Raw genomic sequence first — 57,671 nt, 5'->3', positions numbered from 1 at the left:
CAGGATGGTTTTCGTTGAGATAGTTAATTGTTTTCTCTAAGGCTTGCCAACCTTTTATTCCGTACGCTTCATAAAACGCTGTATTGGGCTTGTAGGCAACACAAAGATGATGCGTTGCATCTATTATAGCTTTATTAAACGCAAAAATAGGGTCGTCTTCTTGCAATAAATGTTTCGGAATCTTATTTAAATCAACGTCTAATCCTATACAAAGAAAGGATTTCTTTTTATTAATTTGGTTGGTGAGTTGTTGTGTTGTCATTTAAAAATTAATTAAAACTGTACCTAATATATGCGCTTCATTTACAAATCCTCTATACCTAGAATCATAAGAATTATCTCTATTATCGCCTGAAAAAAAGTACTTTCCTTCTGGGATTATAATGGGTCCAAAATTATTAAAATTCCAATCAGGATGGTTAACAAAAATGGCTTTTGATAGATTTTTACTACCTGAGTAATTATATCTTTCTAATTTCACCGGAAGTGTTTTCACAAACGAATCATCTAAAAAAACTCTAACTGTATCTGCACTATAGTGCGAAATTAACTCTGGATTTACAACATTATTTTTTACATACCTATCATAATCTTGAGGTAACATCTTATACAGAAATCTTAAATCAAGCGCTTCATCAATATGTTTTCCATTGACAAAATAATACCCATTCTTACATTCTAATGTATCTGCCGGAATCGCAATTAATCGTTTCACTATTGTCCAACCATCCAAACTATCTGAATATTTAAAATAGGCAAAGTCTAATCGTTTTGGTGCTATTAAACTAGAACCTAAAATTGTAGTTCCAACTTTTAAATTTGGTTCGCTCGAAGTTGAACTTATACTATACGTCCTAATGACTCCAGACCATCTAAACAACATCACGAAGATTATAAATGCTGCTATGAGAAATATGATTTTTTTCTTGTCCATAAAAAAAGCCTCAAAAAGAGGCTTAGGTTTATATTACATCATCACTAGCTTTTAACAACTCTGTGTTTTCTGCCAACATTAATTCGTCTATTATTTTTTGAATATCACCATTAATGATATTAGATAAATCGTAAAGCGTTAAACCAATTCTGTGATCTGTTACACGACCTTGTGGATAATTATACGTTCTAATCTTAGCAGATCTATCTCCAGAACTCACCATACTTTTACGTTTTTCAGAATCTGCGGCTTGTTGCTTCGCTAATTCTAAATCGTATAAACGCGATCGTAATACCTTTAAGGCTTTTTCTAAGTTTTTGTGAGACGATTTTTGATCTTGACAGCTCACAATCATGCCAGTTGGCTCGTGATGTAACTTAATAGCAGAATAGGTTGTATTTACCGACTGCCCACCAGGTCCTGTTGATGTGGTACGCTCTATACGTACTTCTGTCATATCCAATTCATAATCAAACTCCTCTGCTTCTGGTAAGACCATAACCGTTGCTGCACTTGTATGCACGCGACCTTGAGTTTCGGTTTGTGGCACACGTTGTACACGGTGAACACCAGCTTCAAATTTTAAAGTTCCATAAACATCTTCACCAGAAACTTCAAAAATAATTTCTTTAAAACCTCCAGATGTTCCATCACTCTGACTTACAACATCTACACGCCAACCTTTATCACTACAGTATTTAGAATACATTCTGTACAAATCACCAGCAAATATACTGGCTTCGTCTCCACCTGTACCTGCACGTACTTCAACCACAACATTTTTAGCATCATCTGGATCTTTAGGAATTAGCATAAAACGAATTTCTTCTTCTAGCTTCTCTATCGTTTCCTTTGCTTCTTCCAATTGCATTTTTGCCATATCTACCATTTCGGCATCAGAACCATCTGCAATAATTTCTTCGGCTTCGGCAACATTATCTGTAGCTTCTTTATAAATCTCGCCTTTATCTACTATTAATTTTAGATCCTTGTATTCCTTCATCAGCTTGGTATAACGTTGCTGATCTGATATAATATCTGGTTGAATAATAAGGTCATTTACCTCATCAAAACGTTGTTTTATAATCTGTAATTTCTCTAACATGCTCTTCAAAAAATTGGAATTCAAAAATACGTTTTTTTATGGATTCTCTTGCTTCCATAAGAAGGACATTTTCAACATTTAAAAAATAAATTACATAAGAAGTACGTTTGTTAATTAACATGTATCGTTTCCTAGCTATACTCTCCTTTTACAAACCTTTTGTGGTTTGGTCGTTATTTGTAACGGTTGTTATCGCATTTTTTAATGCGCAAATCGCTCCTGTAATTGCTACAAAACTATTCCTTATGGTTTTTGTTTGGTATTACATGAGTGAAACTCACAACAAGCGAAAATTGACGTTCTACAAAAATTTAGGAATTTCGCCTTTAAAACTATTTTCGGTGATGTTTTTAATGGATTGTATATTAACCGTTGTCTATTTAAGTATTTTTAAAGAATTTACTTAGACCCAAAACGAATGTATATTGCGCAACACTATACCAAGCTAAAAAAATTATATACGAATTAAATGATTTTTGAACTCGATAATGTAGAACTTTACTTTAAAAACAAACGTATTTTAAACGGTATTTATCTTAAAGCTGAAACCGGCAAAGTAACAGGTCTTTTAGGCCTAAATGGCAGCGGAAAAAGTAGTTTGCTAAACATTGCTTTTGGCAATTTAAAACCGAAATACAAACTCATACGATTAGACCACAAACCACTTTTAAAACCTTTATATAGTACGGGAATTGCTAAATATTTACCACAATATAATTTTATTTCAGACGGATTTAAATTGTCCTTTATTTTTAAATTATACAACTTAGACTGGTCACTTTTCATAAACACCTTTAATGCGTTTGCTCTACATAAAAACTCTAAGTTTAAACTACTTTCTGGTGGAGAAAAACGTTTAATTGAAACTTATATTATACTAAAAACCAAGAGCAAAATTGTATTCCTAGACGAACCTTTTTCACACCTTGCGCCTCTTTATATTGAAACCGTAATACAACTTATTGAAGAAGAAAAAAAACATAAGGCTATTGTTATTACAGATCATATGTATCAACATATTATAGCGTCCTCAGACAGCATATACCTCTTAAAGAATGGCACTACTAAATTAATTAACAAACTTACAGAACTTGAAGACTACAACTACCTTAGTGCCTCAACCTAATTATATAAGTTTTTTCTAGACATTATTAAATCATTCTCTTTATTTGTAATGCTTTTAATAAGCAATACAAAACCTACTATATAAAGGATTCTATCTAAATAATATAAAGATGTCATCTCTACGTAGAGTGCCAATACATATAAAATATCAGAAAAAATAAATGCAAAGGTGGCAATCATAAACTGATTCGCTTTTTCTGTAATTATACTTATACTATAAATGGCTGCTAAAAACCCAATAATAAGCATAAAAACGCCTTCCATAATCATAAAAAAATACTGCTCTAAGCTAAATAAATTGGTTTTTATTAAATCTATAACCACATAGGTTAAATATATATTTAACAACGTTACGACTAAAATAGAAGCGTATACTGTTGCACTGATTTTTTTAAAATTCAATTGCGAAACCACATACATAATCATTAAAATATGCCTAATCATTCTTGCACTAGACAAAATGTTTGCAGATATAATGTTGTCGTAATTTATCGCACAAATATCTGGAATAACAAAAAAGACAAACAACAATAGGTGTAATAACTTTGGTCGCTTATTGGTCAAATAGATAAACACCGTTAAAAACAAAACGGAATCAAATAATCGTAAAATTCTACTAGAAAAATCATGATCTAAAAGGATCGCAATGAGGTTTATAAATATGAGGATGAGAATCCCAATTAGTTTAGAATGTTTTTGATTTAAAAATTCCATTAGTATTAAGTTTGAAGGTCTAAATATGGGTATATAATGACTGCATTAGTCTGTTAAAGGCGATTGGTATCTTAAGAATTATGGTTGGATTTAATAACGTTGTCTAAATCTACAACCACACCTACACCTAAAATTTGTTTCCATTGCAATTTTGGACCAACAATAACATTTTCTTCATTGGTCATTTCATTAGTTTCAACTTCAACTTTAATATCATTATCATATCTAAGATGCGAACCTAAAGACGCTTTTACAAACTTATTGACCTTCATATCAAAATTAAGCTCCCATTCTAAATCTATATTGCCAAAGCTGTTAATATAATCTGTGTAGAGTCTTAACAGGCTCGTTATTTTTATATTTTCAAAAACCTCTTGCTGGTATTGGTTAGTGAGTAAAATACCCAACTCTTGTTTTACCTTTTCCCCTTCTTTTAAAATATTTCCGTCTAAATCATATATCGCAGGATCCACACCAAATGCCCCTTTATTTGCTAAATCATCATCTAAAACAAAGGTTGTTTTTAAAGTAAAAGGCGACCCATAAAAAGAAAGACGCTCAATAAATCTACCATACTCCATACCTACTCCAAAAAACATATAACCAGGCGCTAAAAACTTAGAAATTGGCTCATCTCTATCAGGATAATTAAACCCTTTTGCCAATTGTGTATTGAAACTAAATTTTGAAGAATAAAACCAATTGCTTTTAGGATCTTTTTCTAAACCAACATTAGAAATTACTTCAATAGCATCATCTGTTTTTCTGAGACCTCTACCTTCTTGTTTATTTAATCCGTAATTAATATTAAAGTTAGAATTCCAAAACCATTTTTCTTGTTTGTATTTAGCAGATGCTTTACCAGTGATTATTCCTGAAATAGAATTAGTTCCTCCAGAATTCCAGTTTGTAAAAGAAACCTGATTGAGGTTAAGGCCTATTTCTTTTTGCGTTCGCCAACCCAACACAACTTGATCGTTTTTTTTCTTTTGAAAAAATAAGGTGTTTGGCTGGGCAAACCCAACACTAAAACATAAAACAAATACGCAAAAAATAAACCATGAATAGTTTTTCATGTCTAAAAATAATATAAAAATTAGTATGTAAATGTACCGTACTCACTTGTTATAGTTAACTTCTTTGTATCAGAAGCCTCTACTCTACCAATAATCTTAGCATCCACATTAAAGCTCTTAGAAATCTCAATTATCGCATTGGCTACGTCTGGCTTTACATATAATTCCATGCGGTGACCACAATTAAATACTTGGTACATTTCTTTCCAATCTGTTTTAGATTGTTCTTGTATGAGTTTGAATAACGGCGGAACCTTAAACATATTATCTTTTATAATATGAAGGTTATCAATAAAATGAAGAATTTTAGTTTGCGCTCCTCCACTACAATGTACCATTCCATGAATGGATTCGCTATTGTATTGGTCTAAAATGGCTTTAATAATTGGTGCATACGTGCGTGTTGGTGACAATACTAATTTACCTGCATCGATTGGCGCATCTTCTACAGTATCTGTCAGTTTTGTTTGGCCAGAGTATACCAAATCTTCTGGTACTGCAGCATCGTAACTTTCTGGGTATTTTTCGGCTAAATATTTCGAAAACACATCATGTCTCGCAGAGGTTAAGCCATTACTTCCCATGCCTCCATTGTATTGGGTTTCATAGGTCGCCTGACCGAATGATTCTAAACCAACAATGACATCTCCTTCTACGATATTAGCATTATCAATAACCTTATGGCGTTCCATACGTGCCGTAACTGTAGAGTCTACAATTATGGTTCTTACTAAATCGCCAACATCTGCTGTTTCGCCTCCTGTGGAATGAATGGTAACACCAAACGATTTTAAATCTTGTATTAATTCTTCAGTCCCATTTATAATCGCAGAAATAACTTCACCTGGAATTAAATTTTTATTCCTTCCTATTGTTGACGATAACATAATATGATCAGTAGCACCAACACAAAGCAGGTCATCAATATTCATAATTAACGCATCTTGAGCAATACCTTTCCACACAGAAATATCGCCTGTTTCTTTCCAATACATATAAGCTAGTGATGATTTTGTACCTGCACCATCCGCATGCATTATTAAACAAAAATCATCGTCGTTAGTTAAATAATCTGGAACAATTTTACAAAAGGCCTTAGGAAATAGACCTTTATCTATATGCTTTATAGCATTGTGAACATCTTCTTTAGAAGCAGAAACTCCTCTTTGCGCATATCTTTTACTTACCGAATTACTCATGATACCATTTATTTGTATTGGTACTGCAAAAGTAAGAATTGCGTTTAATTATAAGGAATGATTAGGTTGGAATTAATAACTGTTTTTAATTTTCTTTGATACATTTCTTTTTTCTTATTGCCTCCAAAATAAATATGTAGTCCTAAACCAACCCTTAAAAGCATATCATCTGTTGTGCCTTCTACCAAACCATCTAATGCATCTGTAAAGGTATAATTATATTCACCAAATAATTTTAGACCTATATTTGAAGTTACGATATACTCAATACCCAAACCTGCTTGTGCTTTCGTAGATGCAGATTCAAAGGAATTTGCCGTATTATAGCCTCCACCAGCATAAACGTATGGTGTGCATTTAGTGTAAGGGGTTAAAAGCAGTTCTAAATTAAGGTCATAAGACATAAAACCTTGGTTATAAACATCTTTAACCGCAATATTATATTTATTAAATATGAAGTTGACATTTAAATGACTAGAAATTATACATTTATAACCAAGTCTAAAATAGCTTTCTAACGCATATTCTGTATAGTCACCATCAATAAAGGTTGATCCTGCCGCTAAATCAATAGCATTTGCACCTCTAAAATCATAAAAAGCATATTTACGCGCATTAAATCTATCATTAGATTTAGATGGTTGCGCAAAAACAGATGAATTAGTAATTAGAGCCATTACTATACTTAGGAATATAGTATTGTATTTTGAACGCATAAACCTTATTTGTTAGAAATAAGTTTATCCCATTGCAGATTTTGAAGCGGTCGCAATATAGAAAAATATTAATCAAAAAAAGTGAAAAACTCAAAATTCTCTAACCAAAAAAAGGATAAAACCGCATCTCGATTTTATCCTCTATGTTAGTGGTAATAAATACCTTAGACCTATCTTAAACTGTTTAAGATTCCGCTTGAAGCGTCGATTGAAGGCTTACAACATCCTCTTTTGTCACTTGATTTAAATCCTCCGATTTATCTTGTGAAAGAACTAATGTTGCTCCAATAAGTATCGCTACACTAAGTAGTAACTTTTTCATTTTAAAAAATATTGATTAATAGCCCTACAAAAATACGACATAATCACTAATCTAAAATGACACCAATCAATAATTTAACAACTTTATGCTACCTTTTCGACAACTAGTTTAATGTCATCGACAAACGACATAAAAATAACAAAACACCTACGTAGATATACGAACAACACGCTAACAAAACCATGAAAAACAAGGTTTTAAGACCTTATTTAGTAAACAATAATTCTCTATATTTAGTTAAAGGCCATAGTTCATCGTCAATCATTATTTCTAATTTATCACAATGTTTCCTTATTTCCTCATAAAGCGGCTTTACCTTATTGCAGTAACCATCCGCTTTTTTATCCAAGTCAGATAATTTATTAATCGTTCTTCGGGTATCTATCATTTTTGTCACTAATGAATTTATAGCCTCAATGTGCTCAGAGATTTGTTCTATCAATGCTAATTGTTCTTTAGCGAATTCCTTAAATCGCTCTCCATAAATGTTTTTTAAGCCCGTAACATTTTCAATTAATATATTTTGATACTTAACAGCTGTTGGTACAACATGGTTTCTTGCAATATCGCCACTTACTCTACTTTCTATTTGAATGTGAAGGATATATTCTTCAATTTCAATTTCGTATCGTGCTTGAGATTCTACCGGATTTAAAACCCCTAATTGGTCAAATAATGCGATTGTAGCTTTTGACTTTTTAACTTTTAAAGCTTCAGGAGTGGTTTTGTTATTACTTAAACCACGTGCTTTTGCTTCTTTCTCCCAGTCTTTACTATAACCATTACCTTCAAACAATATATCTTTTGATTTCTTAATATATTCTCTTAAAACATTGAAAATAGCATCATCCTTTTTCATGCCTTTAGAATCAATTAGCACGTCAACTTCAATTTTAAAATCTAAAAGTTGTTGGGCAACAATAGAATTTAAAACTGTCATAGGATTAGCACAATTTGCAGTTGAGCCAACAGCTCTAAATTCAAACTTATTCCCAGTAAACGCAAAAGGAGACGTTCTGTTTCTATCTGTGTTATCCATTAATATTTCAGGAATTTTCCCAACAACATTAAGCTTAAGTTCTGTTTTTTCTTTTGGCGATAACTTTCCTTTAGTTACAGTTTCTAATTCATTTAATACTTTGGTTAATTGATCGCCAATAAATACCGATATAATAGCTGGAGGTGCTTCGTTAGCACCTAAACGATGGTCATTACTTGCAGATGCAATGGCTGCTCTCAACAATTCTTCGTGCGTTTGTACGGCAATAATCGTATTAATAAAGAACGTTAAAAATTGAAGATTACTCATAGGAGTTTTCCCTGGTGACAATAAATTAACACCTGTATTGGTTCTTAGACTCCAATTATTATGTTTGCCAGACCCATTAACTCCATCAAAAGGTTTTTCATGCATTAATACCGTAAAATCATGTCGCTTAGCTACTTTTTGCATAATATCCATTAATAATGAATTATGATCTACAGCTAAATTCGCCTCTTCATATATTGGCGCCAATTCAAATTGGTTTGGCGCAACTTCATTATGTCTGGTCTTTACAGGAATACCTAATAACATACATTCGTATTCTAGATCTTTCATGTAAGACATCGCTCGTGTAGGAATAGAACCAAAATAATGATCATCTAACTGCTGACCCTTTGCAGGAGAATGCCCAAAAAGTGTTCTTCCGGTAAGTAATATATCTGGTCTTGATGTAGCTAACGCTCTATCTATTAAAAAGTACTCTTGTTCCCATCCTAAAGAGGCCGTTACTTTTTTTACATTTTTATCAAAATACTTACAAATTGCAACCGCAGCACTATCTACCGCTTGCAATGCTCTTAGTAATGGTGTTTTATAATCTAAGGCCTCACCTGTATATGACACAAATACTGTAGGTATACATAATGTCCCTTCATAAATAAATGCTGGTGAAGTAGGATCCCAAGCCGTATATCCTCTGGCTTCAAATGTATTTCGTATGCCACCATTTGGAAAACTAGATGCATCAGGTTCTTGCTGTACTAACTGGCCACCACCAAATTTTTCAATGGCTATTCCATTTCCTATTGTTTCAAAAAAAGCATCATGCTTTTCTGCGGTTGCACCCGTTAAAGGTTGAAACCAATGCGTATAGTGCGTTACACCTTTAGTAATAGCCCACTCCTTCATACCTATAGCAATATGGTCTGCTATCTTTCGATCTATCTTGGCACCTTTCTTTACAGCTTCTGTAACACTCTTTAATCCTTCACCAGTTAAAAATTGGCGCATTGTAACTTCATTAAAGACGTGCATACCAAAGATTTCAGATTGTCTTTTATAGGCTTTATTTTTTTTAGGCTTGCGCTTTAAAGATGCTTTTACGGCATGAAATCTTAGCGTTGACATATTGATAAAATTTTAGTTCAAAAATACGAAATATTTAAAAATTCTTAAGCCACCCATAAAAAAATAGGGTACTCAATAATTTTTAACAACATTTCAACTAAAGTGCCCTATTTTTTTTGAGCGCACGAAAAAATTCGCAATATTTGTAACATTATATAAACAAAATTTCATTATGGCAAAAATTAAATTAGAATACCTTTGGTTAGATGGGTACTTTCCTACTCAGAATTTAAGAAGTAAAACTAAAGTAGAAGAGCACGAAAATTTCAAAGGAACATTAGAAGAATTAGGAATGTGGTCATTTGACGGATCATCGACTAGACAAGCTGAAGGTGGATCCTCTGATTGTTTATTAAAACCTGTAGCTATTTATCCAGATCCAGATAGAATTAATGGATACTTGGTTATGACTGAAGTTTTAAATGCCGATGGAACACCACACGTCTCTAATGGTAGAGCAACAATTGATGATGATGACAATGATTTCTGGTTTGGTTTTGAACAAGAATATTTCATCATGGATACAAAAACACAATTACCTTTAGGATTCCCAATTGGTGGATATCCTGCACCACAAGGTATGTATTACTGTTCAGTTGGTGGAAAAAACACACACGGAAGATCTTTAGTTGAAGAGCATGCTAACTTATGTATTGATGCTGGTTTAAACTTTGAAGGTATTAACCAAGAGGTTGCTTCTGGTCAATGGGAATTCCAATTATTTGCAAAAGGTGCAAAAAAAGCTGGTGATGAAATATGGGTAGCGCGCTATTTATTAGATCGTTTAACTGAAAAGTATGGCTACTATATTGAATACCACCCAAAACCATTAGGTAAAGATATGGACTGGAATGGTTCTGGTATGCACGCAAACTTCTCTAATGAAGTTTTAAGAACTTGCGGAAGTAAAGAAACTTACGAAAAAATCTGTGAGGCTTTTAGACCAGTTGTAAAAGAACATATTGCTGTTTATGGAGAATTTAATGATCAACGTTTAACAGGTGATCACGAAACAGCATCTATTAATGATTTTAGCTATGGTGTATCTGACAGAGGTGCTTCAATTCGTATTCCAATTATTACAGTTGAAAAAGGCTGGAAAGGTTGGTTAGAAGATAGAAGACCAGCTTCTAATGGTGACCCTTACAAAATAGCAGGTAGAATAATCAAAACGGTTAAGAGTGCTGATATCTCTTAATTAGTTATACTGACTTCAATAAAAAAAGGCTTGTGTTTATGCACAAGCTTTTTTTTATATCTATTTTAAAGATATATAAATGAAAACCAAATAAGCACCGAATAACAACATTCCTTTTAATCGCCCAATTTCAAAACGTTTAGGAATCATTATTAACGGAATTAAAATAGCTGCAAATGCAATCATCCACCAAATATTAGTAGACAGTATTTGTGGTGTATTAGGATTAACCATTATAGGCTTAATAATTGCAGTAAGACCTAAAACCGAAGCGATATTAAAAATATTCGAGCCTATTAGGTTTCCTAGAGACAAGGCTTTTTCTTTTTTTAAGGCAGCAATAACTGAGGCTGCTAATTCTGGCACACTGGTACCTATTGCAATGACCGTTACCGAAATAGCGTAATCACTAACACCAAGATCTTCTGCCAATTGTTTTGCTCCATTTACCAACCATTCTGAACCAAAATACAAACCAGCCGCACCTATAAGTAACCACATTGTAATTTTAAAATTAGAAACCGTTGCAAGGGTATCATCAACCTCCTCCATATTGGCCTTTGTGGTTTTTCTTGAACTTCTAATTAATACAATAAGAAATACGATTAAAGCAATAAAAATAATCACACCTTCCAAAGCACTTAAAACATTATCATTCCATAAAAAATAATATAAAACAAAGGACAACAGCATCATCATTGGCCAATTTAATTTATAAAATTCCTTATCTACTGCTAATGGCGAAATAATAGCCGTAATCCCTAAAACCAATCCAATATTGGCGATATTAGAACCTATAACGTTTCCTAGAGCAATATCAGAAACACCATCTAAAGCGGCTTGCAGACTTACTAATAACTCTGGAGCTGAAGTCGCAAACGATACCACAGTCATACCTATGACTAATTTTGATAATTTAAGTTTAAAACTTAATCCTACAGATGCCCTTACTAAAAAGTCGCCACCAACTACTAACAACGCTAAACCAGCAATAACATAAAATACACTCATTCTCTATTCTACTTTTTAATACCTTGATTTACTAAAGCAGCGAAGATACTATTTACTTTTTACAGATATATAAAACTAGATTTTTCGTTAAATAACTATTAAAATAGTTTTATAACTATAAAAACAGTTATACATTTGATTTATATGACAACCCATAAAAATGATTCATGCAGAAACTAACAAACAAGGAAGAAGAAATAATGCACATCCTATGGAAGCTTGAAAAAGCTTTCGTAAAAGATGTTTTAGCAGAAATTAAAGTTGACCAACCACACTACAATACACTTTCAACCATAATAAGAAATTTAGAAGAAAAAGGTTATGTAAGCTATAATGCTTATGGTAAAACGCATCAATACTTTCCTATTGTTTCAAAAGAGGACTACAAAACTAAATTTATGAATACTGCTATTGAAAACTACTTCAATAACTCCTATAAAAATGTAGTGTCCTTTTTCGCCAAAGAAGAAAAAATTAGTGTGGACGAGCTTAAAGAGATCATTAAATTAATTGAAAACAAATAATACTATGGAATATCTTTTAAAAGCATCTGCTGTTATCGCTATATTTTATTTGTGTTTTTTCCTAATACTAAAAAAGGAAACGTTTTTTCAACATAACCGGTTTTTTCTCTTAATCGGATTAGTCTTAGCAATCGTTTTCCCATTCATTGTCATTCCTATTTATATACCTGTTGAAGCCATAACATCGCAAACAACTGCACCTATATTAACAACATCTTCAAGTTTTGTCGCAACAGCTCCTACTGAAGTCGCATTTGATTGGCTTCAACTCATACCGCTTTTATACATTATAGGATTTACTGTATTTTTAGTACAATTTATTCTTCAGTTTGGATCATTAATTATACTTATTCTGAAAAATCCCAAACGGAAATCTCAGCGATTTACTTATGTCATTATTGATAATAAGATTTCGCCATTTTCATTTTTTAAATGGATTGTTTACAATCCTGAATCGTACAACAAAGAAGACCTTCAACTTATATTAACGCACGAAAAAGTCCATGCTCACGAATTCCACTCCATAGATATTCTGTTAACCCAAATCACTTGCGTAATCTTTTGGTTTAATCCTTTGATTTGGTTATACCGAAAAGAAGTAAGGCAAAATTTAGAATACATCGCTGATTCTAAAACAGAAATACATTCTAAAACCAAAAAGAAATATCAGCATTTATTACTAAAAACAGGTGTTACTAATCATGACATCTCATTAATTAATAATTTTTACAATTCATCCATCAAAAAACGAATTCTTATGTTAAACAAAACGAGATCAAACAAAACCAAGCAATGGAAATATCTATTGATTTTACCCCTTCTAGCGGGTTTACTAACGAGTATGAGTACCGAAAGGATTTATATTGATACTGTAAGTGCTATTCATGAAAAAGACTCCACGCTTGAATTTGTAGTCACAAAAACGACAACAGATCAAGAACTAAAAAGCATGTCTATAGCCATTAAACAAAAAGGTGGCACTTTAGTTTTTAGTCAAATAAAACGTAATGCTAACAATGAACTAATCAGTATTTTTTTAGAACTAAACAATCATAAATATGGTGGAGGAGATTCTAAAAGTACAATAGATCCTTTTATAATCTACAAAGAATTCTCTGGTTATGGAGGCGGCTATGTAGGTAGAATAAATGGTGCTACGATTCACTTTGATGAAGATGATAAAATCTATGATAAAACAATTTTAGATCAACTTACCAAACGCGCACACCAAGCAATTCTAAAGGCAGGAGTTTATACTGACGAGGAATTGAAAAATACGAGCGTACAACACACTAAAAATAAGACTCAGAAGCATTCACAAAAAGAGAAGCCAGCATCTCAAATCATCTCAGAATCTATAAAAGTGACGTTCACTAAAGACATGAATAACGAAAATTTAGACAGAATGACTAAGTTTTTAAAATTGCATAACGTTACAATGTCTATCAATAAAATAAAACGAAATAGCAATAACGAGATTACCAATATTGTTATTGAATTTATTACAAAACATGGATCAACTATCTATAAGAAAAAGGACCAAAACGGAATTGATCCTTTCTATTTTGAAATGAATGACGATGGCAGTTTTGGAGTTGGTACATCTCAAGACCAAAAAGATAGCATTAGCACCAACAGATTACAAACTTCAATGGTTCAAGAAAAGCAAAAAAACTCCACAAATGCTACCATAGACTCATTGCAAGTAAATGAAAGTTTAAAGGAACCAACTCAAATTTATTACGAGGACGTAAACTCCAACACAACTCAAATAGTAAAAAAAGAAAATAAAATTCTACAAACGCAACAACGTAGTATTGACAATATTCAGCTATCAAATAGCAAAAACCCTCAACCGCTTATTATAGTTAACAGCAAAGAAGCGCATTCAGATGCTCTAAAAAAACTAAACCCTAATGACATTGAAAGTGTCACTGTTCTGAAAGATGAAAAAGCCATAAAAGCGTATGGAGAAAAAGGTAGAAATGGTGTTGTCGTCATTAAATTAAAAAACAGCAATACTTGGTATTCAGATAGCGAAATAAAACGAATCACCTATACTGATTATGAAAACGACGCAAATAGTGGTACTTTATTTTACATTTCAAAACATTCAACCGATGCTAGTCTAGAAAACTATAAGACAGCACTCTCAAAGAAAGGTATCACAGTTAAATATTCAAAAGTAAAGCGAAACAAGTTAGATGAAATTACGAGTTTAAAAATTAGTATTTCAGACAATAATGGTTCAAAATCTAGTGGTAATTGGAAATCTAATAACGGAATTCCTAACATAGAAATTGGCATATCTGAAGAGTCATTGGTAGCAAGATCAATTGACTAATCTATAAAGTTTATACATAATAAAAAGCCAAACTAGAATAATTTAGTTTGGCTTTTCAACTTTAATAAGGATAAGATCCTTTATTTAAGTATAATTTTTTTAATTATAGAACGGTTGTTATGTATCAGTTTTACCATATATAGACCACTAGATAAATCCAAGTCTACATAATCTCCTACTGCTGTAAATTGTTTTAAGAGCTTACCTTCTACCGAAAAAATTTCAACGTCTATTTCATTTGTTAATCCTGAAAGATAAACCCTTCCTGTTGTAGGATTTGGATAAAGGGCAACTTCTAAGGTCTCATTGGTTTCAAGATTTAAAGATTGCATCCAAACATCACCCACATTATCGCCCCAAATATATTCTACCATTAACGGCTGATCTATAAATGGGTTTCTGTTTTTTTGCCAATTGTATACAATGTTATTTCTGTTCATTTCAAAATCATCTGGTGGATCATTTCTATGCCAATCTAATAGTGTCGCTAAATCTCCCATTTGACCTGTGGTGCTCGGAAATCCATTCTCAACAGATAAGCCGTTGTACCTAATTTCCATATACAGAACGCTTCGGGCTACATCGCCTTTAAAACTTCCTAGAGTACCAGATGGTCCATTATATTCTCCGTAATGCTGATTGTTTCTTGTACTATTTTCTGCGGCATCTGCCGCTCTTAAAGCGTGAGCATCTGAATTTCCATGACGCAATGAATCTGCTTTGGTGGTCCAATAAATATCTATGCCATCTGCTATTTCGTCTTCTTCTATATCAAAAAAGCCACCTAATGATCTCGGAAACGTATGCTCTCTATTCCATTTACCTGTGTTGTCCGAGCCTGTTTGAACATCTAACTTTGCTCGTCCTTGCTCTGTATACAGTAGCCAAACTTGGTTACTATTCGCTGGGTTTTGATCTGCTTCATTTAATATCGTTAAAACGTCCGCATAAGTTTGTGCCCTAACTATTGACGGATCTGCAATTATATCTTGTAAGGCTTGTCTCAAAGCGACATCAGCCAAACCTTCTGTACTATCATAGTAGCCATCTGGTTGTGTACTTTGTACAATACCTGTGGTTGGGTTTAATGGTGTACCGAAAGGTGCCACTGTAAAATCATTGTCTACAATCCTTACTTCTACATAATTATTATTAGCAACATTAGGCTCCTCTAAATCTAAAAATTTTATTGTAGCAACCTCATCGCCTTCATCTAAAGCATCATCTATTAGCGTTATTGTGGTGGTCACAGAGTTTTGTCCAGCAGGTATCGTTAAACTCGTGTTCCCTGTAAAATCATTAGAAGTAAACCCTTCATTATCTAAACTTATATTAAAATTTAAATCTGACGTTGTATTCGATTCTGACGTAAACGTGATATCAAACGCAGCATCCTCACCATATTGTGATTGCGCTACCATAATACTAATAGGATTTATAGCATTACCTGAACCATCGTTTTCTCGTCGTGGTGTTGGTGTTGCCGCGGCAAAAGTTACCGTATTCATTGCGTCGACATATCTTTGTATTGACTTAGGATTTGCATTCGTTCCGTTATCATTATGCTGTTCGGTTTGCCCTAATAATGTTAATAAACCAGTATCATCAGCATCATTTGTACCATAAACAATAGCATCTATTAAATTCGTTTGAGTCGCTAAAGTACCTTCTGGAAAATCATTAACACTAGCCTGATATAAACCAATGGCATCTGCACCATTCTGTATTACGTTTTGAGAAATTAGCATTTGAGGAAATGGAGCAACACCTTCACTACCAATGACCAACAATCCATTAAAATCGGTTGTATACCCATTTAAGTCCATAACCATGTAGCTAGAATCGCCTCCACTGGTAGAACCATTAAAAAACACAAGAATATAACCATCTGTAGAAAAATCTGGAGTTTGAGACTTTAATTCTATAAACTCTGCCGTGTCTGTACTTGGAGAATCCGCATCTAACTCATTTATTAATAAAACTTGAGACCAGCTTATAGCAGAAATTAATAAACATAAGATAAAAGTAATTCTTTTCATAGATCGTATTTTTTCACAAAGATAACCCAATAATACATCTAAATGTTATCAATAAATTAAATACTAAATATTCCAAAATTAAAATATGAAATTTATCAGGAAATCGTAATTCAAAAAGATCAAATAGAACAAAATCAACGAATAAATAACGAAACGCCTCTAGGTATTGAAAATTCACTTCAAATACACCCTACAAAAGCATCAAATTATAATTAAAAATCTATTTTTTATAACAATTTGTTACCACAATAAAGACAAGTCACAAAACATCATAACTAAAGACATTAATTTAGTTACATATTAGAATTCAAAATTGTGAATTTTACCAAAAACATTTGGAAAGCAATGTGATGAGTATATATATTGAAAACTCAATCAATTAAAAAACAAATTCATTAACCTCTAAAACCAAAAATTATGATGACACTAGCTAAACTTATTATTGAAATAATTATTTCGATATTCTAAATTAGTATCCTAACTAATTACAATCATAAAAATGTAAAACTTAGTTCTAGAATAAGTTTTACTATTTTTGTTAAGGATTTACTATTCAACCACAAATGAAAAACAAAATCTTTAAAACATTGGCTAAACTCAATAAAGCCATACTGCCTTCTTACTCTAAAAAACAATTAGATTTAAGCAAAGCCTCTAAACTACAACTTGCTATTATTGGTTGGCGCGTTTATGTTACTAAAAATGCTTTGGATTAAGATATATCCACGCATTTTTAATAAAACTCAGTATTCTTTGTTCTCAAAAAGAGAGACAACTTTAAAAAAATCCAAAAAAAAAGTCCATTTCAATTAAGAAATGAACTTTATATTCTTGTGACCTCGACAGGATTCAAACCTGTAACCTCTTGAGCCGTAATCAAGTGCGCTATTCAGTTGCGCCACGAGGCCTTTTTTCGTGGGTGCAAATATAATACATTTATTAAATCATAGCCAAACTATTTATTTCAAATTTTTAAATTAGTATTTTTGAATTATGATTTCTAAAGAAACGCTTCAACCATTCTATTATTTATTCGACTCAGAATTAATCGATAAAATTGCTAACGTCGCCTTTCTAAAATCCTTTAAAAAATCAGATATCATTATAGATATTGGTCAAGATTTAAATTACATTCCATTATTAATTTCCGGAAACATTAAGGTACTTAGAGAAGATAAAGAAGGGGATGAACTCCTACTCTATGTTTTAGAATCTGGTGACACTTGTGCCATGTCATTAACATGTTGCATGGTTAAATCTGTTAGCAAAATAAGAGCCATCGCAGATGATAATGTTACTGTAGTGATGATCCCTATTACAAATATGAAATTATGGTTTAACTCTAACGAGAGTTGGAGACTCTTTATTTTACAAAGTTACCAAGTACGTTTTGATGAAATGCTAGAAACCATTGACACTTTAGCATTTATGAAAATGGATGAGCGTTTATACAAACATCTTACAGACCAAGTAAAACTCAATGGATCTACCGCATTAGAAATAACGCACCAGGAGATTGCTGAAGACATGCACACCTCTAGAGTTGTTATTTCGCGTTTACTCAAGCAACTTGAAAAAGCACAAAAAATAAAGCTTGGACGCAACAAAATTACTGTGATAGACTTTTAGTTACATTTGTTACATAGTCTAACTTTTTAGAATCTTATTTTTGCATTAAATTTTATTTATGGAATATATTTTACAACCATGGCCTTGGTATGTTTCGGGCCCATTGATTGCATTAGTCATGTTTCTTCTACTTTATTTTGGAAGAACATTTGGCATGTCATCCAACTTAAGAACCTTATGTACCATTGGTGGCGCAGGTAAACGTGTAGAATTTTTTAAATTCGATTGGAAAAGCCAACGCTGGAATCTCGTTGTTGTTGCTGGTGCAATTTTCGGCGGATTTATCGCACATTATTTTCTATCTAACCCAATAGATATCGCATTAAGCGACGCAACCGTTAACGATTTAAACAATCTAGGATTTTCAAATGTTGGTAACAGCTTACTACCTCCAGAACTGTTTAGCTTAGAAGCCGTTTTGAGTTTTAAAGGCATCTTAATTCTTGCCATAGGCGGTTTTTTAGTGGGTTTTGGCACTAGATATGCTGGTGGTTGTACCTCTGGACATGCTATTACAGGCCTAAGCAGTCTTCAATTACCATCATTAATTGCTGTTATTGGTTTCTTTATTGGTGGTTTAATAATGATTCATCTTATTTATCCAATACTATTTTAATTATGGGAAAATATTTAAAATTCTTTTTTATTGGTATTTTTTTCGGCATTGTACTTGTAAAATCCGAAGCCGTTTCATGGTATCGCATTTATGAAATGTTTAAGTTTCAATCGTTTCATATGTATGGCATAATAGGAACTGCTGTTGGTTCTGGCATTATCCTACTCTTAATTTCTAAAGCAATGAACGTTAAAACCACGGAAGGCACGTCATTAAAAGTACCATTAAAAGACCGAGGTTTTATGAGGTACATTATTGGTGGAACTATTTTTGGTTTAGGATGGGCTTTGAGTGGCGCTTGTCCTGGCCCTATGTACATCTTAGTTGGTACAGGAGCTTTTTCAATATTAATAGCCATAGCTGGTGCACTACTTGGCACCTATGTATACGGATTACTAAAAAACAAACTTCCGCATTAATATGGAATTCATTGAAATTTTAGGCTATGTTGGTGCTTTGTTAGTAGGACTTGTATTAGGGCTTATTGGTGGCGGAGGATCTATCTTAACCGTGCCTATCCTAGTCTATTTTTTAGGCTTTAGCCCTATTATAGCAACAGGTTACTCGCTATTTGTGGTTGGAAGCACTGCTTTGGTTGGCACCTTGCAGAATATCAAAAAAAACACAATAGACTTTAAAACCGCTTTAATATTTGCCGTACCTTCTATTATTACAGTTTTTATGGTAAGACGTTTAGTGATTCCTAATCTCCCTGACGTTCTATTTTCATTTGGAAAATTTCATCTTACCAATTCACTTTTTATTATGTTATTATTCGCAATAATAATGCTACTAGCAGGTTGGTCTATGATAAAATCTAAAGAGATTCCTGCAGACCTAGAAATAAAACGTTATGATAACAATCACTATTTTGCTATTGGCACACAGGCTATAGGTATTGGTACATTAGCGGGTTTAGTTGGTGCTGGCGGAGGATTTCTTATAGTACCTGCGTTGGTTTTATTAGTTAAATTACCAATAAAGAAAGCGATAAGTACATCTCTTTTTATTATTGCAATTCAATCCTTATTGGGTTTTTTAGGAGATCTAAACACCTTAAATATTGACTGGAAATTTCTATTAACGTTTACCGCAATTTCTATAGCAGGTATTTTTATAGGACTTGCCATATCAAAAAAAATAAGCGCTAAAGGCTTAAAAAGCGCGTTTGGTTACTTTACTATAATCATGGCGATTTATATCGTTTACAAAGAGCTTTTTTAACACACTTTGTGACAATTGTCACATTTCAAAAAAATGAAGTTTCGTAAATTTGTACTACAAGAATTAAAAATATGAAAATAGAACAATTATATACAGGCTGTTTAGCTCAAGGTGCATACTACATAGAATCAGAAGGCGAAGTTGCTATTATAGATCCGTTGAGAGAGGTTCAACAATATGTGGACAAGGCTAATAGCAATAATGCTAAAATAAAATACATTCTAGAAACGCATTTTCATGCTGATTTTGTTTCTGGACATGTAGATTTAGCCAAAGCAACTGGTGCTACTATCGTTTATGGACCTGGTGCTACTACGGAATACGATATTCATACTGCAACTGATGGTGAAGAACTAAAACTCGGTAAAGTAATCCTTAAAGTCTTGCATACGCCAGGACATACTCTTGAATCTACAACGTATCTTTTAATTGACGAAAACGGAAAAAACCATGCTATTTTTTCTGGTGACACCTTGTTTTTAGGTGATGTTGGTCGTCCAGATTTAGCGATTAAATCTGATTTAACTAAAGAAGATTTAGCTGGTATGTTATACGATTCACTTCGCAATAAAATTATGACGCTAGAGGATGATGTTATCGTTTATCCTGCACATGGAGCTGGCTCTGCTTGTGGTAAAAATCTAAGCAAAGAAACGGTTGGCGTTTTGGGTGAACAGAAAAAAACAAATTATGCACTACGTGCAGATATGACAAAAGCCGAATTTGTTGAAGAAGTTTTAGATGGTATTGCGCCTCCTCCACAGTATTTTGCAAAAAATGCCATGATGAACAAAATGGGTTACGATACTTTTGAAACGGTTTTAAAAACAGGAAATGTAGCACTTACTCCAGATGAATTTGAAGCCATAGCTAACCACGAATCGGCATTAGTTTTAGATGTTAGAACACAAGCCGACTTCTTAAAATCGCATATTCCTAATTCTATTTTTATAGGCTTAAATGGTGGCTTTGCGCCATGGGTTGGCGCGTTAATAAAAGACATTAAACAACCGATTATTTTGGTAGTGCCTGAAGGTAAATCTGAAGAAGCTATAACAAGATTATCTCGTGTTGGTTACGATAACACATTAGGTTATCTTGAAGGTGGATTAGAAGCTTGGCAAAATGCCGGAAAAGATATTGAAACATTACAATCAATCTCTGCTGAAGCATTTGCTGCGAAAGCCAAAGAAAGCAAAATTAATATTCTTGATGTAAGAAAAGATGGTGAATATTTATCATCTCATATAGAAGATGCGCAACACTTGTCTTTAGACTTTATTAATGAAAAAATGAACGAAGTTGACAAAGACAAAACCTATTATGTTCATTGTGCTGGTGGTTATCGCTCGGTTATCGCTGAGTCTATTTTAAAAGCCAGAGGTTATAATAACTTAATTGATGTAGAAGGTGGATTTGGTGCTATTAAAAAAACCGATTTACCAGTAACTGATTTTGTTTGCCCATCGACTTTATAGATAAATAATGACCAGACCTAGACTATGTAGGTCGGAAATAAATAGCAATATTAATACACTCCTAAAGTCCCCTCAAGGCGGCAATCAATAAAAAAATCTTTTAGATTTTTTTATTCGCAACAGTGAGACTGTCCCCTTGAGGGGACTTTAGGGGTGTTTTCCAATATAAATTACAATAAATCGTAACCTTTAGAATTCTTAAGGGATATATCATATACATAAAACTAATAAACATGAAAAGTTCACTTTACATACAAAACCTTAAATGTGGTGGTTGTGCCAACACTATCGTAACACAATTATCTAGATTAGACGGTATTTCTGAAGTAGACGTTAATAAAGACACCGATGAAGTAAGTTTTAATTCTGTATCTGAAATTGAAATAGAATCCGTAAAACAAAAGTTATCAGATTTAGGGTATCCTATAGTTGGCGATGCCAACTCATTACCCAAAAAGGCAAAGTCGTTTGTGAGTTGTGCCGTTGGTAGATTAACAAAATAACGCGCTAGACCTAAACACGCTTTTTTGGTATTCTGAAACAAGTTCGGAATGATAGTATTAAAAAAAGCTACAAATAAAAAATCCCACTATGAGTGGGATTTTTTATTAAACTATTTCTGCACTTAGACCTGCTTGCAATAGCTTTGAGCATCTTGGCTCTAAATCTTCGTAAGGTCCTGTTTTTACCGTACACTTTCCTTTGTAATGCACTAACAACGCACATTGTTCTGCTTGTTCTGGCATATGGTCACATGCGTATATTAACGTATCAATAACGTGGTCAAAGGTATTTACCTCATCATTGAACAATACAATTTCATTTTCTTTTACGACTTCTTCTTGTAGAAGTAGCTCTTCTGAGTATTTTTCTTTTGTCATCTTAAATCTCTTTTTAAGTACGTTTTTGTACTTAGTGCAACAGACTCTATTAATTATTCTCTACTAATTTATAAATTTTAACGATACCCAACGTCCTTTTTGAATAGTTTCATCTAATTTTAACATGTGTTTTTCACATTCTGCCGTTATAATTGGAATATCTTCTTCATAAAAACCACTTAAAAACAAGGTGCCATTTGCTGTTAAACATGTAGCATAACTTGAAATATCTGCCAAAAGGATATTTCTGTTAATGTTAGCTATAATACTATTGTACGTTTTTCCATCTAGTAATTTTACATCGCCTTCAAAAACGGTAATATTATGACAGTTATTGCGCTCTACGTTTTCTAAACTATTTAAGTAACACCAATTATCTATATCTATAGCATCTAGTTTTGTTGCACCAACTTTCTCTGCTAAAATGGCTAAAACTCCGGTGCCACAGCCCATATCTAATACAGACTTCCCTTTAAAGTCGTTTTTTAAAATATGTTGAATCATCATATGTGTGGTTTCATGATGACCTGTACCAAAACTCATTTTGGGTTCTATAATTAAATCGTATTTAGCATCTGGTTTTTCATGAAATGGTGCGCGTACAGATACTAAATCATCGACAATGATTGGGTTAAAGTTCTTTTCCCATTCCTCGTTCCAGTTGGTTTGCTCTATTTCATTAAACTCTGAAGTGATTTCAAATTCATCTGAGTTTAAAATATAGATATCATCTAAGATATTTTCGGACCACTCCGTTTTCTGAATGTATGCTGTGACACCTTCTTCGGTTTCCACAAAACTCTCAAAACCGGCGTAACCAAGTTCTGCAATGAGTATTTCGGTAGCGGGTTGTAATGGTTTTACTTTAAAGTTATAACCTATATAAATGGTATTAGACATATACTATTTGTGTTGATGTTTTGTTATTAGACACCTACAATTGGTAATCTAAAGATGTTATGAATACAATAACTGACATTGGTGCCATTGCGTTAGCGATAGAAACGGCATCCTTTTTATTTGGTGGCTGCGCGTAGCAAAAGCCACCGAATAAAAAGATATAGTGTATAGCGCGACCCTTGTGGTAACGTCAAAATTATGCGATTTTTAAAAGGCATTTATGATAGCACAGAAATCTTCAGCCTTAAGCGATGCACCTCCTATTAATCCGCCATCGACGTCTGGTTTAGAGAATATTTCTTGAGCGTTTGCTGGCTTAACACTTCCGCCGTAAAGAATGGATACATTTTCTGCCACATCGTTACCGTATTGGTCTGCTAGGTTTTTTCTAATAAATGAATGCATATCTTGTGCTTGCTCTGGACTTGCTGTTTCTCCTGTTCCGATGGCCCAAACTGGCTCGTAGGCTAATACTATTTTGTTAAATGCATCTGCCTCTAAATGAAATAATGCGTTTTTTATTTGACCACCTACTACGGCTTCTTCTTTACCTGCTTTTCTATCGGCTAATTCTTCTCCAAAACAGAATATTACTTCTATATTATTTGCTAGAGCTGTATTCACTTTCTCTGCTAATAACGCATCTGTTTCACCAAAATAAGCGCGTCTTTCTGAGTGCCCTAAAATAACGGTTTTTACGCCTGCACTTCTTAACATCTCTGCTGAAATCTCACCTGTAAAAGCACCATTTGCGGCTTGATGCATGTTTTGAGCAGCGACTTCGATTTTAGATTTTTTTGATCGTTTTACAGCCGCTGTTAAATTAACAAATGTTGGCGCTACAATAACCCTTGTGTTTTTTAATTTATCTTTCTTTAATGTTTTTTTGATTTGTTTTACCAACTTTTTTGTTGCTTTTAAATCATTATTCATTTTCCAGTTGCCGGCTACTATATTTTTTCTCATATGTTTTATTTTTACTCCAGACTTTGAAGTTGATTATTGAATTGCGTATTGTGAATACAAAAATAAGGTAAAAGATTACACAAAGCTCGCATAGCACAAGGATAAATGAGCGAAAACGTTATAGATCAACTTAATAACAGCTTTCTTAATTTTATGTTTACCCGAAACACATTTAACTAGGTTTTATTATGATAATTTTACCCTTGGATCTAACCAAGCATAAATAATATCTACGAACATATTAATGGTTATAAAAATAATAGCAACCACAAGAACCGCTCCCATTATTACTGGTAAATCTAAGGTATTTAATGCATTCACAATTTCTTTTCCTAAGCCATTCCAACCAAAAATATATTCTACAAAAACGGCGCCTGCTAACATCGATGCAAACCATCCAGAAATTGCAGTTACTACAGGATTTAACGCATTTTTTACAGCATGACGCTTTATAACTTGAAACTCAGTTAAGCCTTTTGCTCTCGCTGTACGTATGTAATCTTGATTGAGGACTTCTAACAGTGAATTTCGCATTAATTGGATAACTACGGCTAGTGGCCTTATTCCTAAAACGAACGCTGGAAGTATTAAATTTTTCCATTTAATGGTCATTTTTTCTCCAAAATCATCGAGTTCATACAAACTACCTGTCATTTCTAAATTGGTATATTGATGCAAAACATAACCAAATAACCATGCGAATAAGATGGCACTAAAAAACGACGGAATACTCATACCAAATGTACTCAGAACTTGAATGGTTTTATCTAACCATGTATCCTTGTATAGCGCTGATAATATACCAAATAACACGCCTAAAATAAGTGCGATAACTATGGCTGACACAGCTAAAACAAAGGTGTTGGGTATGGTTTCACCTATAACTTGTGTTACTTTTTTGCCTTGTTTTGCAAAGGATTCTCTTAAGTATGGAACTTTTAGTACAGTTGTTGTAGTACGTATTGTAAATAGTTTTGCTGCTGTATACTTATTAGCACTCAGACATGTATAATCGCTTGGTGCATTAGAGTGAAATGAAACTGGTGACAAATCATTTAGGTAATATAAAAACTGCGTCCCAATGGGTTTATCAAATCCGTATTTTTGTTTTACGGCATCAACTTGTTCTGCTGTTTGGTTTTGACCCAACATCATTTTTGCAGGATCACCTGGCAAAATCGTAAATAAAAAGAATATAACGGTTACGACACCTAATAAGGTGATGAACGCATAGAAGATTTTATTTATGAAATAGCGTATCAGGTTGTTGGTTGTTGGTTGTTGGTTGTTGGTTGTTGGTTGTTGGTTGTTGGTATTAAATTAATTTAAAATGTTTCAAGCAAACTATTAGCAAGTATAATTTGTACTGTTTACTGTTTACTGCATACTTTTCACTGCCTACTGCCTACTGTCTACTGAAAACTGAAAACTACAACTCTACATCTTCAAAATCATTCCAATGTGCTTTATTCACAACTGTACCCTTGTGTAAAATGATAACACCAGGATTAGAACGCACTATGGTTTTTACCACTTTTTCATCGGTTGCATAGAAACTAAAATTTAGATCATTGGCTTCTACCAATGCTGCCATTTTATCTGAGCCAGAAGCCGAAACACCTATCACAGTATAGCCTTTTGCAATTGCCTTATCTGTAAGTGCTTTTATTTTGCCAATGCCTTCTGCTTCGGACTTTTCTTTTGCATAAATGGTAATAATTAAAAGTTTATCGACCTCTAAAAAATCGTCTAACTTATTTTCACCATCTGCTTCAATAGTAAAATCTTGAATAGGTGGAATATAACCTTCGTCTATAACTTTAGTCTCTACACTTACATAATCTCCATCTACTTTTGGGTAACTTCCGTTGGTAATATATTCTTGGTGTTCACCATTGACATTAAATGTCCAAGTGTATTCCGAAACTGGTTTTGGCGCATCCTCTGGTGTAATTATTTGCTCTTGTATATTTTTACCAATAGCATAGGCTCTAAAATCTATAGACGGTAAATGCATTAATACATGGTACCCAAACCATAGTGATAGTATAAAACTTAATAACGCAATTACTGTTGTTGGCAGTTTAGTAAATATTGGCTTAATATGTTTTAGACCTACAAACAAGATTAGAATTAATACAAGTAAGATGACATCTTTCGTAAAACTTTCCCATGGTGTAAGTTTTAGGGCATCTCCAAAACATCCACAATCTTTAACTTTATCAAAATAAGCCGAATAAAAGGTTAAAAACGTAAAAAACACAATCATTAACAGTAAACTCCATACTGTAAATTTAGGTTTGTAGCCAATTAACAAAAAGACTCCCAAAACCACTTCAAAAACGACTACAATAACAGAGATACCTAATGCAAAAGGTATTAAAAATTCTAAATTTAAAACCTCTGCGCTAAAATATTCTTCAAGCTTATACGAAAAGCCAAGAGGATCATTCAATTTTATAAATCCTGAAATAATAAATAATATTCCGGTTAATATTCTACTAAGGTGTACTATGTATTTCATCGCTTTTTCCATTTCTGCGCAAACAGAAATCTATTTTAAAATTATTTACCTTTAAATTTTCCTGAATTTTCAGGCGTACTAAATTATTCGCTTTCGCCTAAGTGAATCATCGCAAAAACAGCGTAATTAATCATGTCTTGATAATTAGCATCAATACCTTCGCTCACTATTGTTTTACCAGCATTGTCTTCAATTTGCTTAACACGTAATAATTTTTGTAAAATTAAATCGGTTAAGGAACTTACTCGCATATCTCGCCAAGCTTCACCATAATCGTGATTTTTATCGAGCATTAACTGCTTGGTTATGGCAATTTTTTCATCGTAAAGTTCTGTGGCTTCTTCCGTGTTTAAATCGGGTTGCTCTACCACACCTTTATCTAACTGCACCAACGCCATGGCACAATAATTAATAATGCCAATAAATTCGCTGACCTCTCCTTCGTCTACTTTTCTAACATCATTTTGTTGCAAACCTCTAATACGTTGTGCTTTTATAAAAATTTGATCAGTTAAAGACGGTAATCTTAGTATGCGCCACGCACTACCATAATCACTCATTTTATTTATAAAAAGTGCTCTACATGTTGCTATAACAGCATCGTATTGTTTTGAAGTATCTTGCATTTATAAAAAGTTAAATTCTAGTCTAAAATTATAAATTTTTTCAGTCTAAAAATAATTAGAACAACAGACAACTAGAAATATGTAATTATCGATTATCGCGTAAAATTTCCGTAAATTTCGCATAAATAAATTAGAAGTTCAAAGTTTGAGGTTATTTTGTTGCTCTCGAAGCTGCAAAGACGCAAAGATGCTTACTCTTGAATATTAATTACATTAAAAAACACACTCAAAAACGCACTGATTTTTGAGAAATTAACTTTAGAATTTTCAATAATTCATGACCATAAATTGTAAAGGAAAATTAATTGATTTATCGACTCCTAAAGTAATGGGAATCCTTAATGTTACGCCAGATTCATTTTTTGATGGTGGAAAATATAAGGATGCGACCGAAATTTTAAATCAGGTGGAAACCATGTTGACACACCAAGCCACTTTTATAGATATTGGTGGTTACAGTTCTAGACCAAATGCAGATGATGTTAGCGAAACCGAAGAACTCAATCGTGTTTTGCCTGTTATTGAGTTAATCTTGAAGCATTTTCCTAAAGCCTTAATCTCTATTGATACTTTTAGAAGTGAAATTGCTAAACAAAGTATTGAAGCTGGTGCTACTTTAGTGAACGATATTTCGGCAGGTCAACTTGATGTTAATATGCTTGCAACCGTTGGAAAACTAAGTGTACCATATGTTATGATGCACATGAGAGGCACGCCCAAAACTATGCAACAGCAAACACAATACACTGATTTAACCAAAGAAGTGATTTCTTATTTTGCCGAACGTATTGAAGCTGCACACCAAGAAAAAATTAATGATATCATTATAGATCCTGGATTTGGTTTTGCAAAAACAACAGAACAAAATTTTGAATTATTAAACCAACTAGACTTACTGCAGATGCTAGATAAGCCTGTCCTCGCCGGAATTTCTAGAAAATCTATGATTTATAAAACTTTAAATGCTACCTCACAAGAAGCATTAAATGGTACAACCGCTTTACACATGGTTGCTTTACAAAAAGGTTCAAAACTGTTACGTGTTCATGATGTAAAAGAAGCCATGGAATGCGTTACACTTTACAATCAATTGCAATCCTCGTAGGTCTAAAATATATTTAAAAACATTTTAATCGAATCTTATGCGTTTTATTTACTTTCTATTAATTGTATGTTGCTTCAGCTGTAATAACGAACGCGTTTTACTATTGCCAGAAATTGAAAATGCAAAAGTCACAGAAGTTCTAGATGTGTCTCCTGCTTATATTTTTTATGACGAAACACAACCAGATTCTACATTATTAAACCGAAAGAATTTAATAATCACAACCAACTGGTTGGTTAATGTTGATAAACGCTTAACCTTAAAACAAGCCATTCCACACATTAAATTCTTACAAGACAAAAAACGAAATGCGGAAATGCATAAAAACGAAGATGCCAAAAATTATTTTTCTTGTAATGATACTAGTATTGGGAATTTAGGGTTTTTGGATTTTACTGATATCTATTATAAAGAAGAGCTCAAAATCGACTCTGTTTATAATGAGCGTAACATTCCTACAAAGGAAAATTTAATGAATATGGCTGGTTTCCACGCTAGAAACACAATTCCAATAATTATTAAGGAAGACTTAAAATTTCAAATTGGAAATGAAAATTTAAATTTTGAGCATCTAGACAATAAAATGAAGACACTTACTGATATTAATTTCATTGGCATACATTTAGAATTATACTTTTCTAGAAATTTAACTTTCCAAGATTACATCACTATTAAAAGAAAGATTAATTTTATAGATACAGATTTAATTTCAGTGGATTTTAATGAATACATATTTTAACTTAAATTAGCAAAAACACCAACCGCTTGGAAAACTTACAACTTTGGGATTTTAGATTTATAGATTTCGTGGATGTCTTTCTCGTGGCTATACTTCTATATTACATATACAAGCTTGTAAAAGGTACTGTTGCCATCAATATTTTTATTGGAATATTAGTTATTTATTTTGCTTGGCGCTTAACGGACTATCTCAATATGCAGATGCTTTACAGCATTTTTGATGGCTTTATGAAAGTTGGTATTATTGCTTTGATCGTAGTCTTTCAACCTGAAATAAGAAAATTTTTATTGCTCGTTGGTTCCACAAATATTGGTGGCAAAAAAGGTATTTTCAAAAACTTTAAATTCTTAAAAAACGAAGATCAAACCTCTACAGATGTAGATGCGATTATAAATGCTTGTAATAAAATGGGATCTTCAAACACTGGTGCTTTAATTGTTATAGAACGCAACAATAACCTAGACTTCTTAACTGATACTGGTGATGAAATGAACATTCTCGTCTCACAACCTATCATAGAAAGCATATTTTTTAAAAATAGTCCGTTACATGATGGCGCTATAATTATAGATAAAAATGTGGTAAAAGCGACGCGTGTTATTTTACCAGTTAACAATGAAAAAAATATTCCAGAACGTTTTGGACTGCGACATAGAGCTGCCATTGGAATATCTGAAAAAACAGATGCTTTAGCCCTTTGTGTAAGTGAAGAAACTGGACAAATTTCTTATATAAAAAATGGCGAGTTTGTAATGTTTAATAATACGGATGATCTTATTCTAAAAATTAAAGAAGATTTAGGCTAGTGCATTGTAAAAATTGTAATAATACATTAAGAGAATCTCAAAAATTTTGTGACGAGTGTGGCGCAAAAATCATTTATAATCGCCTAAAACCAAAAGTATTAGTTACGCAGGTAAATGAGCAATTTCTTTGTGTAGACAACAAATTTCTTCGCACCTTTATTCATCTTTTTACACAACCAGAAAAGGTCATTGTTAGTTACATTGATGGTACACGAAAAAAATACATTGACGTTTTACAATATTTTGCCATTGCTTTAACTTTAGCAGGTATTCAGTTATTTATAATGAGCACCTTTTTTAAAGAGTCTTTTGATTTTCAAAGTGGTTTTGTGGAAGGTTTTAATGCATCTTCAAAATCTCAAGAAGACAATCCGTTTAAAGATTTAAAGGTAGATACTTTAAATAAATACCAGAGTTTAATTTATATAGCAACTGTTCCGTTTTATGCCTTTGGTACATGGCTGACTTATTATGTTTTAGGTCAAAGAAAATACAATTTCACGGAACATATAGTCATTAATCTATATTACTATGGACAAGTCATTATTCTTACAGCTATAATAGCCATTGTTTTATCAATTTTTGGCATAGACTACATGCTTATTGCATCCATACTACTTTTACCAACAATTGCCTATTTGTTTTTTATTCTAAAACGTATATTTAAAGACAAGTTTTGGGCTACGCTTTTGCGATTTATTATTGTTGGATTTATTGCAATTTCATTATTTTTTATTGCAGGAATTCTAATTGCAATCTTATTTATAATCTTATCTAAAGTATAATTTCTTAAACTGCTTCTGCCTTTAAAAACTGTACTTCATAAAGATTTCTATAGTAACCATTTTCTTTTTCTAAGAGTGTACTGTGCGTACCCATTTCAACAATCTTACCTGCATCCATCACTATAATTTTATCGGCTTGTTGTATGGTTGCCAATCTATGCGCAATTACAATAGAGGTTCTTCCATCTGTAATTTTATCAGTTGCGTCTTGTATTAATTGTTCAGAATAAGAATCTACAGAAGATGTAGCTTCATCTAAAATTAATATACTTGGATTAGTAACATATGCTCTTAAAAACGAAATAAGTTGACGTTGACCAGAAGACAACATCACACCTCTTTCCTTTACATTATAATGATAACCGTTTGGTAAGCTCGAAATAAAATCGTGAATTCCTATAGCCTTAGCTGCCTTAACAACATCCTCTTCCGTAATTCCATCATTATTCAAGGTAATATTATTAAGAATAGTATCCGCAAACAAAAACACATCTTGTAAAACCACAGCAATTTGACTTCTCAAGGAGCTCAATGTTGTGTCTTTTATATTTGTTCCATCGATTTTTATAGCACCAGCATTAATATCATAAAACCGGTTTAATAAATTGATAATCGTAGATTTTCCTGCGCCAGTAGCACCTACAATAGCTACGGTTTCACCTGCTTTTACATTAAAAGATATGCCTTTAAGAACCTCTTCGTCTTTTATATAGGAAAATCTAACATTACTAAATTCAATATCACCTTTAAAATGTTTAGCTTCTATAGTACCAGAATCATCAATATTGGATGTTGTATCTAAGACCTTAAATACACGGTCTGCCGCAACCATACCCATTTGTAAGGTATTGAATTTATTAGCAATTTGATTTAATGGCCTAAACAACATAGGAATAAACATTGTAAAAGATATGAGATCTCCTAAGGTAGTTCCAGGTAATTTAGAAATGGTATCAAAACCACCAACCAATATAACCATTGCCAACGTTAACGACCCTAAAAATTCAGCTATAGGAAAGAAAATAGAATTATACCAAACCGTCTTTAGCCATCCTTTTTTATGACGCTCATTAATCGCTTTAAAATTCTTATATTCTATATCTTCTCTTGTAAATAACTGAAGAATTTTCATTCCTGTAACTCGTTCTTGTACAAAAGAATTTAAATTAGACACCTCTGTTCTTACATCTTCAAAAGCGCGTTTCATATATTTCTGAAAAACCTTAGTAGCAAACAATACAATAGGCATTGTAATAAATACAATAAGGCTTAATTTCAAATTAATAAAAGCCATAAAGCCAGCTACGACAAGCATTTTTAGAATATCACTAAAAATCATAAATAGTCCTTGCCCAAAGATATCTGCAATACGTTCCATATCTGTAACTGCTCTTGTAATTAAAACACCTACTGAAGATTTATCAAAATAGGTCATTTTAAATTTAAGCATATGCTTAAACAGTTTCACTCGGATATCCTTAACAACAGACTGACCCAACCAACTCGCATAATAGATAAAAAGTAATTGAGATACTACTTCGAGGATTAATAAGGCCAACATAATAACCATGTAAAGCACAAAACCGTTATAAGCCTTGTTTGCTATTTTTACATCAATAGCCTCCTTTAATATATAAGGTCTAAGCGCACCAAATACGGCCAAGCCCACAACACAAAACAGAGAAATAATAAAGACCGCTCGATAGGGTTTTATATACTGCAATAATCGTGTAAACAACGATACGTCAAATATTTTTTTACTTTTTTCTGCCATATTAACTTTCCTTATAATCGGAAATCTTACAATTTTAATTCTCTATTCTTATATCTTCTGGATAAACGATATTAACCAAGTAAAGGCCTTGAGCAGGCACAGAAAAACCGGCTTCGCTTCGCTTCTTTGATGCTATAATTTGGTGTAAATCATGAGGCTTCAATTTACCCATTCCTATATTTATCATAGTACCAACTATAGCTCTTACCATATTTCTTAAAAAACGATCTGCTTTAATTGTAAACATAAGTTCATCCTTATCTTTTGTCCAAAAAGCTTCCATGATATCACAATTATACGTCTTTACATCTGTATTCGTCTTAGAAAAACATTGAAAATCCTTATACGCCAATAAGATTTTACAGGCTTCATTCATTGATGCAATATCTAATGGTAAATGTACGAGATAGGAATAATCATAATCGAATACATTTTTAGCCGTAGAAATTTTATAATTATAGGTTCTACTAACCGCATAAAATCTGGCATGTATTTCAGGTTTTACTTCAAAAACGGAACGCACTGCGATATCTTTTGGCAAGAAGGAATTGAGCTTATAAACTAAATCTTTTGAATTAAACTTAGTATCACAATCAAAATGAGCAAACATTTGAGATGCGTGTACACCAGCATCTGTTCTACCTGCTCCCATTATTGAAATCTCAGACTTAAGAATCGTAGACAAAGCTTTTTCTAGTACTTCTTGCACAGAAATAGCATTGGGTTGGTTCTGCCAGCCATGATATGCTTTACCATTATATGAAAGTTCTATGAAAAATCGCAATAGAAATCTTACTTTTGTTAAGCTGCAAAGTTACAGTTTTAGATGCTAAAGAAATCCTAAAATAATTAATAAGATTTCAGCCTTTGTAAAAAGTAAATATGAAAAAGATTCTTTTATTATCAGATACACATAGTTACCTGGACAATGCCATTTTAAAACATGTAAAACAAGCAGACGAAGTATGGCATGCTGGCGATATTGGCGAATTGTCTGTAACCGATAGCATTGCAAAATTAAAACCACTAAAAGCCGTATATGGCAATATTGATGGCGCAAAAGCTAGGTCTGAATTTCCGTTGCATAACCGATTTATGTGCGAAGAAGTAGATGTATGGATTACGCACATTGGTGGCTATCCTCCCAAGTATAATAACAAAGTGAGAAATGCTTTAGAAGCAAATCCTCCTGACTTATTTATCACAGGTCATTCTCACATTTTAAAAGTTATGCCAGACAAAACCTTAAATTTGTTACATATGAATCCAGGTGCTGTTGGCAAACATGGATTTCATAAAGTAAGAACAATGCTGCGTTTTAAAATAGACGGAAAACACATAAAAGATTTAGAAGTGATAGAATTTCAAACAAAAACATCTCAATCCATACCGAGTTAATCCTTAAGAATACCATAAAAAAACCCAGTCGGCAGCGACTGGGTTTTTCACACTAATACTACTAAGATTTTAGGTCTATCGTAATCGATCTACAGATTTTACGAGATCTTCATCCTTTTTAATAGCCTTGTTAGCCAAGACTAAACACACAATAGAAAAAATAGGAAGAATAATCCCAATACCTTTCTCAGAAACGTTAGTTTCTCCAGATAAATTTTGCGATTGATATACAAAGATTCCTAGTAAAATAAAGTTTAATATTATATTGAGTCGTCCCAAAACAAATTGAAACTTCCTGTTTTTAAAACTAAATATTGATATCACTGCCAACAATGCAGAGGCTAAAAACAAGCCTAAATACGTATAGTTATCTAGAGCAAAAACTTTAACACCTTCATTATTTAACCACAAATGAAACACAAATATTAAGCCTGCAGAAATACCTGCGGCTAAAACTAAATATAAGGTTTGAATGCGTTGAATCATAAATTACTAAAAAAGCAATGCAAAATTAGTAGTTTATTTTTTAAAAAGATAGAAAATGTTTTAAAATAAAATTGTATTATTGCAGTAGAAAGAAGTAACCTACTGAGTTACATCTTTGTAATCTTCCAAATTAATCTCACTTTTTTTCTTTTTATTTCATTTAGAAAATATTGAATTAATAATATCAAATTAATTACCTTATACAACATACGAATGTTTGAAATTTCTCAGTTAAAAGCTAAAAAACTACCTGAATTACAGGAAATAGCGAAACAACTAAACGTACCTAAATACCGTACACAAAAAAAATTAGACTTGGTGTATCAAATTTTAGATTACCAAGCAGCCAATCCTGGCGCAGTAAAAGCAACTGTAGATGCAGAAGCGAAGCCAGAACCAGCAAAAGCAAAAGCACCTCAAAAACGTGCAAGAGTTCCAAAAAAACCTCAAGAAGACAAAGATCAAAAAACCATAGAGTTTACTGATAAAGACAAAAAAGAGGATCCTAAACCTAGAGTGCAAACACCTAGAAACACAAAATCGAATACGGATAAATCTAGTGAAACTGCTAGTAAAGACAATAAGTCTTCCCAGAATGAGAAAGCGAATAAAGATAATTCGCAGCACAAAAACCAAGACAACAAACCTAACGATAAAAGACGTTCTAACGCCAATCAAAACAACGACAAAAGGCAGAACTCTTCTAAAAACAATAATAGAAACAACAATAACCAAAAGAATAACGGTAATAAGGATAGCAGAAATCGTTACCGCGAACCAGATTTTGAATTCGACGCCATCATTGAAAGTGAAGGTGTCTTAGACATTATGCAAGATGGTTATGGGTTTTTAAGGTCTTCTGATTATAACTATTTATCATCGCCAGATGACATTTATGTTTCGCAATCGCAAATACGCTTATTTGGTTTAAAAACAGGAGATACTGTTCTTGGCCATGTAAGACCACCTAAGGAAGGTGAAAAATATTTCCCATTAATTAAAGTAAGTAAAATTAATGGACAAAATCCCAATGTGGTAAGAGATAGAGTGGCTTTTGAGCATTTAACACCTTTATTTCCTCAAGAGAAATTTAACTTAGCCGAAAAGCAAGCTACAATTTCTACACGAATAATGGATTTGTTTGCACCTATTGGTAAAGGACAACGTGGTATGATTGTATCACAACCTAAAACAGGTAAAACCATGTTACTGAAAGATGTTGCAAACGCCATTGCAGCTAATCATCCTGAAGTGTATCAAATGATATTATTGATTGATGAACGACCTGAAGAAGTAACAGATATGCAAAGAAATGTTCGAGGTGAAGTTATTGCATCTACGTTTGATAAAGAAGCGCATGAACATGTGAGAATTGCAAATATTGTTTTAGAAAAAGCAAAACGATTGGTAGAATGTGGCCATGATGTGGTTATTTTATTAGATTCTATTACACGTTTAGCTAGAGCATATAATACCGTACAACCTGCGTCTGGTAAAATACTTTCTGGTGGTGTAGATGCCAATGCGTTACACAAACCAAAACGTTTCTTTGGTGCAGCCCGAAATATTGAAAATGGAGGTTCATTAACGATTATTGCTACGGCATTGACAGAAACTGGTTCTAAAATGGACGAGGTGATTTTTGAAGAATTTAAAGGAACTGGTAATATGGAACTTCAGTTAGATCGTAAGATTTCTAACCGTAGAATCTTCCCAGCTATTGATTTAACGTCTTCTAGTACAAGACGTGATGATATTCTTTTAGATGAAAACACCATTCAAAGAATGTGGGTAATGCGTAAGTATTTAGCTGACATGAATCCGGTTGAAGCTATGGAATTTATTAACGATCGCTTTAAACAAACTAGAAATAATGAAGAATTTTTAATCTCAATGAACGGATAAAAATTCATATTATATAAATTTTAAAACCTTGAATTAACGTTCAAGGTTTTTTTATGCCATCTAAACACGTGGTTTCGCTATGCCTCTATCGTACATAACAATGCTACCTGCAACCGAAACATTAAGGCTTAATTGCGATTGAAATTTTATTAAAAAATGACTTTTTTCTATCGCTTCCTTAGACAACCCATGATCTTCTGCACCTAATAAATAAACGCAACGTCTTGGATGATGAAACGTTTCTAACGGAACTGCGTCTTCGGTCAATTCTACACCAACAAGTCTAGCGCCTTTTGGAATATTATTATAGAAATCCTTAAAGGTATCGTAATGAAAATAAGGCATAGATTTCACAGCATTATGTGTATCACAAGCTTGTTTTGCATAGCGATTCCCTATAGTAAAGATAAAACTAGCACCTAGATTTTGCGCGGATCGCCACAAGACACCTAAATTCTCAGGTGTTTTTCCATTCTGAATTCCGATACCAAAAAATTCGTTTATTAAATTATCATTCATAGCACAAAACTAATAAAGCAGAGGATGAAAAGAAATTGATTGATTCAAAAACATCAATTATGACCTTTCGTTTAATTTAAATTCCAGATTAATGGAAGAATGAAATATACAAATAGGGTAAGAATTACAATTGAAATTAAATTCATCCAGATACCTTTTTTAACCATATCATTTATGTTTAAATAGCCAGACCCAAATACTACCGCATTTGGTGGTGTTGCAACGGGCAGCATAAAGGCACAAGATGCCGCTACGGTTGCACTCACTAATAATATATATGGATGAATATCAAGTACAACAGCTAAAGATACCAATACAGGTAATAACATGGCAGTTGTTGCCATATTAGATGTAATTTCAGTTAGAAAATTAACAGCAGAAATCAAAACTATTAATAGAACAAAAACAGACACACCAATTAAAGTCGTTAATTGATTTCCTATCCATGCCGCTAAACCAGAAGTCTCAAAGCCACTTGCCAGCGCCATTCCACCACCAAATAGAAGAAGAATGCCCCAAGGTAATTTCACAGCATCTTCCCATGTAATCAATGCTGATTTTTTTTGTTTGTTTGGCACTAAGAATAAAACTATTGAAGCGATCATACCGATAATGGTATCATCAATAGCTGGCAACCAATTTACCAAGAAAAAGGATCTACCAATCCATGCTATCGCTGTGATTGAGAATATAAATAGCACCAACTTTTCTTCATAAGATACTTTTCCTAATGCAGCCAATTGTTTATTAATTTCTTCTTTTCCACCTGGAAATGACTTTTGCTTAAACTTAAAAGCAATTCGAGTTAAATAAAACCAACAAATCATTAATAAGATTACACTAATAGGAAATCCAAAAGCAAACCATTGTGAAAATGTCAATTCAATATTATAAGTGCTTTCTACAACACCTGCCAACACTAAATTAGGCGGTGTACCAATTAATGTAGCCATGCCTCCAATGGAAGCGCTATATGCAATGGCCAGCATTAAAGCCTTTCCAAAAATTAAATTTTCATTGTGTGCAGTTGCTGGATTATCTTTAAGTTGAAGCACAATAGCTATTCCAACCGGTAAAATCATCACTGCTGTAGCCGTATTAGAAATCCACATAGATAGCAAAGCGGTTGCCACCATAAAACCTAAAATAATTCTACTAATATTTGTTCCGACAACTTTTATAATATTAAGCGCAATACGTTTATGCAAATTCCATTTTTCTATGGCTATGGCCAATATAAAACCGCCTACAAACAGAAAAATATATTTATGACCGTACGACGCCGTTGTGGAACTCAAAGACAATCCTCCCGACAACGGAAATAGCACTATTGGTAATAATGCAGTTGCTGGTATCGGTATCGCTTCTGTAATCCACCAAATTGCAATCCAAAGTGTCGATGCCAATACAGCATTCGCTGTAGGATCTAATCCATCAGGACTAAAAAAGCACTTAATAATTATGAATGCAATAGGACCTAAGACTAATCCAATGTTTTTTTTTGACAAGCTCATTTAAAGCAATTGTATTTAAATTAAATGATTCAATATAAATTTTTAGAATGAATAATTCGCTGAGATATACATAAAATTAATTGAAGAATACAAAAAGCTCATCCTACAAAACAAAAACACCATATAAAACCCTTAACACCAATATTTTAAACTCAAGTACCAATACATCACACCACCCTACTTATGATGCGAAGGAGCGAAAATCTCAAAAAAATAATTACAATAATTTTACATTTTATCGATAAAACTTGCATTTTATCGGATTTATTTATTTCTTTACCGAATAAATATTTACAAAATGAAAACGCAACTACCATCAAGTTTAAAAATTGTCATGCTATTCTTAGGCTTTTGCACCTACTCAAATGCACAAGTCGGTATTGGCACTACAACACCTAATCCATCCTCTATATTGGACATTGAGTCTAACACTCAAGGGATACTAATTCCACGTGTTGCCCTAACTAGTACAAATGATACAACCACAATTACAGATGGAAATATTGAAAGTCTATTAGTTTATAACACACAACTCATAAATGATATTCAACCTGGTTATTATTATTGGGACAATAGTCAATGGGTAAGATTGGCTGCAGGCTCTAATTTAGATAATCAATCTATAACAAACTTTAGCGTTATTGGAGCTAACCTTAGTATAACATTAGAAAATGGCAATACAGCAACTGTACCTCTAAGTGATATTGTGTCAGGCTCAGATACGAATATTGCACACAATAACTTAACCTTAGATGCCAATAGAACATTAACTACTGGTAATTTTGATTTAAACATAGATGCTAACACCTTAGTAATAGATGGTAGTGCTAATGAAGTAGGTATTGGTGTTAATAATCCTACAGCAAAACTTGATGTTAATGGTACAGCTAGAATTAGAACAGTGAATAATGGTGCTGCTACAGATAATATTTTAACGCGAGATTCTAGTGGTAATATCCGTAGACGTACTGCGGCCGAAATTGTTGCTGCTGGTGGCGGAAGCGATGATAACATTTACTCTACAAGTGGTACTATTACTGGTAACAGATCTATTATACAAAACAACTTCGATGTTAATTTTGATGATGACACCTTTGTTATTGATGGTAGTACTGACAATGTTGGTATTGGCATTTCAAACCCTAATATTGATTTAGCTATTGGAGACAATGATACTGGGCTACAACAACAAGGTGATGGTATGTTAGCCATCTACTCTAATAATAATGAAAGAGTAAGAATAAGCAATAACGGTAATGTTGGTATAGGCACTACGCTTCCTGAAGAAAGACTACATGTCAATGGTAACAGTAGATTAGGAACTAATGTTTCTCGCGATGGAGATTTTAGACTTAACGAAATGGGTACTGGTAACAGAAACTCAAGGATTCAATTCTACACGGATTCTGACACCGCCAATGATGCCGAAATTATTAGAAATAACGGCGAAGATGGTAATTTTATTATTGATAATGAAGGCAATGGTATTATGTATTTACGTAACCGTGGCACCGGACAAATAAGACTTGGAACTAACAATACAGATGACCTCTTTATTGAAGACGGTGGTAATGTAGGTATAGGCTTAAGTAACCCAGATGCTAAGTTAGATGTTAATGGTACAGCTAGAATTAGAACCGTTAATATTGGAGATGACAGTGACTATATTTTAACTAGAGATTCTAGTGGTAACATTCGTCGTAGAACTGCAGCTCAGATTGTTGCTGCTGGTGGTGGTGGTAATGATGATAATATTTACAGTACTAACGGCATCATTACTGCAAATAGATATATTACTCAAAACAACTTTGATCTTAATTTTGATGCCAACACACTGGTTATTGAAGGGAACGAAAATGAAGTTGGTATCGGTACCAACAGCCCTACAGCAAAACTTGATGTTAATGGTACAGCTAGAATTAGAACAGTGAATAATGGTGCTGCTACAGATAATATTTTAACGCGAGATTCTAGTGGTAACATCCGTAGACGTACTGCAGCCGAAATTGTTGCTGCTGGTGGCGGAAGCGATGATAACATTTACTCTACAAGTGGTACTATTACTGGTAACAGATCCATTATACAAAACAACTTCGATGTTAATTTTGATGATGACACCTTTGTTATTGATGGTAGTACTGACAATGTTGGTATTGGCATTTCAAACCCTAATATTGATTTAGCTATTGGAGACAATGATACTGGGCTACAACAACAAGGTGATGGTATGTTAGCCATCTACTCTAATAATAATGAAAGAGTAAGAATAAGCAATAACGGTAATGTTGGTATAGGCACTACGCTTCCTGAAGAAAGACTGCATGTTAATGGTAACAGTAGATTAGGAACTAATGTTTCTCGCGATGGAGATTTTAGACTGAACGAAATGGGTACTGGTAACAGAAACTCAAGGATTCAATTCTACACGGATTCTGACACCGCCAACGATGCCGAAATTATTAGAAATAACGGTGAAGATGGTAATTTTATTATTGATAATGAAGGGAATGGTATTATGTATTTACGTAACCGTGGCACCGGACAAATAAGGCTTGGTACTAACAACACAGATGACCTCATTATTGAAGATGGTGGTAATGTGGGGTTAGGTATAACTGCCCCTACTGCTAAATTAGATATTGGGGGCACAGCTAGAATTAGAACCGTCAATATTGGAGATGACAGTGACTATATTTTAACTAGAGATTCTAGTGGTAACATTCGTCGTAGAACTGCAGCTCAGATTGTTGCTGCTGGTGGTGGTAATGATGATAATATTTACAGTACTAACGGCACCATTACTGCAAATAGATATATTACTCAAAACAACTTCGACGTCAATTTTGACGCCAGCACACTGGTTATTGAAGGGGACGAAAATGAAGTTGGTATCGGTACCAACAGCCCTACAGCAAAACTTGATGTTAATGGTACAGCTAGAATTAGAACAGTGAATAATGGTGCTGCTACAGATAATATTTTAACGCGAGATTCTAGTGGTAACATCCGTAGACGTACTGCAGCCGAAATTGTTGCTGCTGGTGGCGGAAGCGATGATAACATTTACTCTACAAGTGGTACTATTACTGGTAACAGATCCATTATACAAAACAACTTCGATGTTAATTTTGATGATGACACCTTTGTTATAGATGGTAGTACTGACAATGTTGGTATTGGCATTTCAAACCCTAATATTGATTTAGCTATTGGAGACAATGATACTGGGCTACAACAACAAGGTGATGGTATGTTAGCCATCTACTCTAATAATAATGAAAGAGTAAGAATAAGCAATAACGGTAATGTTGGTATAGGCACTACGCTTCCTGAAGAAAGACTGCATGTTAATGGTAACAGTAGATTAGGAACTAATGTTTCTCGCGATGGAGATTTTAGACTTAACGAAATGGGTACTGGTAACAGAAACTCAAGAATTCAATTCTACACGGATTCTGACACCGCCAACGATGCCGAAATTATTAGAAATAACGGTGAAGATGGTAATTTTATTATTGATAATGAAGGCAATGGTATTATGTATTTACGTAACCGTGGCACCGGACAAATAAGACTTGGAACTAACAATACAGATGACCTCTTTATTGAAGACGGTGGTAATGTAGGCATAGGTTTAAGTAACCCTGATGCTAAGTTAGATGTTAATGGTACAGCTAGAATTAGAACCGTCAATATTGGAGATGACAGTGACTATATATTAACTAGAGACTCTAGTGGTAACATTCGTCGTAGAACTGCAGCTCAGATTGTTACTGCTGGTGGTGGAAGCGATGATAACTTTTATTCTACAAGTGGTACAATTACTGGAAATCGCAATATCATTCAAAATAACTTCGACGTCAATTTTGACGCCAGCACACTGGTTATTGAAGGGAACGAAAATGAAGTTGGTATCGGTACTTCAAATCCAACAGCTAAGTTAGATGTTAATGGTACAGCTAGAATTAGAACCGTAAATAATGGAGATGACAGTGATTATATTTTAACTCGAGATTCTAGTGGTAATATTCGTCGTAGAACTGCCGCTCAGATTGTTGCTGCTGGTGGTGGTAATGATGACAATATTTACAGCACTAACGGCACAATTACAGGGAACCGTATAGTGAATTTAAACACCAATACTATTGATTTTAGTGGTAGTGCTAATGATGCATTTCAAGTTGATGGATCTACATTTACCATAGATGCAGACACGAACAGAGTTGGAATTGGCATGACCGATCCCGAAGAAAGGTTAAATGTTAATGGCACTGTTCAGGTTGGAAGAAGTACAAATACACATGCCCAAATTGCAACAAATAGAATTGAAACGGGAAGAAATACAGGCTCAGTCGCACTTACAGCAAATGATAGTGGAGGAAACGCAAATATCACATTCAACAACACTTCAAGAATTCCAGATGTGGATGGAAATGCTGCGCGAATAAGTGTTAATGTTGATAGCAACATAAATGCAGCCATGTCATTTGAAATAGCAGAAAACGTAACAGCCGGAACAGCCATAACAACAAGTACAGGTATGAGGTTAACCACGACAGGTTTAGGCATAGGAACAACTGCACCTACACAATCATTAGATGTTAACGGTAATGCAAGAGTACGTGAATTGACTGGCTCAGGTAACCGAATCGTCTATGCAGACAGCGAAGGTGTTTTATCCACGCGTTCCACACGAAGTGCTACATTCGCCAGAGGTACATCTGCTAACTATAATAGTTCTGATGATTGGCGAAGAATAACGGGTAATTCACCATCAATAAACGTAGTAAACGGAGACGTTATTTTGGTAAATTGGTCAACTATTGTAAAATTAACTGGTTCTAGCACTACCGATACATTAAACTTTGAAGTCCGCTTAACAGGTACTGGAGGTTGTTCTAACGTAAACTTATCTGGTGGCACTTTTTCAGAAGTCAGAAATGATGATTCTCTAGGCTATGGAGGTACTAGTGGTACCGCGAGCACATGTGATGGAAACTATACCATTGCACTTTGGGCAAGAAACATTGGTACTGATAATTGGTCGTATAATGAATCTAATATTACTGCAACAGTGAATTAATTCACCTTAAAAAATATTTACAACAAAAGTCAAGATGGATTTAAAATTCATCTTGACTTTTCTTTTATCTATTAATAGATACTGTTTTTGGTAAAAAGCATTAAAACTTACTTTTCAAATTATTGCCTATGCCTAATTTAGTTTTTCGACTTAAGTCATCGTAAAATAAAGAATCTACGTATGACCTGGTAATCATATACCTTTTTTAAAATATCAAAACTTGTATACCGTAAAATTATTGATAATAAAGGCCGCTCGAATATCACAATAACCTAATTTAAGGTAATCAATCCAGCAATAACAGCCTTGTTTTTACTGTAGACTTCAAAAACATTGTTAATCAAGAGGTATCACATCATAAGCTATGTGATTTTTATATAGAGCTTAAACGCAAAGCCACACAAACAGTCCATAAATCAGGGCTTATAGTAACATCCTGAATAAGACATATTAGAATTTTGTTAGATAACATAACAGTAAATAAAAACAGCTCACAGCACTAGTTCTTACCTTCTTAATTGAAATTCACCCAAGGTTTTCATAAGATTTTGGTCTTATTGCCAAATAAACTTAACCATGTGTTTATAAACAAACCTCGTCATTAAAGTGTATTACCAATCACGCTAAAGTCTTCAAACTTTAGACTGTATAAATGTATGTTTAAACTAGGCATGCCATATTATGGCAGTTCATATATTTCAAATTGAAACGTATCATTTTCGAAGACCAAAAATATAATCTAACAATCACATCATATTAAAACGAATAGTACAACATCAAATTATATAGGAAAAGATTAGGCTCTATTTGGGTCCTAAGTTTTACCTCTAGAAATTAAATACACATCGTATTGTATTTAGAAGATCGAAAGCATTCATTTCTTATTTCCTATAGATAGTCTATGGTAGACAATTCATACTATTTTATTTCTGAGAAACAATTAACTTTTTAGAGAAAGATGTATTTCCTCTAATTTTAATTTTTGTGATATAAATACCGTCACTTAAATTTTTTGAAGAATACTGATAACTATCCTTTAGAGATGTGATCTCATAATTAATAACTTCTCTACCATTAATATCATATATGATAAATGACTCTATATCTACAAAGTTAGGGTTCAATAAAGTAAATAATGCATTGTCATTATCAATAAAGATATCAAACTGCTCTTTTAGCCTCATATCTTGACTTAATGCATTATTACTGGTAAATACGATTTGAAATCTGCTAGAAAAGTTTCCGGCTTCAATATTTAACAAATAATCTTGTTGCGTTAAATCTATATAGGTATTGTTAACCATATCATGTAAATAAATAGCCTGAGTTTCGTCAAAGTTCTGAACATCAAAAATGCTAAATTTTAATGGCTGCTGACCATTAGACGATACCGTTATAGGTATTGCTAAATCTGTTGAAAACGGGCTTGCCTGAATAGAATACGCCTCATCACCTAAAACCCAAAAGGCATCAGATGGTCCTTTACCTGGTAATTTAGCCTCTAAGCCATAATCAAAACCAGAAGTAGCCATATCATTAAAATTATGCACTAGCTGTCTCGTAATTTCATCATTAAACGTAATATTTAAACGAAATCTCTTAAAGTCATCTGGTACGATATTTAATCCATATTCATTATATACATCCTCATTTGAATTTGTGCTAGATGCCGATTTTTGAACACTAGCACTTCTAAAAAACACACTATTATTATCTGAAATTTTTTCATAGACTCGATGTGCATTTTTGACATAGACACTTGAACCTGTTGGTATTCCACTTGCGCCTTCCACCATGAAACCTTGACCAATAGGAATATAGCGTTTCGAAATTTTTGTTCCCATATTTCCACCTGGAGATGGCGCTAGTACAACAGGATTACCGCTACCATCATATGCAGAAAACATAGCATTCACAAAACTCTCCATACCAGTATCAGAAATCGTATACGAGGCATAACCACCAACGTAATCAGCAATATTATGCGAACCTTCATCCCTCTGTTCCCAAAAATATAAGGCTCCAGTCGTAGCTGGATGTGGTGAAGGCCCATTGTTTAAAGTTGTATTCTGCGGATCATGTATAAATAATAAGGCATCAATAGCAGATGGATAAGGGTTCCCGATTAGCGTAAACTGCTCGGCTGTCACTAAGTTACTAATGGTACCATTATTCGCCTTTCCTCTAAAATCATAAAGCTGTTTATTAGTGCCTGTCACGCCTTTCATCGTAAAACCTAAACCAGGTAAAATTGGTAAAGTTGAACCTACATAATTCCAATCGGCATAGTCATTAGACGTACTAAAAGTGTATAACCAACGGTTAGAAATTGTTAATGAAGGGGAAGAAAACCCATCAAAACTTGAAGTAAAAGCAACATCCACACTTGAAATTAATCCTGTTGGATCTTGCACTGTAATATTATTTGTTGCCTCATCAATAAGATTAACCCGCGAAGCTTCATTTCCTAGTGCCATAGAATTATTTCCTACTGGCGAACACCAATAGTTATATGTATAATTACTAGAATTACCCGTTTGGTAGACACTCAATTCTCCTATACCTGTATTTAAAGATGTTTCTTCTCCTTGAATAAGTTGAGCTTCTTCTCTTAAATAAAATTTAGAATCTGATTCTCCTAATGTAATGGCGTTATTAACAAAAACAATCTCATCATTTACAAAGATAAAATTATCATGTCTTACACTGAGTTGCGCATATGATAACAGTGACACAGTAGAAAACAATGACACCACTATGGTTTTACGCATATTGAACTTTAGCATATTGAAATGGTTTTTAAAACCTTCAGAATGTTTGAAAAATAGATGCTTAATTAACATAACAACTTAATAATTAGATTTAAATTAATTCAAATTTCACTTATTGATGGAAGCGAAATTCTTTAATACAATTTTGCGTTTTGTCGGATTATTTTGCATTTCAACGAAAATACTAATTTTTTTAATATAAGAAAATTTTTTGCGCATTATTTAAATAAAAACCAGCACTTTCCGTGTGTTTTATAGTTAAAGAGTAAATATTGTAGATAATATATATAAAATAGAAGCCTTTATCCTACAATATAAAAAAACGACAGAAATTTAATTTAGAGTTACAATAATTATGTTACAGTAGGAATAGAAGTCTGCAAACCTCCTTAGTGTCTATCATCAATAGCATAAAACAGAAAAGTAAACGCATAAAAAAAAACGATTTAGAATCAACTAAATCGTTTTACTAGTAGCGGGAACAGGACTCGAACCTGTGACCTTCGGGTTATGAATTTGATATTTTGCCCGAAAACTAGCCCCTAAATGGCTTTTCGCAATAAAATCGTGTACTTAATCGTGTACTCTTATTTATAATTACTTTCATAACTCAATTATACAATAATTGTAGTACATATATTTAAGGACAAAAAAAACCCTTTGAGCCATACGTTATAAATATATAGCTCAAAATTTCACTATATTTGAGCTATAAAAGTTAAAATTATAGCTCATGGCACGAAACACCTGGAATTGGCAACAACACAACTGGCCAAATTTTACATACAATGTAGATGCTCTAAATACTTTAGAATTAAAATTTTCTCAAAACACAGGTACAGTTCTTGGTGCGTTTAAACATGTTAATGACAATGAGAAGGAACAATTAATCATTGAAATCCTATCTAACGAAGCTATAAAAACTTCTGAAATAGAAGGTGAGTATCTAGACAGAGACAGTATTCAATCCTCTATTAAGAAAAATCTAGGATTAAAAGTTGATAAAAAAAAGATAGCACCTGCCGAATATGGTATTTCAGAAATGATGGTTGATTTATACCAAAACTTCTCAAAACAACTTTCTCATAAAGACCTATTTAATTGGCACAAAATGCTAACCAATGGTAGAAGAGATTTAAATGATATTGGTAAATATCGCACACATGAAGACCCAATGCAAGTAGTGTCTGGCAGATTAGACCAACCAACTGTACATTTTGAAGCACCACCATCATCTAATATGCATAAAGAAATGGAACAGTTTATACACAAATTTAATACAACGTATGTCAAATCAGAAGGTAATGTATTACCAATTGCCAAAGCAGGTATTACACATTTATATTTTGTATGCATACACCCTTTTGAGGATGGTAATGGTAGAATTGCACGTGCTCTTGCAGAAAAATCTATAGCACAAAGTGTAGGACAACCCACTCTTATCTCATTATCAAAAACTATAGAAAGCAATAAAAAAGCTTATTACAATGCACTTGCAAACAATAATAAAGACTTAGACATTACAGATTGGTTAATATATTTTGGTCAAACTATATTAGATGCACAAGAAGACACTTTAAAACTAATTGACTTCCTAATAAAAAAAGCAAAATTCTTTGACCGTTTTAATAAAATAATGAACGACCGTCAATTAAAGGTTGTTACCAGAATTTTTAATGCAGGACACCAAGGCTTTCATGGAGGGTTAAGCGCTAGTAATTATACAAAAATTGCTAAAACTTCTGCATCTACAGCTACTCGTGATTTAAAAGATATGCTAGATAAAAATATATTTATTAAAACAGGCGAACTTAAAGGCACTCGGTATTGGCTGAATTTGTAGTACTTTATTTTTTTATACCATCAAATAGAATCTCTATCAATACCTTTAAATAATTCATCTTCTTTTTCTATTAAACGATCATACCAATCTGCTTTATCTTTTATCCATAAAAGCAAGTCTTCAAGGTTTAGATAGTGCTTTTTTCTATCCGGATTTCTTAAGTGAAGACCATTTAGAAACCTGCACTTTACCAGTATAAATTTTAGGTTCGGAATAATTCAATTTCATTGGAAAACCGTGTACGTTTTGTAAAAGTAAGAAAATAGAAGACATAAAAAACGGATTGTGAGACACAATCCGTTGAATTTATTAGCATAAAGCTTTGTAGCGGGAACAGGACTCGAACCTGTGACCTTCGGGTTATGAGTTTGATATTTTGCCCGAAAACTAGCCCCTAAATGGCTTTTCGCAATAAAATCGTGTACTTAATCGTGTACTCTAATTTATAATTAATTTCAAAACTCAAATATACATTAATTGTAGTACATATATTTAAGGACAAAAAAAATCCTTTGAGCTATACGTTATAAATATATAGCTCAAAATTTAACTATAATTGAGCTATAAAAGTTAAAATTATAGCCCATGGCACGAAACATCTGGAATTGGCAACAACACAACTGGCCTAATTTTACACACAATGTAGACGCTCTAAATACTTTAGAATTAAAATTTTCTCAAAACACAGGTACAGTTCTTGGTGCGTTTAAATTTGTAATACTTTACTTTTTTATACCATCAAATAGAATCTCTATCAATACCTTTAAATAATTCATCTTCCTTTTCTATTAAAGAGTCATACCAATCTGCTTTATCTTTTATCCATAAAAAAATAGCCGATTTAAAAAGAAAAACCTAGATGAACATTTTTAACTATACCAATCATACTCTATAATTTAATAATAGACTTTTACTTTCTTACCAATAAAAACTTTATAAAAACCTGAGTAGTAGCAGTTTTTAAGAGTTTTTCCAATTGGGCTTTCTAAATCAATCCTCAAATTACTCCTAACCGTTTTTAGTTTACAAAATCCTAATTGAGTACTATATATTAAATTATTACACATATGATTTTCTAATGGAACAGACTCAATCTCATTTTTCTCAAGCTTACTCTTAAAACTCAAATATTGAGATAACATTTCATTTGAATTTTTAGATAAATGCTTAGTATAGCTTGCCGCTTCCTTATTTTCAATAGCCAATAACTCGAACATGTTTAGATATAGCAAATCCTTAAAGTAAATCATTTTTGATGACCAAGTCGCCGTGGATAATAATTGGTCTGCTAATATTAAGAGTTTTATTTTATCCTTTAACTTAATATGAAAATGATTCTCTTTTAATGCTAATAAAATAGGACATAAAGCATTTTTAATAACCATAGATAAAACACTTGTACTATCTAAATCACTAACATGCTTAATTGTTATAAAACTATGATTAACCATAATAGGTTCAGAAGGCTTTTCTGTAATTTTAAATGCTCCTTTACTATTCTCAATTAAAAATTGTAGTTTTTGGATTCTAGTTACGTCAATATAATAACTCACTTCATGATCTACAGAATCAACTTGACTTTCAGTTCTTTTCAATTTAAAGTTTCGCTCTAGTTTTGATAATTCATCTAATTGCTGATAACGTATTTTTATTTTACAAATTTCTTCATTATAACCTTCATTCCAAAAATGTATTAAAATATGACAACCAATGTAGAAGGCATTTAAAGTTCTCTCATCTAAAGGTCTATTTTTATCAATACGTTTACTTATTAAATCACAAACAGACAATAGTGTTTTATTTATTTTACGCTGAATACGTTCTCCCTCTTTTGTGTCAACAGTATATGTTTGTGTCTTAAGCTCAGGTAATTCTTCTACGCCATCATCACCAGCATCTATAGCTAGTTCTTCATTATTGTCTGATAATTCCTCGTTGCTATCTCTTATTTTAAGTACATCTAAAAACTCTTCAACCATAGACGTTATAGTTTCTGACGTCACCTGATCTTCTAATGTTAAACTTGCCCTTTTATTATACTCGTTTTCAGAAAGAATTTCTCCTTCATTATCTGACTCTACATTTTTAACTGGTGCTGATGTAAATGTGTTAGCACCCTCCTTTAAAACCTTCTCATCCTCTAAAAAATTTAAAACCAATTCATAATCTAAAGCATTAAAAATATCTAAATGCTCAAAACTTTGCAATTTTGCTAATCTTTCATCTGGATTAGACTTTTGCAGTACCTCATTTTTTTGAACAATTGCAAAAGTTGTAAGTCTTTCTTCTGACTTATCATCATAAAGTGCTACTTTAAAAAGATCGACTTCATTTTTAATATTCACTATGATTTCTTTGCTACATTGTACAACAGGAATTTCCTCTAACAATCTATTATCAGCACTATATAATTTTACAACTACAGATTTATCAATATTTTTATCTAAAAACAGTAATAGTTGTAATCCTTTTGTTTCAGCATGCCTTAATTTTATTCTTTTTTCACTAGTCAGCTTCTCTTCCGTTGATAATGTTTTTAATTCATTAATTTTCAAAGTACCTAGCTTAGGAATATCTACTCCTAATTCTGCAAAAAAGTCGCGAGGCTTTATTGTTTTTAGAACAACGACAGCTTCATCATTCTTAACTTTTCTATCACTAATGCCAAAAGCTTCTAATGTCGCATTTGCACTACCTAGAATAAATAATGTATAATCTTTATATTCTATTTGGACAGCTTTAGCATGTAATTTATTAATCCTATCTGAGTCATCTTTCTCAATCACTTGCGACCAATCTGAGAATTGACAAGTTTCTAACTTAAAATCAATAGGTAAACTACCATGACTCGTATCAACTATGCAATGTATATCCTTTGGTTGCAAATCTTTTATTAGCCTATCGATAAATGCACCTGACTTATTATAATATGGTGCAACAACCTTAATGCTTTCAGGTTGTTTTTGAATAGTACCAAAAACCTCATTATATAAAGAATCCGTCGATTTTGTGTAATGGAACTGGTATGAATCCTTGTCAAAATCCGCTAATAGTGAATCTGTTTTATCAAGTGACTGTATCCATTTAGCATGCTGTTCTATCCATTGTATCTTAGTTCTATTAATACTATGACTGTGTATTACAAAATCTTGGATGTAATTCCATGCTTGTTTAAATATGGGCTGTGCTTTTAACTTATCATTAGCTAAATAAAATGAAGCCCATATTTCGTCATTATAGAGCATTCCACTGGATGTTATATTACCACTACCTATAGATAAATACCCCCTAGTCTTACCCGCTAGAAACATCATTTTTGGGTGAAAAGCACCTGACTTATCCATTGGTGTAATACTGTAATTAACTTTATAATTTATATGATTATAAGCCGTATGTGAACCTAAATATTTCTCAAGCATTGCCGCATCTACAAATACATTAATATTAGTAACTCCTGCTGCTTTTAGTTTGGGTAAAACCAAATGCTCAAAAAACGACAAATCCATACTATAACTGGTTATTACACAACTATGATATTTGTTTTTACCAGTACCTATTAGTTCTAGAATATTAGCTCTTTCAATAATCATATAGATAAAGCTTCTAGTTTTAGCTGACCAAGTTCGGTAAGTTCCGTTTTATCTTTATGGATAAGATTAAGGTCTTTTAAAAAATCAACAAGAGTGTGTATTCTAGGCGATGAATATCCATATATAAATTTATCTACATAGCGTATCTGTCCTTCTTCTCTGTAAAACTTAGCACTATTTTGAGTTGCACTCAATTTCCTTAAAGCTACATAATAATGCCTATTAATGATGTAACGGGTTAAAAAGTAATGACTAAAATCTGAAATGGTTAATTGTTTTTTAGATTCAATATCTGCCATTGAAACGATAAAACTACTTGCTGAATGCATATTAAAAGTGTTAGCAAACTCTAAAATACTTTTATAATGTAGCCAATTCTCTAAATACAGCTTCTGAATTGCATAAAGTACAAAGCCCAATCTGTCAAACAGATCCTCCTCTTTACGAGCTGATTCAATTAATTGAGGAACCGAAAAACCCATAAACTGCTCTGTAATAAACAAATCTTGCTTAGGCTGCATACTTTCAGATTCAAATACAGCATCAAGTTTCTTAATTATTCCGTCAACAAGTTTTGTTTCATCTATCCAATTATCATGAGATTCGTCTTTAAGTATTAATAAAAAAATATCAAGAGCACTTGTACAGGCAACACTCCAAAATTGCTCCATCATATACAAATACCATAATTTCTCAGTCGTTGTGCTTAGCAAATCCCATTGCTTATCATATAGAGAAAAAGGTACATGGAGTTGATTATACTTTTGGTTGTTATCGGCATCATTAAAACTTTGCAACACCAATTTTATAGTTTCTTTTCTATAAAAAGTATCTATTTTAAGTTTTGGGTTATCAACACCAGAAAACAATTGCCAGAATAATTTTTGTTCATTGCTATTATTAGGAATAAGTTGCATATCGAAATCCGTTTTTAAGTCATTTAAAGCTAACTTAGAAATACTATTATCTTCTATAGCTTTAATAAAAACAGGAAGATTGGACGCTGTATTCTCTATAAAGGCATCAGCCAATTTTTTTCCTGACACTTTGGTCTTATTCTCAAAATCAGTACGAATATACAAACCGTTAATAGAGCCTTGATCTGCCAAAATCCCTAATTGCTTTACTGAACTAATATAATACTGACCAAGCACGCCACGACTGTTATTCCAATATGAACCGACACTAGTATCCCCTTCTTGTGTCCCCTTCTTTAATTCTATAACCTCGTCTGAAATTTCATAGATATGCTGTGCTTTTGTAATACCTGGCACACCACCTTTTTGGTTATGCGCTGAAATAAGTGCTAATATAAATTCTGCACGCCTTAAATAACTGTTTTGTTGTTTCACAGATGTGCTACCAATATGTGCAGCATACCATTGAAAAAACCAACTATAAAACGAATAATAACGAATACGTTGTGTTACATTATTAAGTCCTGGAAGTAGACATTCAAAGATACGCTCACTTGTAATGTTTAAACCTAATTGATCTAGACCTGTAATGGGATAATGCGGTTTACCTAAATAAGGTGCTTTAACTTGATTAGTTTGTAATTGGATTATACTCATAAGTTATTTAATCAATTTCAATTGCCTAGCTATATCCTGAGTATACTTCGCCATTGGCCTCTTTCCTAGTTCTTCTGCTTTTGTATAATTCCCAACCAATAGTCGATCTATTATTGTCGGATCGGGAAAAAGTTTTGAGTAGCTTTTTTCAAGCATACTTCTATAAGTTTGTGGGTTTGCTTTTGCTTTTAATACAAGTTCTTCTGCAACATCAACATGACTTCCATACACCGCTTCAATTTGAAACAACTCATTATGATTTTTAAGTAAATTAGAATCCCCTGTAGTCGATTCTAAATCCACTTTTAGATGCTTTAATTCACACTTGACTAAATATTTTATTATTGATTTATCATCAATTTTGAAATTAAATAAATCTAAATCATTAGTTGTGGTATATAGTTCAAACAAAGCCTCTTTACTCCCTTTAGCTAAATTACAATTGGCACAAGTTGGATAAAGATTAAAAAAAGAAGTACACAAGAAGGGATATTTCGACTTCGGGTAATAATGATCTAATTGAAGTTTCGCTAAAATTTGTTTTACTCTTCGCTTTTTTTTGTCATAGAATTTCTTTTCAATAACTAAGGTCGACTGAGCATTACAATAAACACATGTTTTTAAATTTGAGTTCAATAAATAGTTTGGAAATTCTTTGCTTCTCAAATCTTCATATCTCATTGCCCTAACAACTTCCTCATGAAAACTAATCTTAGATGAACCTATTTTTTTTTCCAATTCATGAGGCTTTAATATTTTATTAAACTTCGTTATAAAAGTTTTCATTTCAATTGGATTTGCATTTAGCAAATCTTCATAATTTAAAATGATATTCTTTACATAAGTTTTATATTTATGAGACCTTTTATTTCTTAATTTTCTTAATCTATCAATGGGCAACTCAAAAGACTTGTCTCTCTTTTCTATGAAAAGATTTTTATTAAAAATCTCAACCTCATTTTGCAACTCGTTTGTTACTTTAATCCTCCTCATTACTTATTTTTTTTAATTGACCCTCCAACTCTTTGATTTTCAATCGCAACAAATCTTTGTCATTATACAGAAACTTTTTATTAAATAATGATTGGACTCTCTCCTTTATTAAGGGCTCATCTATAATCCCAATTAATTTTTTAGCCTTTTTCTCATTCCATTCTTTAATATTTTTAACATTCTCGGCCGAAATTTCCTCTTCGACGTCAAAAGTTAAATAGTTAACTAAATCTGTAATTACTTCTTCAGCAAATTCACCCATGAAGCCATCTTCTAAAAAGAAACTGTCTGCAAGAAGATCGTGAATATTTGCGCCAAAAGTTTTTTTATGACAAACCTCATCCGTATTAAGTATATAGGTTTCTCCACTATCTTTCTTAGAAAGATAAGTTACATTATTCTTTGGTATGTCAGATAGTGTTAACGGATCGTGAGTAGTAAATATAATTTGAATATCTGCTTCCAAAGTTTTAAAAAACTTCGGCAAAAAAGAGACAATGGATTTAACAAAAGATTTTTTCCATTTTGGATGATAACCCATATCGGCTTCATCTAATAAGATGATATAGAAATCTTTCTTTTCTATACTTTCTAAATCTATTAATTGCTTTTTGAAATAATAATAAATTCGAGAATAAAAATTTAACAAAGCTGTTTCACCAGAACTCAAATCTCTCTCAGAAGGTTCATAATTGACTAATCCTTCTATACGCTCACTCTTTTTAAATAAAACTTTTCCATTTGTATCTTCTATACCTCCATAATATTGATCTACTTTATTTAAGAATCGAGTATGATATTCAATTAATCTTCTTGTTTGTTCAAGATTCAAATAAATAGATTTATAACTCCAATCAAAATTCCTGGTATCTCTATCATTTTCAGCTTCTAAATTATCAATTAAATCAAATAAATAATTGACCATGTCTTTAGTCTCTTCAATAGGTAAAATTTGAGATTTATTAACTCCTATTTTAAAATAGTGAAGTTCAAGAAATTTAAATAGGGCTTCTCTTGAATCCAAATTTTCGATTAACTCATTAAATTCTTTTGAATTGATTTCAAGAAATCCCTCTTGTAAATACTGATTAGTCTTTTCCATTTGCTTAATCAGCATACAAATCACATCCATAATTAAATTATTCTTAAACAAATTTTTCTGAAGCTCAACCAAGCTATAACCTTCATATCTATTCTGATTAATAGTTGTTCTTTCTTTACTAATTAAATTATATAAAGGTTGTAATGAATATTGCAAATCCATAGGTGTGTTATGGAATTGAATTTTATCATTTGAATTATCTACATCAATTTTGTATCGTATAAATGAAATTCTTGAACGCTCAATTTCTGGAAAGTCAAAAAAACTTTTCAATCCTAAAGCATATTCAGAAGACTGAAATTCAAGTATTCTCAAAGAGTTCTGAGATTTCAACCAACGTTTAGGATTTATGTCTTCACTACCTAAAAACTTACCTTTAGAAGCTTCAAAATCTTCTTCTAAAATTGTATCATAACTTAAATCAATTCCGTTTAGTGGTTCTTTAAAGTCTAAATATGGTGAGTAATATAAAGTATCAAAACTTAGGTCTATAGAACTTTCAATAAAATCACAACCAAATACCATTGATGAACTAACGGTGTACGTTGAACTCCCTTTTTCTAAAAACAAGATAAAATTATAACCATATCCTTTTCCTTTTAAAAAATCAATTAAGTCTCTTAATAATGTAGTTTTACCTGTACCATTTTTTCCAACAATAGCGGATACTAATTCTAAATTATCAACGGAATAAAAATTCTCTATAAAACTTTTATTTTGTTTTCTAGTAATTCCAAGAATATTTGAGAAATCATAAATAAACCTTCCTCCAAAATTTATTGTTTGTGGCTTATCAAATAAATTGTGGTTTTCTAGGTAAATAGAAGCTAAATACATTTGTTATTTCGTTTTATAAGATTCATTACCCTCAGCCACCATACCCAACTCTTGCTCCACCTCACCAAGATTCCCATCTGCATGGGAATGCGCTATGCGCACCTGCCCATTCATTAACATAGGCAACAACCAATCTCTAAGCTCTGAGAGTTTTTGGTTTTGTTTAAGAACATTGTTGATTTTTATATAAATTGGATTAATTATCTGATGAAAATTTTGGAATAAATCACTACTTGGTATTGCAAAATTTAAGGCTTTTAATTTTCCTTGTGTAATAAGTGGCTGTGCAGAACCACCAGCAATCTTGGAATAATTAATCCCTTTTAACGCTAATAATAGCCACCACAAATATTCATTTTTTTTCGGTTGGGACGTAACAGCGTTATCAGTAATCCAACATGAATCAATTGAATAATGTACTTCCCCATAATTTGCACCTACTCTACCAATTGCTATAACAGGTTTATCAAATAGGAATTTATCTGTTTTTCCAACAATTCCATTTGAACCAAAAACAGGAAACTCTCCATTATCATCTAGAAGATTCTTTTTCATTCCTTTTCCGTTTTTAAAATCTGCGCAAAATTCCAGTTCTTTGACATCCCAACCCTCAGGAATCTCACGTTTCAACACTTCATTAAAAACCATTTTGCCACCAGACGATTTATAAGGTTTACCATTAGCATCAGGAAAATCGAACTGTACAAACCAATAATCGTAAAGCGTTTTTGCCATGGCTTCTAACTCTTGGTTTATTTTGTTGTTGACTTCTATTTTGGCATCTAAATCGGAAAGGACTTTGGCTATTTGTTTTTGAATACTTTTTTCAAACTTAACAACAACAGTTTCTCTAATTGAAGTCATTGTTATGTTTGGTTGAGCAGAGCCCTGTTTACCTTTAAAGAGTTGTAATTGACCGTATTTACTCGATAAATAATAATAAAGATAATGTATATCTAAAGTATCATCTAGTAGCTCTACCTTAGCCACATTGCTTCCTAAATGACATTTGAAATCGTTTCTAAAAACAGCTAGCTCTCCTAACTTACTTCCAACATAAGGAATTACAAGACATTGCTTGTCTAACACGCTTCTTGGTAAAGCATCTGAAATTTCTATTGGAATATACCAATCAAAAACATATCTTACTTTTCCGTCTTTGACATTTTTTCCTATAACTAAAGGAACATCATTAACTTCATGTGTAGCGTTATGTTGTATATATTTGGTATGTTCAAAACCTGCCAATTTCGTAACAAAGCTAATTTCTCCTAAAGTAATAGTATCATTAATCATACTTT

Annotated in this window: 50 protein-coding genes and 1 tRNA gene (2 of these 51 cut by a window edge); 21 read left to right on the top strand and 30 right to left on the bottom strand. The window is 32.6% G+C overall.

Annotation, left to right across the window (positions count from 1 at the left end; all coding sequences use genetic code 11):
* The 3 genes in view from pyrF to prfA are tightly spaced (at most 28 nt apart) and all read right to left on the bottom strand, a layout consistent with a single transcriptional unit that may run on beyond the window.
* Nucleotides 1–262: the start of an orotidine-5'-phosphate decarboxylase gene (gene pyrF, locus HNV08_RS05865; protein ID WP_173280243.1), read on the bottom strand. It extends 551 nt beyond the left edge of the window; the window shows 262 of its 813 coding nt (coding positions 1–262); the start codon lies at nucleotides 260–262; its stop codon lies beyond the left edge, outside the window.
* Complete coding sequence (gene lepB / locus HNV08_RS05860) at nucleotides 263–934, bottom strand: signal peptidase I (protein ID WP_173280242.1); 672 nt, start codon at nucleotides 932–934, stop codon at nucleotides 263–265.
* A gap of 28 nt (nucleotides 935–962) precedes the next feature.
* Nucleotides 963–2,039 (bottom strand): peptide chain release factor 1, encoded by a 1,077-nt coding sequence (gene prfA, locus HNV08_RS05855; protein ID WP_173280241.1) that lies wholly within the window; start codon nucleotides 2,037–2,039, stop codon nucleotides 963–965.
* A 119-nt stretch (nucleotides 2,040–2,158) separates the two neighbouring features.
* Here prfA and HNV08_RS05850 point away from each other — a divergent pair, with 119 nt between their 5' ends.
* A complete protein-coding gene (locus tag HNV08_RS05850) occupies nucleotides 2,159–2,446 on the top strand; it encodes a hypothetical protein (protein ID WP_173280240.1) in 288 nt (95 codons plus the stop codon).
* 62 nt (nucleotides 2,447–2,508) lie between these two features.
* Nucleotides 2,509–3,165 carry an ATP-binding cassette domain-containing protein gene (locus HNV08_RS05845; protein WP_173280239.1) on the top strand — a complete coding sequence of 219 codons (657 nt, stop codon included), beginning with the start codon at nucleotides 2,509–2,511 and terminating at the stop codon, nucleotides 3,163–3,165.
* Here the strand turns inward: HNV08_RS05845 and HNV08_RS05840 are convergent.
* The 6 genes from HNV08_RS05840 to HNV08_RS05815 form a co-directional block, all read right to left on the bottom strand.
* The gene (locus HNV08_RS05840) at nucleotides 3,162–3,878 is read right to left on the bottom strand and encodes a hypothetical protein (RefSeq protein WP_173280238.1); all 717 of its coding nucleotides are present in this window, start codon (nucleotides 3,876–3,878) and stop codon (nucleotides 3,162–3,164) included. The two genes, HNV08_RS05845 and HNV08_RS05840, sit on opposite strands and share 4 nt — an antisense overlap.
* Before the next feature lie 71 nt (nucleotides 3,879–3,949).
* The gene (locus HNV08_RS05835) at nucleotides 3,950–4,954 is read right to left on the bottom strand and encodes a DUF3078 domain-containing protein (RefSeq protein WP_173280237.1); all 1,005 of its coding nucleotides are present in this window, start codon (nucleotides 4,952–4,954) and stop codon (nucleotides 3,950–3,952) included.
* Nucleotides 4,955–4,974: 20 nt separating this feature from the next.
* Complete coding sequence (locus tag HNV08_RS05830) at nucleotides 4,975–6,153, bottom strand: AIR synthase related protein (protein ID WP_173280236.1); 1,179 nt, start codon at nucleotides 6,151–6,153, stop codon at nucleotides 4,975–4,977.
* 44 nt (nucleotides 6,154–6,197) lie between these two features.
* Entirely contained in the window at nucleotides 6,198–6,830 is a 633-nt protein-coding gene (locus HNV08_RS05825) for a Curli production assembly/transport component CsgG (protein WP_194241979.1), read from the bottom strand.
* 223 nt (nucleotides 6,831–7,053) lie between these two features.
* Nucleotides 7,054–7,191: a hypothetical protein gene (locus HNV08_RS05820; RefSeq protein WP_173280235.1), complete on the bottom strand. Its 138-nt coding sequence runs from the start codon at nucleotides 7,189–7,191 to the stop codon at nucleotides 7,054–7,056.
* Between the two features lie 205 nt (nucleotides 7,192–7,396).
* Nucleotides 7,397–9,583 (bottom strand): glutamine synthetase III family protein, encoded by a 2,187-nt coding sequence (locus tag HNV08_RS05815; RefSeq protein WP_173280234.1) that lies wholly within the window; start codon nucleotides 9,581–9,583, stop codon nucleotides 7,397–7,399.
* A gap of 172 nt (nucleotides 9,584–9,755) precedes the next feature.
* Between HNV08_RS05815 and HNV08_RS05810 the strand changes: the two genes are divergently transcribed.
* Nucleotides 9,756–10,781 carry a glutamine synthetase beta-grasp domain-containing protein gene (locus HNV08_RS05810; RefSeq protein ID WP_173280233.1) on the top strand — a complete coding sequence of 342 codons (1,026 nt, stop codon included), beginning with the start codon at nucleotides 9,756–9,758 and terminating at the stop codon, nucleotides 10,779–10,781.
* 60 nt (nucleotides 10,782–10,841) lie between these two features.
* Here the strand turns inward: HNV08_RS05810 and HNV08_RS05805 are convergent, their stop codons facing one another.
* Complete coding sequence (locus HNV08_RS05805; protein WP_173280232.1) at nucleotides 10,842–11,792, bottom strand: calcium/sodium antiporter; 951 nt, start codon at nucleotides 11,790–11,792, stop codon at nucleotides 10,842–10,844.
* Nucleotides 11,793–11,959: 167 nt separating this feature from the next.
* Here HNV08_RS05805 and HNV08_RS05800 point away from each other — a divergent pair, with 167 nt between their 5' ends.
* A complete protein-coding gene (locus tag HNV08_RS05800) occupies nucleotides 11,960–12,316 on the top strand; it encodes a BlaI/MecI/CopY family transcriptional regulator (protein WP_173280231.1) in 357 nt (118 codons plus the stop codon).
* Nucleotides 12,317–12,320: 4 nt separating this feature from the next.
* The gene (locus HNV08_RS05795; RefSeq protein ID WP_173280230.1) at nucleotides 12,321–14,660 is read left to right on the top strand and encodes a M56 family metallopeptidase; all 2,340 of its coding nucleotides are present in this window, start codon (nucleotides 12,321–12,323) and stop codon (nucleotides 14,658–14,660) included.
* Nucleotides 14,661–14,740: 80 nt separating this feature from the next.
* On the opposite strand, the gene HNV08_RS05790 is transcribed toward HNV08_RS05795, so the two are convergent.
* Nucleotides 14,741–16,699 (bottom strand): endonuclease, encoded by a 1,959-nt coding sequence (locus tag HNV08_RS05790; RefSeq protein WP_173280229.1) that lies wholly within the window; start codon nucleotides 16,697–16,699, stop codon nucleotides 14,741–14,743.
* A 563-nt stretch (nucleotides 16,700–17,262) separates the two neighbouring features.
* On the opposite strand from HNV08_RS05790, the gene HNV08_RS05785 reads away from it, so the two are divergent.
* Nucleotides 17,263–17,415, top strand: a complete 153-nt coding sequence (locus HNV08_RS05785) for an SsrA-binding protein (RefSeq protein ID WP_173280228.1) — start codon at nucleotides 17,263–17,265, stop codon at nucleotides 17,413–17,415.
* A gap of 118 nt (nucleotides 17,416–17,533) precedes the next feature.
* Here the strand turns inward: HNV08_RS05785 and HNV08_RS05780 are convergent.
* A tRNA-Arg gene (locus HNV08_RS05780) sits at nucleotides 17,534–17,607 on the bottom strand.
* An 85-nt stretch (nucleotides 17,608–17,692) separates the two neighbouring features.
* On the opposite strand from HNV08_RS05780, the gene HNV08_RS05775 reads away from it, so the two are divergent.
* From HNV08_RS05775 to HNV08_RS05750, 6 genes are all read left to right on the top strand, one after another.
* Entirely contained in the window at nucleotides 17,693–18,328 is a 636-nt protein-coding gene (locus HNV08_RS05775) for a Crp/Fnr family transcriptional regulator (protein ID WP_173280227.1), read from the top strand.
* 58 nt (nucleotides 18,329–18,386) lie between these two features.
* Entirely contained in the window at nucleotides 18,387–18,944 is a 558-nt protein-coding gene (locus HNV08_RS05770; protein ID WP_173280226.1) for a YeeE/YedE family protein, read from the top strand.
* A 2-nt stretch (nucleotides 18,945–18,946) separates the two neighbouring features.
* Nucleotides 18,947–19,363, top strand: coding sequence for a DUF6691 family protein (locus HNV08_RS05765; RefSeq protein WP_173280225.1), 417 nt, complete (start codon nucleotides 18,947–18,949; stop codon nucleotides 19,361–19,363).
* A 1-nt stretch (nucleotide 19,364) separates the two neighbouring features.
* Complete coding sequence (locus HNV08_RS05760) at nucleotides 19,365–20,168, top strand: sulfite exporter TauE/SafE family protein (RefSeq protein ID WP_173280224.1); 804 nt, start codon at nucleotides 19,365–19,367, stop codon at nucleotides 20,166–20,168.
* A gap of 71 nt (nucleotides 20,169–20,239) precedes the next feature.
* A complete protein-coding gene (locus HNV08_RS05755; protein WP_173280223.1) occupies nucleotides 20,240–21,646 on the top strand; it encodes an MBL fold metallo-hydrolase in 1,407 nt (468 codons plus the stop codon).
* Nucleotides 21,647–21,879: 233 nt separating this feature from the next.
* Entirely contained in the window at nucleotides 21,880–22,149 is a 270-nt protein-coding gene (locus tag HNV08_RS05750; protein ID WP_173280222.1) for a heavy-metal-associated domain-containing protein, read from the top strand.
* Nucleotides 22,150–22,254: 105 nt separating this feature from the next.
* On the opposite strand, the gene HNV08_RS05745 is transcribed toward HNV08_RS05750, so the two are convergent.
* The 6 genes from HNV08_RS05745 to HNV08_RS05720 all read right to left on the bottom strand — a co-directional run bounded on the left by HNV08_RS05745 (nucleotide 22,255) and on the right by HNV08_RS05720 (nucleotide 27,543).
* On the bottom strand, nucleotides 22,255–22,527 hold the full coding sequence (locus tag HNV08_RS05745; protein ID WP_157362944.1) for an ATP-dependent Clp protease adaptor ClpS: 273 nt from the start codon (nucleotides 22,525–22,527) through the stop codon (nucleotides 22,255–22,257).
* A 63-nt stretch (nucleotides 22,528–22,590) separates the two neighbouring features.
* Nucleotides 22,591–23,427, bottom strand: a complete 837-nt coding sequence (gene prmA, locus HNV08_RS05740; RefSeq protein WP_173280221.1) for a 50S ribosomal protein L11 methyltransferase — start codon at nucleotides 23,425–23,427, stop codon at nucleotides 22,591–22,593.
* Nucleotides 23,428–23,634: 207 nt separating this feature from the next.
* Nucleotides 23,635–24,393 carry a triose-phosphate isomerase gene (gene tpiA / locus HNV08_RS05735; RefSeq protein WP_173280220.1) on the bottom strand — a complete coding sequence of 253 codons (759 nt, stop codon included), beginning with the start codon at nucleotides 24,391–24,393 and terminating at the stop codon, nucleotides 23,635–23,637.
* 186 nt (nucleotides 24,394–24,579) lie between these two features.
* Nucleotides 24,580–25,656, bottom strand: coding sequence for an ABC transporter permease (locus tag HNV08_RS05730; protein ID WP_173280581.1), 1,077 nt, complete (start codon nucleotides 25,654–25,656; stop codon nucleotides 24,580–24,582).
* A 166-nt stretch (nucleotides 25,657–25,822) separates the two neighbouring features.
* Nucleotides 25,823–26,917: a BT_3928 family protein gene (locus tag HNV08_RS05725; RefSeq protein ID WP_173280219.1), complete on the bottom strand. Its 1,095-nt coding sequence runs from the start codon at nucleotides 26,915–26,917 to the stop codon at nucleotides 25,823–25,825.
* Between the two features lie 83 nt (nucleotides 26,918–27,000).
* Nucleotides 27,001–27,543: a DUF1599 domain-containing protein gene (locus HNV08_RS05720; RefSeq protein ID WP_173280218.1), complete on the bottom strand. Its 543-nt coding sequence runs from the start codon at nucleotides 27,541–27,543 to the stop codon at nucleotides 27,001–27,003.
* 277 nt (nucleotides 27,544–27,820) lie between these two features.
* Here HNV08_RS05720 and folP point away from each other — a divergent pair, with 277 nt between their 5' ends.
* From folP to HNV08_RS05700, 4 genes are read left to right on the top strand one after another with little or no spacing between them, the layout of a single operon-like run.
* Nucleotides 27,821–28,648 (top strand): dihydropteroate synthase, encoded by an 828-nt coding sequence (folP, locus tag HNV08_RS05715; RefSeq protein WP_173280217.1) that lies wholly within the window; start codon nucleotides 27,821–27,823, stop codon nucleotides 28,646–28,648.
* A 37-nt stretch (nucleotides 28,649–28,685) separates the two neighbouring features.
* Nucleotides 28,686–29,387: a hypothetical protein gene (locus tag HNV08_RS05710; protein ID WP_173280216.1), complete on the top strand. Its 702-nt coding sequence runs from the start codon at nucleotides 28,686–28,688 to the stop codon at nucleotides 29,385–29,387.
* Nucleotides 29,388–29,413: 26 nt separating this feature from the next.
* A complete protein-coding gene (gene cdaA / locus HNV08_RS05705) occupies nucleotides 29,414–30,196 on the top strand; it encodes a diadenylate cyclase CdaA (protein ID WP_173280215.1) in 783 nt (260 codons plus the stop codon).
* The gene (locus tag HNV08_RS05700; protein WP_173280214.1) at nucleotides 30,196–30,981 is read left to right on the top strand and encodes a DUF3667 domain-containing protein; all 786 of its coding nucleotides are present in this window, start codon (nucleotides 30,196–30,198) and stop codon (nucleotides 30,979–30,981) included. The genes cdaA and HNV08_RS05700 overlap by 1 nt, the downstream gene beginning before the upstream one ends.
* Before the next feature lie 4 nt (nucleotides 30,982–30,985).
* Here HNV08_RS05700 and HNV08_RS05695 read toward each other — a convergent pair whose 3' ends face one another.
* Nucleotides 30,986–32,755 (bottom strand): ABC transporter ATP-binding protein, encoded by a 1,770-nt coding sequence (locus HNV08_RS05695; RefSeq protein WP_173280213.1) that lies wholly within the window; start codon nucleotides 32,753–32,755, stop codon nucleotides 30,986–30,988.
* Nucleotides 32,756–32,789: 34 nt separating this feature from the next.
* Entirely contained in the window at nucleotides 32,790–33,539 is a 750-nt protein-coding gene (gene truA, locus HNV08_RS05690; RefSeq protein WP_173280212.1) for a tRNA pseudouridine(38-40) synthase TruA, read from the bottom strand.
* A 98-nt stretch (nucleotides 33,540–33,637) separates the two neighbouring features.
* Here truA and HNV08_RS05685 point away from each other — a divergent pair, with 98 nt between their 5' ends.
* Nucleotides 33,638–34,153, top strand: coding sequence for a metallophosphoesterase family protein (locus HNV08_RS05685; RefSeq protein WP_173280211.1), 516 nt, complete (start codon nucleotides 33,638–33,640; stop codon nucleotides 34,151–34,153).
* Between the two features lie 75 nt (nucleotides 34,154–34,228).
* Here the strand turns inward: HNV08_RS05685 and HNV08_RS05680 are convergent, their stop codons facing one another.
* Nucleotides 34,229–34,639: a DUF4293 domain-containing protein gene (locus HNV08_RS05680; protein ID WP_173280210.1), complete on the bottom strand. Its 411-nt coding sequence runs from the start codon at nucleotides 34,637–34,639 to the stop codon at nucleotides 34,229–34,231.
* Nucleotides 34,640–34,852: 213 nt separating this feature from the next.
* Here HNV08_RS05680 and rho point away from each other — a divergent pair, with 213 nt between their 5' ends.
* A complete protein-coding gene (rho, locus tag HNV08_RS05675) occupies nucleotides 34,853–36,544 on the top strand; it encodes a transcription termination factor Rho (RefSeq protein ID WP_173280209.1) in 1,692 nt (563 codons plus the stop codon).
* 60 nt (nucleotides 36,545–36,604) lie between these two features.
* Here rho and HNV08_RS05670 read toward each other — a convergent pair whose 3' ends face one another.
* A complete protein-coding gene (locus tag HNV08_RS05670; protein WP_173280208.1) occupies nucleotides 36,605–37,063 on the bottom strand; it encodes an RNA methyltransferase in 459 nt (152 codons plus the stop codon).
* Nucleotides 37,064–37,134: 71 nt separating this feature from the next.
* Nucleotides 37,135–38,577, bottom strand: coding sequence for an SLC13 family permease (locus HNV08_RS05665; RefSeq protein WP_173280207.1), 1,443 nt, complete (start codon nucleotides 38,575–38,577; stop codon nucleotides 37,135–37,137).
* Nucleotides 38,578–38,875: 298 nt separating this feature from the next.
* Here HNV08_RS05665 and HNV08_RS05660 point away from each other — a divergent pair, with 298 nt between their 5' ends.
* Nucleotides 38,876–43,660 carry a beta strand repeat-containing protein gene (locus HNV08_RS05660; RefSeq protein WP_173280206.1) on the top strand — a complete coding sequence of 1,595 codons (4,785 nt, stop codon included), beginning with the start codon at nucleotides 38,876–38,878 and terminating at the stop codon, nucleotides 43,658–43,660.
* Between the two features lie 923 nt (nucleotides 43,661–44,583).
* Here HNV08_RS05660 and HNV08_RS05655 read toward each other — a convergent pair.
* A complete protein-coding gene (locus tag HNV08_RS05655; protein ID WP_173280205.1) occupies nucleotides 44,584–46,446 on the bottom strand; it encodes a T9SS type A sorting domain-containing protein in 1,863 nt (620 codons plus the stop codon).
* A 718-nt stretch (nucleotides 46,447–47,164) separates the two neighbouring features.
* Between HNV08_RS05655 and HNV08_RS05650 the strand changes: the two genes are divergently transcribed.
* Both HNV08_RS05650 and HNV08_RS05645 read left to right on the top strand, forming a co-directional pair.
* Nucleotides 47,165–48,274, top strand: a complete 1,110-nt coding sequence (locus tag HNV08_RS05650) for a Fic family protein (RefSeq protein ID WP_173280204.1) — start codon at nucleotides 47,165–47,167, stop codon at nucleotides 48,272–48,274.
* Nucleotides 48,275–48,859: 585 nt separating this feature from the next.
* The gene (locus tag HNV08_RS05645; RefSeq protein WP_173280203.1) at nucleotides 48,860–49,045 is read left to right on the top strand and encodes a DUF4172 domain-containing protein; all 186 of its coding nucleotides are present in this window, start codon (nucleotides 48,860–48,862) and stop codon (nucleotides 49,043–49,045) included.
* Nucleotides 49,046–49,170: 125 nt separating this feature from the next.
* Here HNV08_RS05645 and HNV08_RS05640 read toward each other — a convergent pair whose 3' ends face one another.
* The 6 genes in view from HNV08_RS05640 to HNV08_RS05615 are tightly spaced (at most 3 nt apart) and all read right to left on the bottom strand, a layout consistent with a single transcriptional unit that may run on beyond the window.
* Nucleotides 49,171–51,864 carry a phospholipase D-like domain-containing protein gene (locus HNV08_RS05640; protein WP_173280202.1) on the bottom strand — a complete coding sequence of 898 codons (2,694 nt, stop codon included), beginning with the start codon at nucleotides 51,862–51,864 and terminating at the stop codon, nucleotides 49,171–49,173.
* Nucleotides 51,861–53,438 (bottom strand): hypothetical protein, encoded by a 1,578-nt coding sequence (locus HNV08_RS05635; protein ID WP_173280201.1) that lies wholly within the window; start codon nucleotides 53,436–53,438, stop codon nucleotides 51,861–51,863. Before HNV08_RS05635 ends, HNV08_RS05640 begins: the two co-directional genes overlap by 4 nt.
* 3 nt (nucleotides 53,439–53,441) lie before the next feature.
* Entirely contained in the window at nucleotides 53,442–54,431 is a 990-nt protein-coding gene (locus HNV08_RS05630) for a hypothetical protein (protein WP_173280200.1), read from the bottom strand.
* Entirely contained in the window at nucleotides 54,418–56,370 is a 1,953-nt protein-coding gene (locus HNV08_RS05625; protein WP_173280199.1) for an AAA family ATPase, read from the bottom strand. The genes HNV08_RS05630 and HNV08_RS05625 overlap by 14 nt, the downstream gene beginning before the upstream one ends.
* A gap of 3 nt (nucleotides 56,371–56,373) precedes the next feature.
* Nucleotides 56,374–57,666, bottom strand: a complete 1,293-nt coding sequence (locus HNV08_RS05620; protein WP_173280198.1) for a restriction endonuclease subunit S — start codon at nucleotides 57,664–57,666, stop codon at nucleotides 56,374–56,376.
* Nucleotides 57,659–57,671 carry the 3' portion of an HsdM family class I SAM-dependent methyltransferase gene (locus HNV08_RS05615; protein WP_173280197.1) on the bottom strand. It continues 1,613 nt past the right edge of the window, so only the last 13 of its 1,626 coding nucleotides appear in the window; its start codon lies beyond the right edge, outside the window; the stop codon is at nucleotides 57,659–57,661. The genes HNV08_RS05620 and HNV08_RS05615 overlap by 8 nt, the downstream gene beginning before the upstream one ends.

It is taken from the genome of Winogradskyella eckloniae, from assembly GCF_013249045.1.
Lineage (GTDB): Bacteria > Bacteroidota > Bacteroidia > Flavobacteriales > Flavobacteriaceae > Winogradskyella > Winogradskyella eckloniae.
Note: the sequence above shows the minus strand (reverse complement) of the source record. Positions and strands in the feature narration are given on the sequence as shown.

What these genes read in the sequence shown, in the direction of transcription:
- lepB (WP_173280242.1), bottom strand. Translation starts at nt 934, where the DNA reads ATGGACAAGAAAAAAATCATATTTCTCATAGCAGCATTTATAATCTTC.
- prfA (WP_173280241.1), bottom strand. Translation starts at nt 2,039, where the DNA reads ATGTTAGAGAAATTACAGATTATAAAACAACGTTTTGATGAGGTAAAT.
- HNV08_RS05850 (WP_173280240.1), top strand. Translation starts at nt 2,159, where the DNA reads ATGTATCGTTTCCTAGCTATACTCTCCTTTTACAAACCTTTTGTGGTT.
- HNV08_RS05845 (WP_173280239.1), top strand. Translation starts at nt 2,509, where the DNA reads ATGATTTTTGAACTCGATAATGTAGAACTTTACTTTAAAAACAAACGT.
- HNV08_RS05840 (WP_173280238.1), bottom strand. Translation starts at nt 3,878, where the DNA reads ATGGAATTTTTAAATCAAAAACATTCTAAACTAATTGGGATTCTCATC.
- HNV08_RS05835 (WP_173280237.1), bottom strand. Translation starts at nt 4,954, where the DNA reads ATGAAAAACTATTCATGGTTTATTTTTTGCGTATTTGTTTTATGTTTT.
- HNV08_RS05830 (WP_173280236.1), bottom strand. Translation starts at nt 6,153, where the DNA reads ATGAGTAATTCGGTAAGTAAAAGATATGCGCAAAGAGGAGTTTCTGCT.
- HNV08_RS05825 (WP_194241979.1), bottom strand. Translation starts at nt 6,830, where the DNA reads ATGGCTCTAATTACTAATTCATCTGTTTTTGCGCAACCATCTAAATCT.
- HNV08_RS05820 (WP_173280235.1), bottom strand. Translation starts at nt 7,191, where the DNA reads ATGAAAAAGTTACTACTTAGTGTAGCGATACTTATTGGAGCAACATTA.
- HNV08_RS05815 (WP_173280234.1), bottom strand. Translation starts at nt 9,583, where the DNA reads ATGTCAACGCTAAGATTTCATGCCGTAAAAGCATCTTTAAAGCGCAAG.
- HNV08_RS05810 (WP_173280233.1), top strand. Translation starts at nt 9,756, where the DNA reads ATGGCAAAAATTAAATTAGAATACCTTTGGTTAGATGGGTACTTTCCT.
- HNV08_RS05805 (WP_173280232.1), bottom strand. Translation starts at nt 11,792, where the DNA reads ATGAGTGTATTTTATGTTATTGCTGGTTTAGCGTTGTTAGTAGTTGGT.
- HNV08_RS05800 (WP_173280231.1), top strand. Translation starts at nt 11,960, where the DNA reads ATGCAGAAACTAACAAACAAGGAAGAAGAAATAATGCACATCCTATGG.
- HNV08_RS05795 (WP_173280230.1), top strand. Translation starts at nt 12,321, where the DNA reads ATGGAATATCTTTTAAAAGCATCTGCTGTTATCGCTATATTTTATTTG.
- HNV08_RS05790 (WP_173280229.1), bottom strand. Translation starts at nt 16,699, where the DNA reads ATGAAAAGAATTACTTTTATCTTATGTTTATTAATTTCTGCTATAAGC.
- HNV08_RS05785 (WP_173280228.1), top strand. Translation starts at nt 17,263, where the DNA reads ATGAAAAACAAAATCTTTAAAACATTGGCTAAACTCAATAAAGCCATA.
- HNV08_RS05775 (WP_173280227.1), top strand. Translation starts at nt 17,693, where the DNA reads ATGATTTCTAAAGAAACGCTTCAACCATTCTATTATTTATTCGACTCA.
- HNV08_RS05770 (WP_173280226.1), top strand. Translation starts at nt 18,387, where the DNA reads ATGGAATATATTTTACAACCATGGCCTTGGTATGTTTCGGGCCCATTG.
- HNV08_RS05765 (WP_173280225.1), top strand. Translation starts at nt 18,947, where the DNA reads ATGGGAAAATATTTAAAATTCTTTTTTATTGGTATTTTTTTCGGCATT.
- HNV08_RS05760 (WP_173280224.1), top strand. Translation starts at nt 19,365, where the DNA reads ATGGAATTCATTGAAATTTTAGGCTATGTTGGTGCTTTGTTAGTAGGA.
- HNV08_RS05755 (WP_173280223.1), top strand. Translation starts at nt 20,240, where the DNA reads ATGAAAATAGAACAATTATATACAGGCTGTTTAGCTCAAGGTGCATAC.
- HNV08_RS05750 (WP_173280222.1), top strand. Translation starts at nt 21,880, where the DNA reads ATGAAAAGTTCACTTTACATACAAAACCTTAAATGTGGTGGTTGTGCC.
- HNV08_RS05745 (WP_157362944.1), bottom strand. Translation starts at nt 22,527, where the DNA reads ATGACAAAAGAAAAATACTCAGAAGAGCTACTTCTACAAGAAGAAGTC.
- prmA (WP_173280221.1), bottom strand. Translation starts at nt 23,427, where the DNA reads ATGTCTAATACCATTTATATAGGTTATAACTTTAAAGTAAAACCATTA.
- tpiA (WP_173280220.1), bottom strand. Translation starts at nt 24,393, where the DNA reads ATGAGAAAAAATATAGTAGCCGGCAACTGGAAAATGAATAATGATTTA.
- HNV08_RS05725 (WP_173280219.1), bottom strand. Translation starts at nt 26,917, where the DNA reads ATGAAATACATAGTACACCTTAGTAGAATATTAACCGGAATATTATTT.
- HNV08_RS05720 (WP_173280218.1), bottom strand. Translation starts at nt 27,543, where the DNA reads ATGCAAGATACTTCAAAACAATACGATGCTGTTATAGCAACATGTAGA.
- folP (WP_173280217.1), top strand. Translation starts at nt 27,821, where the DNA reads ATGACCATAAATTGTAAAGGAAAATTAATTGATTTATCGACTCCTAAA.
- HNV08_RS05710 (WP_173280216.1), top strand. Translation starts at nt 28,686, where the DNA reads ATGCGTTTTATTTACTTTCTATTAATTGTATGTTGCTTCAGCTGTAAT.
- HNV08_RS05695 (WP_173280213.1), bottom strand. Translation starts at nt 32,755, where the DNA reads ATGGCAGAAAAAAGTAAAAAAATATTTGACGTATCGTTGTTTACACGA.
- HNV08_RS05685 (WP_173280211.1), top strand. Translation starts at nt 33,638, where the DNA reads ATGAAAAAGATTCTTTTATTATCAGATACACATAGTTACCTGGACAAT.
- HNV08_RS05680 (WP_173280210.1), bottom strand. Translation starts at nt 34,639, where the DNA reads ATGATTCAACGCATTCAAACCTTATATTTAGTTTTAGCCGCAGGTATT.
- rho (WP_173280209.1), top strand. Translation starts at nt 34,853, where the DNA reads ATGTTTGAAATTTCTCAGTTAAAAGCTAAAAAACTACCTGAATTACAG.
- HNV08_RS05670 (WP_173280208.1), bottom strand. Translation starts at nt 37,063, where the DNA reads ATGAATGATAATTTAATAAACGAATTTTTTGGTATCGGAATTCAGAAT.
- HNV08_RS05665 (WP_173280207.1), bottom strand. Translation starts at nt 38,577, where the DNA reads ATGAGCTTGTCAAAAAAAAACATTGGATTAGTCTTAGGTCCTATTGCA.
- HNV08_RS05660 (WP_173280206.1), top strand. Translation starts at nt 38,876, where the DNA reads ATGAAAACGCAACTACCATCAAGTTTAAAAATTGTCATGCTATTCTTA.
- HNV08_RS05655 (WP_173280205.1), bottom strand. Translation starts at nt 46,446, where the DNA reads ATGCTAAAGTTCAATATGCGTAAAACCATAGTGGTGTCATTGTTTTCT.
- HNV08_RS05650 (WP_173280204.1), top strand. Translation starts at nt 47,165, where the DNA reads ATGGCACGAAACACCTGGAATTGGCAACAACACAACTGGCCAAATTTT.
- HNV08_RS05645 (WP_173280203.1), top strand. Translation starts at nt 48,860, where the DNA reads ATGGCACGAAACATCTGGAATTGGCAACAACACAACTGGCCTAATTTT.
- HNV08_RS05640 (WP_173280202.1), bottom strand. Translation starts at nt 51,864, where the DNA reads ATGATTATTGAAAGAGCTAATATTCTAGAACTAATAGGTACTGGTAAA.
- HNV08_RS05635 (WP_173280201.1), bottom strand. Translation starts at nt 53,438, where the DNA reads ATGAGTATAATCCAATTACAAACTAATCAAGTTAAAGCACCTTATTTA.
- HNV08_RS05630 (WP_173280200.1), bottom strand. Translation starts at nt 54,431, where the DNA reads ATGAGGAGGATTAAAGTAACAAACGAGTTGCAAAATGAGGTTGAGATT.
- HNV08_RS05625 (WP_173280199.1), bottom strand. Translation starts at nt 56,370, where the DNA reads ATGTATTTAGCTTCTATTTACCTAGAAAACCACAATTTATTTGATAAG.
- HNV08_RS05620 (WP_173280198.1), bottom strand. Translation starts at nt 57,666, where the DNA reads ATGATTAATGATACTATTACTTTAGGAGAAATTAGCTTTGTTACGAAA.